General features: G+C 69.2%; 47 protein-coding genes and 2 tRNA genes. 27 read left to right on the forward strand and 22 right to left on the reverse strand.

Annotated features, from left to right (window positions below; translation table 11 throughout):
• The first annotated feature begins 331 nt into the window (after positions 1-331).
• The 5 genes from JWN68_RS08195 to JWN68_RS08215 all read left to right on the forward strand — a co-directional run bounded on the left by JWN68_RS08195 (position 332) and on the right by JWN68_RS08215 (position 3423).
• The gene (locus JWN68_RS08195; protein WP_297737359.1) at positions 332-454 is read left to right on the forward strand and encodes a hypothetical protein; all 123 of its coding nucleotides are present in this window, start codon (positions 332-334) and stop codon (positions 452-454) included.
• A 74-nt stretch (positions 455-528) separates the two neighbouring features.
• Positions 529-1014, forward strand: a complete 486-nt coding sequence (locus JWN68_RS08200; protein ID WP_297737362.1) for a hypothetical protein — start codon at positions 529-531, stop codon at positions 1012-1014.
• 87 nt (positions 1015-1101) lie between these two features.
• Positions 1102-1734 (forward strand): DUF305 domain-containing protein, encoded by a 633-nt coding sequence (locus tag JWN68_RS08205; protein WP_297737365.1) that lies wholly within the window; start codon positions 1102-1104, stop codon positions 1732-1734.
• Between the two features lie 81 nt (positions 1735-1815).
• Complete coding sequence (locus JWN68_RS08210) at positions 1816-2031, forward strand: hypothetical protein (protein WP_297737368.1); 216 nt, start codon at positions 1816-1818, stop codon at positions 2029-2031.
• A 609-nt stretch (positions 2032-2640) separates the two neighbouring features.
• Entirely contained in the window at positions 2641-3423 is a 783-nt protein-coding gene (locus tag JWN68_RS08215; RefSeq protein ID WP_366519767.1) for a F510_1955 family glycosylhydrolase, read from the forward strand.
• 127 nt (positions 3424-3550) lie between these two features.
• Here JWN68_RS08215 and JWN68_RS08220 read toward each other — a convergent pair whose 3' ends face one another.
• The 3 genes from JWN68_RS08220 to trxA are packed head-to-tail and all read right to left on the reverse strand — an operon-like array spanning position 3551 to position 4589.
• A complete protein-coding gene (locus JWN68_RS08220; protein ID WP_297737376.1) occupies positions 3551-3814 on the reverse strand; it encodes a metal-sensitive transcriptional regulator in 264 nt (87 codons plus the stop codon).
• Positions 3814-4230: a DUF302 domain-containing protein gene (locus tag JWN68_RS08225; protein ID WP_297737379.1), complete on the reverse strand. Its 417-nt coding sequence runs from the start codon at positions 4228-4230 to the stop codon at positions 3814-3816. The genes JWN68_RS08220 and JWN68_RS08225 overlap by 1 nt, the downstream gene beginning before the upstream one ends.
• Positions 4230-4589: a thioredoxin gene (gene trxA, locus JWN68_RS08230; RefSeq protein WP_297737381.1), complete on the reverse strand. Its 360-nt coding sequence runs from the start codon at positions 4587-4589 to the stop codon at positions 4230-4232. Before trxA ends, JWN68_RS08225 begins: the two co-directional genes overlap by 1 nt.
• 192 nt (positions 4590-4781) lie before the next feature.
• On the opposite strand from trxA, the gene JWN68_RS08235 reads away from it, so the two are divergent.
• The 10 genes from JWN68_RS08235 (at position 4782) to JWN68_RS19290 (ending at position 12776) form a co-directional block, all read left to right on the forward strand.
• Entirely contained in the window at positions 4782-5114 is a 333-nt protein-coding gene (locus tag JWN68_RS08235; protein WP_297737384.1) for a rhodanese-like domain-containing protein, read from the forward strand.
• 48 nt (positions 5115-5162) lie between these two features.
• Positions 5163-6551: an MBL fold metallo-hydrolase gene (locus JWN68_RS08240; RefSeq protein ID WP_297737386.1), complete on the forward strand. Its 1389-nt coding sequence runs from the start codon at positions 5163-5165 to the stop codon at positions 6549-6551.
• Entirely contained in the window at positions 6548-7378 is an 831-nt protein-coding gene (locus JWN68_RS08245) for a sulfite exporter TauE/SafE family protein (RefSeq protein WP_297737389.1), read from the forward strand. Before JWN68_RS08240 ends, JWN68_RS08245 begins: the two co-directional genes overlap by 4 nt.
• A gap of 84 nt (positions 7379-7462) precedes the next feature.
• Positions 7463-9655: an MMPL family transporter gene (locus JWN68_RS08250; protein WP_297737392.1), complete on the forward strand. Its 2193-nt coding sequence runs from the start codon at positions 7463-7465 to the stop codon at positions 9653-9655.
• A gap of 46 nt (positions 9656-9701) precedes the next feature.
• Positions 9702-9884 (forward strand): hypothetical protein, encoded by a 183-nt coding sequence (locus JWN68_RS08255; RefSeq protein WP_297737395.1) that lies wholly within the window; start codon positions 9702-9704, stop codon positions 9882-9884.
• 112 nt (positions 9885-9996) lie between these two features.
• A complete protein-coding gene (locus JWN68_RS08260; RefSeq protein ID WP_297737398.1) occupies positions 9997-10740 on the forward strand; it encodes a hypothetical protein in 744 nt (247 codons plus the stop codon).
• A 219-nt stretch (positions 10741-10959) separates the two neighbouring features.
• Positions 10960-11097, forward strand: a complete 138-nt coding sequence (locus tag JWN68_RS08265; RefSeq protein WP_297737401.1) for a hypothetical protein — start codon at positions 10960-10962, stop codon at positions 11095-11097.
• 122 nt (positions 11098-11219) lie between these two features.
• Complete coding sequence (locus JWN68_RS08270; protein WP_297737404.1) at positions 11220-11432, forward strand: hypothetical protein; 213 nt, start codon at positions 11220-11222, stop codon at positions 11430-11432.
• A 487-nt stretch (positions 11433-11919) separates the two neighbouring features.
• Positions 11920-12552: a tyrosine-type recombinase/integrase gene (locus JWN68_RS08275; RefSeq protein ID WP_297737407.1), complete on the forward strand. Its 633-nt coding sequence runs from the start codon at positions 11920-11922 to the stop codon at positions 12550-12552.
• Positions 12552-12776, forward strand: a complete 225-nt coding sequence (locus JWN68_RS19290; protein WP_366519766.1) for a tyrosine-type recombinase/integrase — start codon at positions 12552-12554, stop codon at positions 12774-12776. The genes JWN68_RS08275 and JWN68_RS19290 overlap by 1 nt, the downstream gene beginning before the upstream one ends.
• A gap of 72 nt (positions 12777-12848) precedes the next feature.
• On the opposite strand, the gene JWN68_RS08280 is transcribed toward JWN68_RS19290, so the two are convergent.
• The 3 genes from JWN68_RS08280 to JWN68_RS08290 all read right to left on the reverse strand — a co-directional run bounded on the left by JWN68_RS08280 (position 12849) and on the right by JWN68_RS08290 (position 14490).
• Positions 12849-12925: transfer RNA gene (locus JWN68_RS08280), tRNA-Ile, on the reverse strand.
• A 134-nt stretch (positions 12926-13059) separates the two neighbouring features.
• Positions 13060-13773, reverse strand: a complete 714-nt coding sequence (locus tag JWN68_RS08285) for a GAF domain-containing protein (protein ID WP_297737409.1) — start codon at positions 13771-13773, stop codon at positions 13060-13062.
• A gap of 66 nt (positions 13774-13839) precedes the next feature.
• Positions 13840-14490: a response regulator transcription factor gene (locus tag JWN68_RS08290; protein ID WP_297737411.1), complete on the reverse strand. Its 651-nt coding sequence runs from the start codon at positions 14488-14490 to the stop codon at positions 13840-13842.
• A 139-nt stretch (positions 14491-14629) separates the two neighbouring features.
• Here JWN68_RS08290 and JWN68_RS08295 point away from each other — a divergent pair, with 139 nt between their 5' ends.
• Positions 14630-15373, forward strand: a complete 744-nt coding sequence (locus JWN68_RS08295; protein WP_297737413.1) for a thermonuclease family protein — start codon at positions 14630-14632, stop codon at positions 15371-15373.
• A gap of 9 nt (positions 15374-15382) precedes the next feature.
• Here the strand turns inward: JWN68_RS08295 and JWN68_RS08300 are convergent, their stop codons facing one another.
• The gene (locus tag JWN68_RS08300; RefSeq protein ID WP_297737416.1) at positions 15383-16357 is read right to left on the reverse strand and encodes a GNAT family N-acetyltransferase; all 975 of its coding nucleotides are present in this window, start codon (positions 16355-16357) and stop codon (positions 15383-15385) included.
• Positions 16358-16415: 58 nt separating this feature from the next.
• On the opposite strand from JWN68_RS08300, the gene JWN68_RS08305 reads away from it, so the two are divergent.
• Entirely contained in the window at positions 16416-17162 is a 747-nt protein-coding gene (locus tag JWN68_RS08305) for a PIG-L deacetylase family protein (RefSeq protein ID WP_297737419.1), read from the forward strand.
• 4 nt (positions 17163-17166) lie between these two features.
• Here JWN68_RS08305 and JWN68_RS08310 read toward each other — a convergent pair whose 3' ends face one another.
• Positions 17167-17760 carry a histidine phosphatase family protein gene (locus JWN68_RS08310; RefSeq protein ID WP_297737422.1) on the reverse strand — a complete coding sequence of 198 codons (594 nt, stop codon included), beginning with the start codon at positions 17758-17760 and terminating at the stop codon, positions 17167-17169.
• Positions 17761-17854: 94 nt separating this feature from the next.
• Here JWN68_RS08310 and JWN68_RS08315 point away from each other — a divergent pair, with 94 nt between their 5' ends.
• The gene (locus JWN68_RS08315) at positions 17855-18385 is read left to right on the forward strand and encodes a 2'-5' RNA ligase family protein (RefSeq protein WP_297737425.1); all 531 of its coding nucleotides are present in this window, start codon (positions 17855-17857) and stop codon (positions 18383-18385) included.
• Positions 18386-18419: 34 nt separating this feature from the next.
• The gene (locus JWN68_RS08320; protein WP_297737428.1) at positions 18420-18944 is read left to right on the forward strand and encodes a bifunctional adenosylcobinamide kinase/adenosylcobinamide-phosphate guanylyltransferase; all 525 of its coding nucleotides are present in this window, start codon (positions 18420-18422) and stop codon (positions 18942-18944) included.
• A 23-nt stretch (positions 18945-18967) separates the two neighbouring features.
• Here the strand turns inward: JWN68_RS08320 and JWN68_RS08325 are convergent, their stop codons facing one another.
• A complete protein-coding gene (locus tag JWN68_RS08325; RefSeq protein WP_366519768.1) occupies positions 18968-19300 on the reverse strand; it encodes an adenosylcobinamide-GDP ribazoletransferase in 333 nt (110 codons plus the stop codon).
• Between JWN68_RS08325 and JWN68_RS08330 the strand changes: the two genes are divergently transcribed.
• Complete coding sequence (locus tag JWN68_RS08330) at positions 19288-19818, forward strand: DUF2243 domain-containing protein (protein ID WP_297737434.1); 531 nt, start codon at positions 19288-19290, stop codon at positions 19816-19818. The genes JWN68_RS08325 and JWN68_RS08330 overlap by 13 nt on opposite strands.
• A 23-nt stretch (positions 19819-19841) precedes the next feature.
• Here the strand turns inward: JWN68_RS08330 and JWN68_RS08335 are convergent, their stop codons facing one another.
• Both JWN68_RS08335 and JWN68_RS08340 read right to left on the reverse strand, forming a co-directional pair.
• Positions 19842-20291: a class F sortase gene (locus JWN68_RS08335; protein WP_297737437.1), complete on the reverse strand. Its 450-nt coding sequence runs from the start codon at positions 20289-20291 to the stop codon at positions 19842-19844.
• A 306-nt stretch (positions 20292-20597) separates the two neighbouring features.
• Positions 20598-21617 (reverse strand): ice-binding family protein, encoded by a 1020-nt coding sequence (locus tag JWN68_RS08340; protein ID WP_297737442.1) that lies wholly within the window; start codon positions 21615-21617, stop codon positions 20598-20600.
• 250 nt (positions 21618-21867) lie between these two features.
• Between JWN68_RS08340 and JWN68_RS08345 the strand changes: the two genes are divergently transcribed.
• From JWN68_RS08345 to JWN68_RS08355, 3 genes are read left to right on the forward strand one after another with little or no spacing between them, the layout of a single operon-like run.
• Positions 21868-22344 (forward strand): alpha/beta hydrolase, encoded by a 477-nt coding sequence (locus JWN68_RS08345; protein ID WP_297737445.1) that lies wholly within the window; start codon positions 21868-21870, stop codon positions 22342-22344.
• Entirely contained in the window at positions 22341-22520 is a 180-nt protein-coding gene (locus JWN68_RS08350; RefSeq protein ID WP_297737447.1) for a hypothetical protein, read from the forward strand. The genes JWN68_RS08345 and JWN68_RS08350 overlap by 4 nt, the downstream gene beginning before the upstream one ends.
• The gene (locus JWN68_RS08355; RefSeq protein ID WP_297737450.1) at positions 22517-22753 is read left to right on the forward strand and encodes a hypothetical protein; all 237 of its coding nucleotides are present in this window, start codon (positions 22517-22519) and stop codon (positions 22751-22753) included. The genes JWN68_RS08350 and JWN68_RS08355 overlap by 4 nt, the downstream gene beginning before the upstream one ends.
• Here JWN68_RS08355 and JWN68_RS08360 read toward each other — a convergent pair.
• The 5 genes from JWN68_RS08360 to selD all read right to left on the reverse strand — a co-directional run bounded on the left by JWN68_RS08360 (position 22701) and on the right by selD (position 30475).
• Positions 22701-23993 (reverse strand): OFA family MFS transporter, encoded by a 1293-nt coding sequence (locus JWN68_RS08360; protein ID WP_297737453.1) that lies wholly within the window; start codon positions 23991-23993, stop codon positions 22701-22703. The two genes, JWN68_RS08355 and JWN68_RS08360, sit on opposite strands and share 53 nt — an antisense overlap.
• A 40-nt stretch (positions 23994-24033) precedes the next feature.
• Positions 24034-25071 (reverse strand): NrfD/PsrC family molybdoenzyme membrane anchor subunit, encoded by a 1038-nt coding sequence (gene nrfD / locus JWN68_RS08365; RefSeq protein ID WP_297737456.1) that lies wholly within the window; start codon positions 25069-25071, stop codon positions 24034-24036.
• Positions 25068-26024, reverse strand: coding sequence for a 4Fe-4S dicluster domain-containing protein (locus JWN68_RS08370; RefSeq protein WP_297737459.1), 957 nt, complete (start codon positions 26022-26024; stop codon positions 25068-25070). The genes nrfD and JWN68_RS08370 overlap by 4 nt, the downstream gene beginning before the upstream one ends.
• The gene (gene fdh / locus JWN68_RS08375) at positions 26021-29383 is read right to left on the reverse strand and encodes a formate dehydrogenase (RefSeq protein ID WP_297737462.1); all 3363 of its coding nucleotides are present in this window, start codon (positions 29381-29383) and stop codon (positions 26021-26023) included. Before fdh ends, JWN68_RS08370 begins: the two co-directional genes overlap by 4 nt.
• Positions 29384-29473: 90 nt before the next feature.
• Positions 29474-30475 (reverse strand): selenide, water dikinase SelD, encoded by a 1002-nt coding sequence (gene selD / locus JWN68_RS08380; protein ID WP_297737465.1) that lies wholly within the window; start codon positions 30473-30475, stop codon positions 29474-29476.
• 29 nt (positions 30476-30504) lie between these two features.
• Between selD and JWN68_RS08385 the strand changes: the two genes are divergently transcribed.
• From JWN68_RS08385 to JWN68_RS08395, 3 genes are all read left to right on the forward strand, one after another.
• Positions 30505-30599 (forward strand) — tRNA-Sec (locus JWN68_RS08385).
• Between the two features lie 21 nt (positions 30600-30620).
• Complete coding sequence (gene selA, locus JWN68_RS08390) at positions 30621-31955, forward strand: L-seryl-tRNA(Sec) selenium transferase (RefSeq protein ID WP_297737466.1); 1335 nt, start codon at positions 30621-30623, stop codon at positions 31953-31955.
• Positions 31955-33721, forward strand: a complete 1767-nt coding sequence (locus tag JWN68_RS08395; protein WP_297737469.1) for a selenocysteine-specific translation elongation factor — start codon at positions 31955-31957, stop codon at positions 33719-33721. Before selA ends, JWN68_RS08395 begins: the two co-directional genes overlap by 1 nt.
• A gap of 33 nt (positions 33722-33754) precedes the next feature.
• Here JWN68_RS08395 and JWN68_RS08400 read toward each other — a convergent pair whose 3' ends face one another.
• The 6 genes from JWN68_RS08400 to JWN68_RS08425 form a co-directional block, all read right to left on the reverse strand.
• Positions 33755-35308, reverse strand: a complete 1554-nt coding sequence (locus JWN68_RS08400; RefSeq protein WP_297737472.1) for a hypothetical protein — start codon at positions 35306-35308, stop codon at positions 33755-33757.
• A gap of 7 nt (positions 35309-35315) precedes the next feature.
• Complete coding sequence (locus tag JWN68_RS08405; protein WP_297737474.1) at positions 35316-36128, reverse strand: carbohydrate ABC transporter permease; 813 nt, start codon at positions 36126-36128, stop codon at positions 35316-35318.
• Positions 36125-37096 carry a sugar ABC transporter permease gene (locus tag JWN68_RS08410; RefSeq protein ID WP_297737476.1) on the reverse strand — a complete coding sequence of 324 codons (972 nt, stop codon included), beginning with the start codon at positions 37094-37096 and terminating at the stop codon, positions 36125-36127. The genes JWN68_RS08405 and JWN68_RS08410 overlap by 4 nt, the downstream gene beginning before the upstream one ends.
• A 2-nt stretch (positions 37097-37098) precedes the next feature.
• On the reverse strand, positions 37099-38445 hold the full coding sequence (locus JWN68_RS08415; RefSeq protein WP_297737478.1) for an ABC transporter substrate-binding protein: 1347 nt from the start codon (positions 38443-38445) through the stop codon (positions 37099-37101).
• A gap of 40 nt (positions 38446-38485) precedes the next feature.
• On the reverse strand, positions 38486-40030 hold the full coding sequence (locus tag JWN68_RS08420; protein WP_297737480.1) for an alpha-N-arabinofuranosidase: 1545 nt from the start codon (positions 40028-40030) through the stop codon (positions 38486-38488).
• 88 nt (positions 40031-40118) lie between these two features.
• Positions 40119-40949 carry a phytanoyl-CoA dioxygenase family protein gene (locus JWN68_RS08425; RefSeq protein WP_297737482.1) on the reverse strand — a complete coding sequence of 277 codons (831 nt, stop codon included), beginning with the start codon at positions 40947-40949 and terminating at the stop codon, positions 40119-40121.
• Between the two features lie 75 nt (positions 40950-41024).
• Here JWN68_RS08425 and JWN68_RS08430 point away from each other — a divergent pair, with 75 nt between their 5' ends.
• Positions 41025-42089, forward strand: a complete 1065-nt coding sequence (locus tag JWN68_RS08430; protein ID WP_297737483.1) for a LacI family DNA-binding transcriptional regulator — start codon at positions 41025-41027, stop codon at positions 42087-42089.
• Positions 42090-42176: the final 87 nt, after the last annotated feature.

The following is a 42176-nucleotide window of genomic DNA, read 5'->3' on the forward strand; positions in this document are numbered from 1 at the left end:
CCTCGTGTTCGCGTTCGCGTACAACGTCGCAGGCATCCCCATCGCCGCCGGAGTTCTCTACCCGGTCACCGGGCTCCTGCTCTCACCGATGATTGCCGCCGCCGCGATGGCCCTGTCCTCGGTCAGCGTCATCACCAACGCCCTGCGCTTGCGCACCCGACACCTCGCATGACCCGAACGACCTAGGAGAGGAACCACAATGAGGATGCAACTCCGTACAGCACTCGTGGGCAGCGCCACGGCCATCGCATTGCTCGCTGGCCCCGCTGCGGCGCTTGCTGCGCAAGGCGACGGCGCAAGCACCGAGCCGAGCCCCACGGACACCACGGCAATGACTGAGATGCCCCCCGGAATGCACGTGATGATGCACTCGCCGAGCCACGCCAACTTCATGGCGTCACCGGGCCACGAGCACGTCATGAACTCGCCGGGTCACATGGCGATGATGGACTGACATCACCAACGCCCGGCGCTTCTCACCCGTCATCTCAACTGACCGACGTCACCCACGAACGTAGTCTGGAGGAGATGAACACGATGCGCCTCACGGCTGCCAGGGTGAGCAGGGCCGTGCCCGCCCTGCTCACGGCTGCCGTCGCGTTCATCGTTCTCGGCATCATCGGGATGCACGCACTGAGCACTCACGGCGTCATGAGCATGGGCATCACTGGCCACTCCACCATGACCACCCCCGTTGGCAGCCACATGACCGGGGAACACGGTGACGCGCACGGTGACCCGGTCACGAGTTCCGCCGCAGGGTCGCACGCTGGTATGTCCAGCACCGCACCCGATGGGGGTGACGGACACAGCCTGGGCAGCATGGTGATGCTCTGCTTCGCCATGCTTGCCGCCACAGCCGGAGCACTCCTGCTCCTGCTCCTCGGCCTGCGCCACATTCCGCGCGTCTGGGCGCACCGCCCCACCGCCCCTGCCACCGCCACCAGGTGGGTCACCGCACGCCTCGGGACCGGACCGCCGTACGTCTGGAACTTCTCCGTCATCAGGTGCTGACAGGCAGCACGCCGCCTCCCCGCCCAGCCGGGGCGATGCGGCACGCTGCTGCCCGTTTCAGACACGCCTGACCTCAGGAGAACCCCTATGCGTACCAGCCGTACTACCCGCGCCCTCGGCGCTCTCACGCTGACCGCCGCGTTGGCCCTCACTGCTGCCGCCTGCGGTAACGACGACGCCAGCACCGCCACTGCCTCGGAGCTGTCGACCACCGAGCACAATGACGCCGACGTGGAGTTCGCCTCCCACATGCTTCAGCACCACGCCCAAGCACTCTCGATGGTGGACCTGACCATCGACCGGCCCCTCGACCCGGAGGTGCAGCAGTTGGCGGAGCAGATCCGCGAAGCCCAGGCCCCGGAGATTGAAATGTTCACCGACTGGCTCACCGATTGGGACGAAGAGGTCCCCGAGACGATGCGTGACCACGCCAACGCGGGTCACGACATGGACGAGATGGAGGAGTCGGATGACGGGATGGACTACGCCGACATGCCGGGCATGATGACCGCCGACGACATGGCAGCCCTCGAGGACGCCTCTGACGACGAGTTCCAGACCATGTGGCTGGAGATGATGGTCGAGCACCACGAAGGCGCAGTGGAGATGGCTGAAACCCAGCACTCGGAGGGGCAGTTCAAGCCTGCGGTCGACCTCGCAGGCGACATCGTGGAGTCGCAGACCGCCGAGGTCGAGACGATGGACGGTCTCCTGTCCTAGCCATCAGGTACACCAGTAGGGCGGGCGGCGAGCTCACTCTCGCCCGCCCCACTGACCTCCCAGCCTCACCCAAGGACCATCGTGAGCAGCACCCCAGACACCAACCAGCCCGCAGGCCAGTCGCCAACCGACAGCTACACCGGGATGCCGACGTGGGTGAAGTGGACCCTGCTCGCCGTCCTTGCCCTCATCGTCGTCCTCGTCGTTGCCCGCTTCGTCGTGGGCGGCGAACACGGACCGGGCCGGCACATGTCCGCACCCGCCAACACCGCCGCCGCCATGCTGCACGGACGCTGATGAGCTTGCCGCCAGCGGCACGCAGAGCGCTCCTGACCACCCACGTCCTCTCATCCGTGGGATGGGTGGGTGCGGTGCTCGTCTACCTCGCCCTCGGCGTCGCTGCCGTCAGTAGCACCGACACCACCTGGTGCGCGCCGCCTACGTGGCGATGGACTGGGCGGCGTGGACTGTCCTGGTCCCACTCGCGGTCGCGTCGCTGGTGACCGGGAGTCGCGCAGTCTCTGGTGACGAAGTGGGGACTGTTGCGGCACTACTGGGTCATGTCCACGTTGGGCATCACCTTGGTCGCCACCGCCGTCCTCGTCACCTACACCGGCACCCTCGACCAGTTAGCCAGCATCGCCACCGAGGACACTGGACGACACCCCGGGGCGCTGCACAGCCCGTCGGTCATCGCCACTCCATCGGGGCGCTTCTCCTGCTGTTCGCCGCCACCCTGCTCGCGGTCTACAAGCCGACCGGGTTGACCCGCCGGGCCACCGCCTTCGTCAACGCCCCCGCACCACCTAGACCCCTACTGACTCAGGACTAGACCATGCACCGCTTCACTACTGCCGTCGTCTTCGCTCTCACCGCAGCACCCTCGTCGCATGCTCGTCGCAGGACCTGCCAAGTGGCGGCGCAGCCCAGGGGACAGACGCCGACGCGAACGCTCTCGGTCACGTCCACGGTCTCGGCGTCGACCCGGCGGACAACACCTTGTATGTCGCATCCCACTTCGGGGTCTTCCGAGTGACACGCGAACGCGAACGCGTCGCAGAGCGGTGGCAAGACACCGTGGGGTTCGCGGGTGTCGGCCGCGGACACTTCCTCGGCTCAGGCCACCCGGACCTGAACGAAGACCTCCCATCGAGTCTCGGGCTCATCGAGTCAACCGACGGTGCAGAAACGTCAGAGGAAGTATCGCTCCTCGGTGACGCTGACCTCCACGCCATCGAACCTGTCGGCGACCGCATCTACGCCTACGACTCGCACACCGGCTCCCTCATCACCACCACCGACCGGACCGACTGGGACACCATCACCACCCAGCCGCTCTACGATCTTGCTGCCAACCCCGCAGATCCCGCGACCGTCTACGCCACTACCGTCCGGGGAGTCCTTGTCTCCTCAACCGACCAAGGCGAACCCGTCGAGGTCGTTGGTGCGCCCACGCTGACCGGGATGGACTGGCAGCCCGACAGGCCGCTCGTCGGCGTGGCCCCAGACGGGGCAGTGATGGTTTCTGATGACCCCACGACCGGACAGTGGCGGAAGGCTGGTGCACTCGACGGACCCGCCGAAGCAGTCGACGCCATCGCCGACAGGTGGCATGCCGCCACCGCCACGGGTGTCCAGTCGACCGATGACGGTGCGACGTGGCGGCTGGTCGCCACCCAAGACTACTGAGGCAACTCCCCGCCCATCGTCGGTCACCGGTCGTCGAGTTAGGTGCTCGACAACGCACTCATCTGCCGCGACGAGTGCGCGGATCTGCCGGTGAGCGCAAACATGCTTGTGAAGGCGAGCCGGCGGGTTACGCCAGAGAGAGGAAGAGCTTCTCCATCTTCTTGACGTCGACTGAGTCGATGCCGTCGCCTTCGGCCAGGCACTGCTGCAGGCCACTCGCGACGATGGCGAAACCTGCCTTGTCCAGGGCCTTCGAGACGGCCGCGAGCTGGGTCACCACGTCTTCGCAGTCGCGACCCTCCTCGAGGAGGCGCAGCACCCCGGCCAGCTGCCCTTGGGCCCGCTTGATGCGGTTGATGACCGGGGTCATCGAGGTGGGGTCGAGCTCCATCAGCTTGCTCCTTCGTTGGAAATCAGCGCGTCCAGGGCGGCCGTGAGCCGCTCTTTGGCGTCGGCGGCGACGGCGTGCAGCGCGTCGTTGTCGGCCAGTCCCATCATCGCGTCGGGGTCGAACGCTTCGACGAGGGTGGTCTCATCGTCGAGGGCGCGCACGACGACGTTGCACGGCAGGACGGCGGCGATAGACGGGTCGACGCTCAGTGCTTTGTAGGCGAGCGCAGGTCGGCAGGCGCCGAGGATGACCTGGCGTGCGACGTCGACGTCGACGTCAAGTTTGGTCTTCAACGTGGCTTTGAGGTCGATTTCGGTGAGGATTCCGAACCCCTGTTCGCCGAGCGCGGCGCGAACCGCCTCGACGGCGTCGTCGTAGGGCAGCGCGAGCGTGGTGGTGAGGGTGAAGGTTGCCATCAGGCGCTCTTCTTCTGCTCGGCGAGGGCGGCGTCGACGTCGAGGTCGCGCACGCCCGTGATGACCTGGTTCAGCGCCGCGGCGGGCAGGGCACCGGGCTGGGAGAACACCAGGGTGCCGCCCTTGAACGCCATCAGGGTGGGGATGGAAGTGATGTTGGCGGCGGCTGCGAGCGCCTGCTCGGCTTCGGTGTCGACTTTGGCGAACATGATACCCGGGTGCTCGGTCGAGGCCTTCTCGTACACGGGGGCGAACATGCGGCACGGCCCGCACCAGGACGCCCAGAAGTCGACGAAGACGATGTCGTTCTCGGTGATGGTGCGCTCGAACTCGTCGGCGCTCAGGTTGATGGTGGCCATCGGGCCTCTCCTTTCGTCGTAGTCCCCGGCAGGGGCGTACCTGCCCAACGACGATACCCCCCACCGTATTCCGGGCATCGGCACACGGGCGTACATCCGCGGCTTTGGAATACCCCCGGGGGTGTGTAGGTTGTGACTCATCACGATACCCCACCGGGTATTCAATGGAACTGACGAAAGGACGTGGAATCGATGAGCAGCTGCACCGCCGAGATTGACATCGAGCACTTGGCAGCCGGATTGAACGGCGAAGCAGCGGTCATCGACGTGGGCAAGGCAAGGGAGTACGTCGCCGGTCATGTCCCGGGCGCCGCCCTGATGCCGATGAGCAGACTGAGCGGTCATATGGACGAGCTGGACAAGACGCGCCCGTTGTTCGTCGTGTGCGGGTCCGGCAACCGCAGCGCCGCGATGACCGATCTGCTCGTCGCGAGCGGATACGACGCGTACTCGGTGGCCGGCGGCACGGCGGCCTGGACCCGCTCCGGGCGCCCGCTCGAAATCGGCGCACCCACCGGCCGCTGACCCACGGGCAGCCCGTATCCGCAGACCACCGCCCGCAAGGAGACGAACATGTTCCAGCACACCGACCTGACCATCATCCCCATCGAGACGCCCACCCTGGGGGACCGCAGCTACGTCGTTCACGACGGCGAACTGGCCTTCGTGGTTGACCCGCAGCGCGACATCGACCGCGTCCTGACCCTGCTCGACAAGCACGGCGTGCGCCTCACCCATGTGTTCGAAACCCACATCCACAACGACTACGTCACCGGCGGCCTCGCCCTCGCGCAGCGCACCGGTGCCCAGTACCTCGTCAATGGCGAGGAAGACGTGTCCTTCACCCGCACCCCCGTAGCGGACGGACAGGTCGTCGAGGTGGGTGGACGTATGCGTGTCACTGCGCTGGCAACGCCCGGCCACACGTTCACGCACCTCTCGTACCTCCTCAGCGACACCTCCGCAGACGGCGACCAGAACGTCGGTGTGTTTTCCGGCGGGTCGCTGCTGTACGGCGCCACCGGTCGTCCTGACCTTTTGGGGCACGAGCACACCCACGAGCTCGTGCGTCACCAGCACGCCTCGGCTCACCGGCTGGCCGACCTGCTGCCGGACGAGACCGAGGTCTTCCCGACGCACGGCTTCGGCTCTTTCTGCTCGGCCACGCAGTCCGACGCGACCGAGTCGACGATCGGGCGGGAGAAGGAGTCGAACCCGGTCCTGACCCAGGACGAGCAGACGTACGTCGAGGAGCTGCTGGCCGGTCTCGGCGCGTTTCCGGCCTACTACGCCCACATGGCTCCGGCCAATGCCGAGGGCCCGTCCGAGCCCGACCTTTCCCTGCCGTCCGTCGCGGATGCCGACGAGCTGCATCACCGCATCGAGGCTGGTGAGTGGGTCGTCGACTTGCGCACCCGCACTGCGTTCGCGGCCGGGCACGCACCGGGGACGCTCAACTTTGGCCTCGACGGCGGCTTCGCCACCTACCTAGGCTGGCTCATCATCTGGGGCACCCCCATCACGCTCCTCGGTGAGAGTGCGGACGACGTAGCCGCGGCGCAGCGCGAGTTGGCGCGCATCGGCATCGACCCACCGGCCGCCCACGCGACCGGCAGCCCCGAGCAGTGGAGCGACCGCGAGCTCAGCTCATTCCCGACCGCTACGTTCGCCGACCTCGCCCAGGTGCGGCACCACCGCGAAGTCGTGGTGCTCGACGTCCGCCGAGCGGACGAGCACGACAAGGCTCGCATCGCCGGTGCCGTCAACGTGCCTATCCACGAGCTTCCCCAGCGTTTGGCCGACGTCCCGGCCAGAGAGGTGTGGGTCCACTGTGCCGGCGGCTACCGGGCCTCGGTCGCCGCGTCCTTCCTCTCCGCTGCCGGACGGAATCTCGTCGCCGTCGACGACACCTTCGACAACGCCGAGAAGGTCGGACTCCACCTCGTGGGACCCGAAGCGTGACTTACGCACTTCTGGCCGCCGTCGTAGCCGGTGCGCTCATCGGGCTCAGCCTGGGCGCGCTCGGCGGCGGCGGCTCAATCCTCGCCGTCCCGGTGCTCCTCGCACTGGGACAGACCGCGACGCAGGCCACCACCGGGTCCCTGGTCGTCGTGGGCCTCACCTCCCTGGCCGGCGCCATGACCGCCTACCGCGCCGGGAACGTCCTGCTCGCCCGCGGGCTCACGTTCGGAGCCGTCGCCATCGCCGGTGCCGTCGCCGGGGCACACACCTCCGCGGCCGTCCCCGAGGCCGTGCTGCTGACCGCCTTCGCGGGCCTCATGCTCGTCGTGGCCACCCTGATGACCGTCCGGCAGCTCCGCCATCACCGCGGCGCGCCGTCGGGGACCCACGCCGACCGGCCCCAGCTGGACGACCCCATCATCACGTTCAGCCCCACCTTCATGTGCCAGTGCCCGCAAGCCCTCAAAGTCGTCGTCGCCGCCACCGCCGTGGGCCTGCTCACCGGGTTCCTCGGCGTCGGCGGCGGGTTCCTCGTCGTCCCCGCCCTAGCCCTCGCCCTGGCGCTTCCCATGGGCTACGCCGCCGGCACCTCGCTCGTCGTTATCACCATCACCAGCACCGCTGCCCTCGCCACCCGCGCCGGGACCGGCATCGCACCCGACTGGTGGCTCGTCGCCGCCCTCACCGTCACTGCCATCGCCTGCTCCGTCGCCGGCGCCCGCCTCGCCGCACGCACCGACACCGCTCGGCTCTCGGCCGCGTTCACCGCCCTGGTCCTCCTCGTCGCTGCCTACACCGCTGCGACCGCCATCCCAGCCCTCAGCTGACCAACCATTCCGCGCCGGGGCCTGCTCCCACGCCCGGGACCCCACGTCCACCGGTTCACACCCAGACAGAAACGAGTTCCGCTCATGACGTCGACGGTCACCAGCCGCCACGCCCACACTCCACCCAATGACCGTGACGCCGCATCCGGCCCGGACGGCATCGGCTACCGGCCCGGACCGCTCGGGCGGCTGGGGCTGTGGGTCACCCACCACCGCAAGGCCACCGCCCTGGTATGGCTGCTCCTCGTGGTCGGCCTGGGCGCGTTCGCGCCCAAGGTCGAAGCCAACCTCTCCGGCGCCGGCTGGCAGGCCGACGGCTCCGAGTCCGTCGCTGTGCGTGAGCTCGCGACCGACAGCTTCGGTGGCAACGCCAGCTCGGCCATCCAGGTCGTCATCCACTCCACCGACGGGCCCGTCACCAAGGGAACCGGCGCCGGCGTCATCGACGAGGTCACCGCGCTGCTCGAGGACGAGCCGCGCATCGCCGACGTCATCGCCCCGCAGCCAGGAGTCACACTCAGTCAGGACGGCGAGACCGCCGTCATCCTCGCCGGCGCGGGCGCCGACCCCAACGAGATGGTCCTCGTCGCCGACGACATCAAGGCCGACCTCGAGGCCCTGTCCGGGGACGGCATCGAAGTGAACCCGACCGGCGCCTCGCTGCTCTGGTCGGACTTCAACGAAGCCAACCTCGACGCCATGCTCAAGTCCGAGATGATCTCGTGGCCGGTGACCATGGCCATCCTCGTGCTCGCCTTCGGCGCCCTCGTCGCCGCCGGGCTGCCGCTCATCTTGACGCTCGCCGGACTCGTCGCCTCCGCCGGCTCACTGGTCCTCATCAACGAGCTCGTGCCGGTCTCCATCTGGGCGATGAACTTCGCGATGATGTTCGCCCTCGCCCTCGGCATCGACTACGCCCTGTTCCTGGTCGTGCGGTTCCGGGCGGCCCGGATGGGCCACCACGAGACACCGCGTCAGGCGATCGCGGAGATGATGGACACCGCCGGCAAAGCCGTCCTACTCTCCGGCATCACCGTCCTCGTCTCCCTGTCGGCCGTGATGCTCGTCCCGTCCCCGGCGTTCCGGTCGATGGCCGGCGGCATCATGCTCGCCGTCACCTTCGTCCTCGCCGCCACACTCACCCTGCTCCCGCTCGTGCTGTTCAAGCTGGATCACCGCATCAACAGGCTGGCCTTGAAGTGGGTCCACAGCGGCTTTCACCGCTCCCCGAAGTTCGCCGCGTGGGGCGAACGCCTCTGGAAGCGTCCCGTCGCGTTCGGCCTGGCGTCCCTGGTCGTGCTGCTCGTCCTGGCCGCCCCGGTCCTGGGCCTACGGACTGCAATGCCGTCCATCCAGGTGCTGCCCGAAGAGGCCAGCGCCCGGGTCGGCTACGACCAAGTCCAGGACGCGTTCGGTGACGGCGTACCGGGCACCCTCCACGTCATCGCGAACCGGTCCAACGCCGAGGCCACCACCGCCGCGCTCACCGACGACCCCGGCATCGCGGGCACCATGCCCGCCCAGCCCGCGGCCGACGGCAGCGACTTGGTGCTCATCCAGGCCGTGCCGACCGTCGACCCGTCCGACCCCGAACTCGCGACGACCGTCGACAGGCTCCGCGCCGACCTACCGAAGTCCGCCCTGGTCGGCGGCGCCGCGGTGGAGAACCTCGACCTCAAGACCCAGCTCGACGAATCGACGCCCCTGGTCATCGGTGTCGTCCTGGCCCTCGGCTTCCTGCTCCTGCTCATCGCCCTCCAAGCCCCGCTCATCGCGCTTATCGGCACCTTGGCCAGCCTGCTGTCCACCGCCGCAGCGTTCGGCGTAGCCCGCCTCGTGTTCCAGGACGGCATCGGGGCCGACCTGATCGGGTTCGAGTCCCAGGGCTTCCTCGACGCCTGGGCGCCGGTGTTCTTCTTCGCAATGATCTTCGCCATCGCGATGGACTACACCGTCTTCCTTCTCGCCTCGGCCAAGGAGCACTACGAACGCTCAGGCGACCCAAAGGAAGCCATGGTGGGCTCGCTGGCGCACTCCGGTCGGGTGATCTTCGCCGCCGGCGCGGTGATGGTGGCGGTGTTCTTCACGTTCGCGCTGTCCGGTCCGCTGCCGCCCAAGGAGATGGGCATCGTGCTGGGTGTCGCCGTGCTCCTCGACGCGTTCCTCGTCCGCCTCGTCCTGCTCCCGGTGATGCTGCGTCTCACCGGCAAAGCCGCCTGGTGGAGCCCCCGCTGGCTCACCCGCGTGCTGCCGAAGATCACCTTCTCGCACGGCTGAACACTCACCGACCCCTTACCCACCACCACTCAGAACGGAACACCTCATGTGCCGACCAACCCGATGCAAGACCTGCGGCAAGACCACCTGGGCCGGCTGCGGCCAACACATCAACCAGGTCAAAGCGGGCGTGCTCGCGAAAGACTGGTGCAACGGCCAGCACACGCCAGCCGACAAGGCGGCCGCCGGCTCCCGCGGCGGCTTCCTCTCGAAGCTCTTCGGCCATTGACCCGGTGGGCCCACCCCGACAACCACACCACCCTCCACGCCGTCCACCGCTTCACCGCCCCCGACTACGCCGACCTCACCCTGAGGATGCGCACCGGCCCGAGGCCGGCGCCGTGTTCGACCAGCTCCTCGAACGCGGCGACATCCTCATCCACCCCAGCGACGTCGAACGCCAGACAGCCGTCGCCGACCTGGCCGCCGCCTCCCCCGGCAACCTCGTCATCGCCGACACCCGCGAACAGGTCCACGCCCTCAACGCCATCATCCGCGACCAACGACGCCTGACCGCAGACGACAGCCAGGAACGACCGGCGATCACGGTCGACTCCGGTGACCAGCTCGCCGTCGGTGACCGGGTCGCGACCCGACGCAACGATCGCGACCTCGACGTGGCCAACCGCGACCAATGGACCATCACAGGCATCAACCACGTCGGTGACCTCACCGTCGCCGGCCGTGGGAACCCGGACGCTGCCCGCCGAGTACGCCGCCCGGCATGTAGAGCTCGCCTACGCCACCACCACCCACGGCGCGCAAGGCGAGACCGTCGACGGCGCACACTGCATATGCGGGCAGGTCACAGGGGCTGCCGCGACCTACGTCGCTATGACCCGAGCCGACACCACAACACCGCCCACCTCGTCGCCGACACCATCTCCGAGGCCGGGACCCAGTGGATCGAGACCTTTACCCGCGATCGCGCCGATCTCGGACCCACCCACGCCCGCCGGAGTGCGCTCGAGGCCATTGATACCTACGGACCGCTCGCACCGCTCGAGCGGTCCCCCGGGCGGCGTCGCCCGCACGCTACGAGCCCCGCACCCCCGGCCGTGCCGCGACCCGGCATCAGCCGCTGACTACACCTGCAGCGTCCGGAACCGCCAAACGCGTACCGGCTCCTGGGCGGACGCATCAGGCATCCCGGCGCCAGACGAACTCATCGATCCTCATTGGCCGCTAGGGACCCCGTCTTCGGCTTAGGAGAAGTGACAGCACCACCCACACCAATCTGGAGGAACCACTGTTACCGACCTCCCGCCCGCGCCCATCGACGACACGACACCGAGGACGTCACCATGCACGAACAGCCCATCCACGTACCCCAGGAATGGCACGACCACGACCTGCTCACCTTTGAGCAGTTCTGCACCCTCATCCACATCCCGCCCCGCACCGTGCGTGACTGGCGACGCCGCAGCACCGGCCCCCGCTGAACCAAGCTCGACGGCACCGGCCGGCTCTACATCACCGTCGCCGAGATCCGACGCTTCACCCTGGCCGCCACCGGCACCAGCGAACGGCGCACCGAGGCCCTCCAGTCGGAAGGAGCGTCGGCATGAGCGAAACCGCCACCCACGACGACCTCACCCGCCGTGACCTCCTCACCCCCACCCAGCTTGCCGAGCGCTGGGGAGTCACCACCGGCCACCTCGCCAACCTCCGCCAGTTCGGCGAAGGCATCAGCTACCTCAGGATCGGCAGGCGCATTGCCTACCGCTACAGCGACGTCGTCGCCTACGAGAACGAGCACTACGTCGCGTTGAATTGAGTTCTTCGCAGACGCCTCTTGTTGTCGGCTGTCCACAGGCCGACGCAGCACAGGAGCAGGGACGCGAACTGCTTCGTATCGTTGAACCATTCCGCACTTCGGAGAGTGATTCACATGCCACGCCCGACGACGGCACCATACGAACTGGGGAAAATCACGGTGCGACCACACCCCATGACGCCTGGCCTGCTGCAGGCCCGGGGCTACTACAAGGACCGGCGCGACGTCCGTCGCGAGGTGAGCGCCTCGGGTATCTCGAATGCCGCCGCGACCCGAGCGCTCAAAGCCAAGGTCGCGGCGGCCGAGAAGGAACATGTGGGGGGCACCGCCGAGCTGAACCCGAAGACGCGACTCGACGTCGCGGCCGACCTGTGGCTCGCCCGCAAGCGAAGCCAGCGCAAGCGGGGAGGGGGCGTGCTCTCGCCCACGACGATCTCCGACTGCGAGGGCGTCAACCGGGTGATCAAAAGGGACCCAGCTCGCCCCGATGCCTGTCGCCCAGGTGAACTCCGTCGCCGTCATCGAAGCGCGGCTCACCGACGTGGCCAACACGCGCGGCAACGTCGCAGCGCAACAGTCACGGAAGGTCCTGAGCGGCATCCTGGACCTCGCTGAACGGGTGGAAGCGATCCCCGCCAGTGTGATGCGCCGCGTCGAACTGCCTGCCGCTGCTCCCGGTAGCACAGGTGACCGGACATGCCGTGACCCCGAGGACTGCGACTTCAACTGCGGTGGTCGCCACGACACCAAGCGCGCGTTCACCTTCGAGGAGATGAAGCGGATCCAGCGGAACGCAGACGCCTCGCCCGCAGACATCGGTGACCTGGTCGCGTTCCTCTTCGGCACGGGCGTCCGCATCTCCGAGGCACTACGGAACAGCGCGTGGTCCGACGTCGACCTCGACGCGCGACGCGTTCGCGTGCGAGGAACAAAAACGCGCCACGCTGACCGCGTGCTCGCGCTCGGCGACGACCTGACGCAACGACTCCGCGATCGCGCCACCGAGCACGGGACGGAAGGCCAGGTGTTCGGCACGACTCGATTCTCGGTTGGGCCGAACGGAGCGACCATCCTCGGAAGGCGCGCGACCGCCAGAACGTACTCAAGTCGCTCCACCTAGTGCTGAGCGCATCGGACACCCAGTGGGCGGGATCTCACTCGTTCCGTCGGACCGTCGCATCCTGGATGGATGGGGCCGGCGCGCCGCTGGCGGAGATTGGCGCGCAGCTCGGGCACGGCGACCTGAACGTGACGGCGCGCTACTTGAGACGAACGACCGCCCCGACGCGCGCCGCCACCATCATGGTGCTGGACCTCCAGCAACCGCCCCACAGTGGGGAATAAGTCAGGACCAAGCCGGTAGACCGACCATCACCGGACCATTGGTCCCGCATCTACGCAGGTCAGACGCCTGTCTGGTGGGGCGGGTGGGGCTCGAACCCACGACCCAAGGATTATGAGTCCTCTGCTCTGACCGACTGAGCTACCGCCCCGCTTGATCTGTGCGACAGGTCGAAGGCATCGCCCGCGGGAACGCCCGACCGCAACCAGACCGCACGAGACTCTAGCGGTATGTCTCCGTGTCGGCCCATCGCAGGACCCCTAGGCCAGCGGGCGCGGCCAGCGACTACTCCTCCTGCTCGCGCTCGGCATACGCCACGCCAGAGATGATCCGCTCCGCAAGGGCCGCCTCGCTGACCCCGGCTCTGCGCGCTGCCTGCGCCAGCTGCTCCTCGGCGGCGTCCACGCTGATGCCCTGCGTGTCCACCAGGACGCCCCGGGCCACCTGGATCCGGGTCTCTGCATGGAGGATCTGGGGAGCCTGTTGCGCCGTACTCCGGCTGGCGAAGCCCAGGTCTGCGTTGGCCACCGCCCCCGGGGCCCACGCATCGAAGATGCCCGCGATCGCCTCGTGGTGGCCGGTGAACGCGTCGGGGCTCGCCGCGTAGAGGTTCACCGAACCTACGACCTGTGCCTCCTTGAGGATGGGCAGGGTCAGGGTGCTGGCAATGCCTGCAGCGGCGGTGGACAGGGCGAACACCTGCCAGCTGGACTCCTGCATGAAATCGTCGCCGGAGTACTCGAGCACCTGCTCGGCCCTGACGCTCTCCACACACGGCCCGCTGTCGAGGTACTGCGCGCCGTCCAGCTCGGCGATCTCCTCGTCCGTGGCCACGACGGTGAAGGACACGCCGTGCTCGCGGGACGCCAGGCTGATGCCGACACACGCAGGGACGAGCTCGCGGACCTGGTGTGACTTGTCTTGGAGCCTTTCGAGCAGGTCGGTCTCGAACGGACCGAACTCGTCGACGGCTTCGGAAGTTTCAGGAATGGGTTCCACGCACGAAAATATAGTGACCGGACCTCACGGACAGAACCCTGACAAAAGGGTGAACCGCTCCGTGCTTTAGCGCCGCTCCTCGAGCCAGGAGGGGGACTTCTTCACCTGGAAGCCGTGCTCGAGACCCCACAGCACGGCCTGCGAACGGCTGGCCACACCCATCTTGCGGTAGGCGGTGCGGATGTAGCTCTTGACGGAGTTGATGCTGAGGAAGATCCGGTCGGCGATCTCGAGGTTGGACATGCCGCTCACGATCAGGCTGAGCACCTCGGACTCGCGAGCCGTCAGTCCTTGGTCCTGCCCGGGCCAGGCCGCCATGGCGTTGTTGTGCCGTGCGGGGGCCGACTGGACCGGGTGGCCGGCGGCAGCGGCCTCAACGGCGGCGAGGATCGTCTCTGCATCGACCGTCTTGGACAGGAAGCCCGCCGCCCCCAACGCGACGGCAGCATCGATCTGCTCCTGGCTCTCGGCCCACGCGAACACCAGGACGGCGGCATCGGTCTGGGCCACCAGCTGGGCGAGGCGCGCGTCGGGGTCGGGTCGGCCGTAGTTGTCGAGGAGCAGGACGTCGAAGTGACCTCGGGGAGGCACCTCGCCGACGAACTCCTCGACCTTGACCCGATGCGCGTACGGCGCCAACAACGCCGCCACGCCGGCGGTGACGACTGGGAAGTCGTTGACGACCGCAAGCAAGAGTGGACCACGAGCCTCCGTCATGACTGACCCCCTCCTTCGGCACCGCTACCGACCGCCGACTACCGATGCACCCCGGACTTTACGCCTGTCGAGGCGGCTTGAGCCCGCCCAATCCGGCCATTCCACGGACATCACGCACCGGGGGGACGACGCTGGGGAGGTGCACCGAACGCTGTCGCCCCTCGTCCTGCTCGCCGTGCTGATGGCCGGCCTCGTCGCAACCCCCTCCTCAGCCACAGCTGCCGCGGACATGGACTGCGGCGACTTCGCCACGCAGGCCGCCGCCCAGACCTTCTTCCTCAACGCCGGTCCCGGCGATCCGCACCGCCTCGACGCGGAGGGGGACGGCCTCGCCTGCGAGTCCAACCCCTGCCCGTGCCTCACCGACCTGGGTCCGGTTCCGCTGCTGGGGCAGACGACGCCGCCGGCTCCCCCGGCCGGTCCCGAGACCAGCGGCACCGAGCCCGAAGGCTCTGGGAGCAGCGGCCCGGTGCGGCGCCACTGGGGCAACGTCGTCCGGGTCACCGACGGCGACACCCTGTCGGTGCGCATCGCCGGGGTGGGCGTGCGATCCGTCCGGATCCTGGGGATCGACACTCCGGAGGTGTACGGCGGCGCGGAGTGCGGCGGCGACACGGCGTCGGCCCACATGGCGCGGTTGGCACCTGTCGGCTCGCGCGTCCGGCTGCAGTCCGACCCCACCCAGGCCGACCGGGACCGCTACGGCCGTTGGCTGCGCTACGTCTCCCGCAACGCCCGCGACGTCGGGCGCGCGCAGATCACCGGTGGCTTCGCCCGGACGTACGTCTATCGCAACGACCCGTTCTTCCGGACTCGCTCCTACCAGCGGGCCGAGCGGGCGGCCCGCCGCCAGCAGCGCGGATCGTGGGACCTGTGCTGGTGAGCGATCGGGTCAGTCCTTGACCTGGACCTCGTGCATCCGCTCGACCGCGCGGTAGCCGAACGCGATGTTGGTCGCCTGCATCGCGCGGTTGTCCGGGTCGGTCCACGTGTGGAACCTCGTGCGCTCCGGGTGCTCGGTCGCGATGACTTCGTACGTCGCAAGCTTGAGTGCCAGCCCGAGTCGGTGACCACGGTGCTCGGGCATCACGAGCGTGTCGTCCTGGAGGGCGTGGTCACGGCCGTGAGGGAGATAGACCAACGAGTAGCCGCCCAGCACGCCGTCGGACCGACGAGCCGCCGCCACCAGGACGTCGTAGGACTTCGCGAGGCGCTCCTCCCCGGACCGGATCCGCTCGGGTGTCATCACGACCGCTTCGTAGTCGAGCTCGCCGGTGGGGACGTCCTGGTTCATCTGCGTGCGCATCGCCGCGTAGGCGTCGATCAGGTCGTCGGGGCAGCGACCCTGCCAGCGGACGATCTCATAGTCACTCGCCGCACGGGTCTCCAACCGGCGCAGGTGGTCCGGGTGCATCGGCAGGTCGAGGAGCAGGTGGTCCTCCTCGTGGACCGACTCCGCGCCCATGGCCTCGGCGAAGGCGAGCGGCCCGAGGTCGTCGACCACGTTGAGCTCGCCGCACGCGCTGGTGCGGCCCGCAGCACGGCGCCGAGCCGTCGCGTCGGCGTACAACGAGCGACCGATCCCGCGCCGCCGCGAGTCGGGAAGGACGGTGACCTCGAGGTCGGCGAGGTGGGTGTTGTCCATCAGTGAGTAGCCGAGCTCGGCGATGCCGACGATCCGCTCTCCTTCGACGGCTCCGAGCAGCACCGGCTGGTAGTAGTCACTCGCGACGGTGACCTGGTTGACGAGGGCGTCGAAGCTGCGCCCGACACCGTGGGGCCGGTCGTAGGACATCGCGGCCGCCTCCACGTCGTGCCACGCCTTCAGCGCGGCCTCGTCGTGGAGGTCGATCTCACGGATGTGCATGCGGCCATCCGATCAGGTGGCACTGGTCGACGCCATCGGATTAGGCGATGCTCGGTGCATGAGCGACGAGCGACCGACCTTCGAACCGCTGCCCGAGGACTGGGATCGAGCCCTGTGCGTCGTGGCGCACCCCGACGACCTCGAGTTCGGCGCGGCTGCTGCCGTGGCGCGCTGGACCGGCCAGGGCAAGGGCGTCGTCTATTGCATGGTCACGAGCGGGGAGGCCGGCATCGACGGCATGCACCCGGACGAGTGCCGCACGGTCCGGGAGGCCGAACAGGTCGAGTCCGCACGGGTGGTCGGCGTGAGCACGGTGGAGTTCCTCGGTCAGCCGGACGGGATCGTGGAGTACGGCGTCGCGCTGCGCCGACTCCTGGCCGAGGTGATCCGACGTCATCGGCCCGAGGTCGTCATCACCGGCAACTTCCGCGACACGTGGGGCGGCTCAGGCCTCAACCAGGCCGATCACATCGCCGTCGGGCGGGCCGTCCTCGATGCCGCCAGGGACGCCGGCAACAGATGGATCTTCCCCGAACAGCTTTCCAGCAGCCTGGAGCCCTGGGGCGGGGTGCGAGCCGTCTGGGCGGCCGGGTCGCCGGAGTCGCGGCATGCCGTCGACACGACCGAGACGTTCGACCGTGGAGTGGAGTCACTCGAGGCCCACCGTGCCTATATCGACGGCCTCGGGTGGGAGAACTGGGACCCGCGGGAGTTCCTCGAGGGGATGGCACGTCAGACGGGGCAGTCCCTCGGCTCGGCCTTCGCCGCGCCGTTCGAGGTCTACTCGCTCGGCTGGGGCGGATGACGGCTCACGCTTCGTCTGCCACGGTCTCCAGCCAGGAGAGGTTGCCGTCGAACCTGGCCACCGAGCCGTTGGGCACCGGCACCCACGGGGCGTCGGTCGCCGACTGACCCAGCAGGTGCGCGATCGCGGAGCGGATCGCGTCGCCGTGGCTGACGAACACCGTCGGCGCGCCGGGGTCGACCTCGTCTAGGACGGCTGCCACGCGTCGGCGTACTTGCCCCACCGATTCCCCTCCGGCGACCGGCAGCTCCGGATCGGACCAGTCGTGCAGCTCGGCCTGAGCCCACGAGTCCTCGTGACTCCTCCCCTCGAGCGACCCCAGGTGCTGCTCGCGGAGGCGAGGGTCCGGCTCGGGGCGGAGGCCGATCCTTGTCCCCACGATCCTGGCAGTCTCCGTGGCGCGGACCAGGTCACTCGTCAGCAGCCGCGCCGCGACCAGACCTGCACGACCGAGGTCGGCGGCGATCACCCCGGCCGCCCGGGACGCCTGCTCGCGACCCAGCTCGGTCAGGGCGGGATGCTTCGTCTGCCCCTGCGTCAGTCCCCGGACGTTCCACTCCGACTGCCCGTGCCGGACGAGGTAGACGGGCGCAGGCACGGCACGCATTGTCCACTACGCTCGCCGTGCCCATGGCGTGCGAACCCGGAGGACCACCTGCTGTGCGACCTGCCGACCAGCCGCGGGGCCTGCAGTGAGGGCCGGCGGTGGACACTCGGTCATCGCGGTGCCCGTGATGGAGCTCGACGACGTCATCCGTGACCGGACGGCTCGCTACGACTCCTCGTTCGTGTCGGCCGACCCGACCTTCGCGCACGCCCACATCACTCTCCTCGGCCCGTGGCTCGACTTCCCCACCCACGACGACCTGCTCACCGTGGCGGACGTGCTTGCGTCGGAGGCGCCCTTCAGCTTCGAGCTCGACGAGGTCGGGGAATTCGGGGACGGGACGCTGCACCTGCTGCCCGAGCCCGCCGGGCCGTTCCACCGCCTCATCACCCGCCTGGCCGCGAGCTTCCCCCAGACGCCGCCGTACGCCGGCCGCTACGCCGACGTCGTCCCGCACCTCACCTTCGAGCACCGTCTGACCGGCGCGAGCGCCGCGGGCATCCGCTCGGAGCTCGGTGACCGGTTGCCGGTGCGCGCCCGGGCGGAACGGGTCGACCTGCAGTGGTGGGCCAACCACGACTGCCACGTCCAGCACAGCTGGCGGCTGGGACGATGAGCGGTGTCGTCGCCGCGTGGAGGAAGGGAACCCCATGAAGATCCTTGTCACCGGCGGAGTGCGGTCCGGCAAGTCGTGGCACGCCGAGAGCCTGCTGGCCGCCGCGCCCTCCGTGTCGTACGTCGCACCCGGACCCACCGCCGCCGAGGAGCCGGACCCGGACTGGGTCGCCCGGCTCGCGGCGCACCGACGGCGTCGCCCCGGCACGTGGACGACGGTGGAGACGCGCGACCTCGCCTCGGCCCTGCGCCTCGGCGGCCCCGTGCTGGTCGACTGCCTCGGGACCTGGCTGACGTCGATGATCGACTCGCACGTCATGTGGGAGGCGACCTCCGACGACGTCACCGGGCTCGTCGACCGCCTGCTGGACGGCGTGGTCGGCGCGTTGGACGAGCGTGACGACGCCATCCTCGTGACCAACGAGGTCGGGTGGGGCGTCGTCCCGGCCCATCGGTCCGGTCGCCTGTTCCGCGACCTCCTCGGTCTGGTCAACCGGCGCGTCGCCACCGCCTGCGACGAGGTGCACCTGGTCGTCGCCGGACAGGTCCTCCGGCTCTAGCTGCACGTCATCGCGAGCCCGGGTCACCGACCGATCGACAGCACCACCAGGATCACGGCGAACGCGAGCTCGATGCCCGCTCCGAAGACGTCTCCGGTGACCCCACCGAAGCGACGCGCCACCCGCACGAGGAGGCCCGCGATCGTGGCCAGCGCGGCTGCGGCCGCCAGTGCCCCCTGCCACCAGGGCAGCCCTGCCGACGCACTGGCCACCGCCAGAGCGACTGCGACCAGGACCCAGACAAGGCCAACGGCCCACCGCGCCACCGTCTGGGTGTAGGTATGGCCGAGTCCGTCCGGCCTGGCTGCGCGGACGCCCACCGCGACCGGGATAAATTGTCCGTATGGCGACAGGATCCCCCGAGACGTCCACGTCGATCGACAGGCGTCCGTCCAAGGGCGCCGGCGTGCTGCACGGGATCGGACTGGGCGGGTTCATCGACGGGATCGTGCTGCATCAGATCCTGCAGTGGCACCACATGGTCAGTGACGTCGAGGCCTACCCGGTCACGACGGTGGCCGGTCTCGAGGTGAACACGATGGCCGACGGGTTCTTCCACATCGCCTCCTGGCTCTGTGTCGTCGGTGCGTCGATCGTGACCTTGGCCCAGTGGCGGCAGGGCCGGCTCGCTCCCAACGCGAAGTTCCACCTGGGTGGCGCGCTCGCTGGCTGGGGCCTGTTCAACGTCGTCGAAGGGGTCGTGGACCACCTCGTCCTCGGCGTGCACCACGTCCGCGATGACCTCGGCGGGCCGTTGTCCTGGGACATCGGCTTCCTGCTCTTGGGCCTCGCTCTGGTCGGCGTCGGCTGGCTGCTCCAGCGATCGGGCGAGCGCGCCCTCGGCGAACAGGCATGGACACCGCCGTCTCCCTGACCCGCATGGTCCCTGGCGACGGGTCAGGCGGGCGGATCTGTGCTCACGTGCTCGGTGTAGACGATGACGTTCGACTGGTAGCCGCCACGGCTCGAGTCGTAGTCCCCGCCGCAGGTGACGATGTTGAGCGTCGGACGGTCCGGGGTGCCGGCATAGACCTGCTCGGCGGGGAACTCGTCGTTCGGGATCGTCTCGAGGCGCGATACCTCGAAGGTCTCGACCGTTCCGTCACCGAGGGTGACGAGCACCCGCGAACCCGGCACGAGCTCACGCAGGCGATAGAAGACCGCTGGCCCCTCCGTCGAGTCGACGTGCCCCAGGATCACGGCCGACCCGAGCTGACCAGGACTGGTCCCGAGCTCGTACCACCCCGCCTGGTCGGCGTCCTGCGGCACCTCGACCGTGCGGTCCTCCTCGAGCCCAAGCCTGACCAGCTCCGAGGAGACGGCCACCGAGGGGATCGTGATGGACACGGGGTCGGTCGGCAGCGTGCCGTCAGGGGTCGCCGGTGAGGCAGCTGTGGTCGGCTTCGCGGTCCTTGGGACCGGCGTTCCGCTCGCGGCGGGCCCCTTCGTCCTGACCGGTGCGGAAGTGCTCAGCGATGACGAGGCCCTCGGTCCAGCGTCCTGTGAAGGAGCTTGTGTCCCGGCGTCGTTGATGAGGATCCCGGCGATGGCCAACACCGTCGCGGCGACGGCGAGGCACCTGGCAAGCACCCACCGGCGACCAGGACCATCCCGGGTGCCGGTGGACGTGCCTGGGGAGTCGGACACGTGCGATCAGCGCTGGCGGAGGGAGCGGTTCCTCAGCGTGGATGCCAGGACGGCACCGGTAGCTGCGAGACCACCCAGGAGGAACAGGACGATCGGAGTGCTGTCACCCTGCTGGACGCCCCCGAGGCCCGTGGGCGGGTTGCCGGCCGGGATGACGGGGCCGTCGTCGTTCGGGGACCCGCTCGGGCTGGAGGTCTCCGTGGGGCTCGGCTCGGGCTTCGGGGTCCTGGTCTTCGTGGGCGTCGCCGTCGGCGTCGGCGTCGGCGACGGCGACGGAGCCGCGGCGCAGGTCGGCGTCGTGATGACGTTGGTGTCGAGCGTGACCGCCCCGTTGCGGGCCAGGATGCGCCCATTGACGTTGGCGCCGGTGGTGAGCGTCGCTGAGGTGAGTGCCAGGACCGTGCCGACGAATTGCGTGCCGGTGCCCAGCGTCGCGGAGCTGCCCACCTGCCAGAAGACGTTGCAGGCTGACGCGCCGTTCGTAAGCACGACCGAGCTGTTCGACCCGGTGGTGAGGGTCGAGCCTGCCTTGAAGATGAAGACCGCGTTCGGGTCACCCTGGGCGTCGAGCGTCAACGCGCCACTCAGCCCCAGGGAGGTCGCCGACGAGTAGACGCCCGGCGTCAACCGCTGCCCGGCCAGGTCGGCGGTGACGGTCGCCGAGGTCGAGCGGCCAGCAGCATCGTTGTAGGCGGTGGTGAGGTCGACCTGCGCCTGGTTGGCGACGGCGTCGGCAACGTGCGTGGTGCCCTGGACGGTGCCGGGCGGGAAGCCGGTGACGGCGGACCCGGGCGCGAGACCGAGATCCGCGCTGAGCACCGACGGGCCGGTGTTGGTGATCGCACTGCCGGCCAGGACGGAGAACGACTCGGCGGTGCCGAGGCCCACCCGAGCCTCGGCGGCGTGGGCAGGCGCCATGCCGAGCGAGGCGACGCCCGCAACGAGCAGACCGACGGCGGCCAGCCCGAGGCCGTTCGAGAAGTGTCGGGTGGTGCGCGGCCGGGGGGCGGCGATGGACTGGTTCATGGGAGTCTCTTCACGTGCGGAGTCATCCGCGTCGGGCGACCCGGCGAGCGAGTCGGTTCTGCTCGGTTGCCGCGAAACAGTCGTTTTGGCGGCGGCGCGCAAGGTGTCGCACCGAGGGCAAGGCAGGGTCAGGGTGCTTGCCCACGTCGGAACCTACACCTCCGCGGCCCGGTAGAGGCCATCTCGGCACATTCGGAGGACGCGGCGTCCAGACCGACCATCACCGCGACGCCGAGGCATGATGGCCGCCGTGACCCGTGATCCCTCGGCTCCCGGCCCGGTGGCTGCTCTCCGCGACGTCACCGTCGGGTCCTTCACCTTCCGCGTCACCGACACCGGGCGGCCGCGCGGCCGCCCGGTCCTGCTGCTGCACGGCTTTCCACAGACGTCCTGGTGCTGGCGGCACCTGATCCCGCCGCTGGTCGCCGCCGGGCATCGGGTGCTGACACTCGACCAGCGCGGGTACTCGCCCGGAGCCTGTCCGGAAGCGATGGAAGACTATGCCGGAGAGCATCTCGTCAGTGACGTGACCGGCGTCCTCGACGCGCTCCGCATCGAGTCCGTCGACCTGGTCGGCCACGACTGGGGAGCGGCCGTGGCCTGGCAGGTGGCCGGCCACCACCCCGAGCGGGTCACGACCCTCACGGCGATCTCGGTGCCGCACCCCGGTGCCTTCATGGAGGCGCTCGCCTCCGACCCGGACCAACACCTCGTTCCGCCTACATGACTGAGTTCGCCGCCGCGGGATACGAGAGGGTGCTGCTGGCCGACGACGCGGCCGGACTGCGCTCGCTCTTCGCAGAGTCGACCGGCGCCGCCGTGGACCACGTCCTGAGCCGGCTCGGCACCGAAACCCAGCTGCGCCGAGCACTGAACTGGTATGCCGCGCAGTCGGCACAGTGAGCGCTGTCGACACCGCTGACGTCCGTGCCCACCTGCACGTCTGGTCCGATGCCGATGCGGCGCTCGGGGAGTACGGCGCCCGCGCCACCCAGCGCTACGTCACCGGGCCCTACCAGTTCGCCACACTGCCCGGAGTCGGCCACTGGATCCCCGAGGACGCTCCCCAGCAGATCGCCGACCTCAGGCGGACGGGGGCCTTGTCGCCGTACCACGACCCTGCGGCGGTTTGGTGATGAAGGTCAGCGCCACGGCGACGAGCGCGATGACGCCCATCGTGGTGTAGGCGACGGTGTAGGCCTTCTCCTCGCCGATGAGCGAAGCGGCGAGCAGGGGCCCGAGGACGCCGCCCAGGCTCCAGCCGATGAGCATCAGGCCGTAGATCGCGCCGGCGTTCTTGAGTCCGAAGAAGTCGCCCGCGGTCGCCGGCATGGTGCCGAAGGTACCGCCGTAGCAGAGGTAGACGATCGCCGCGAGCACCGCGAACACGGCTGTGCTCGAGGCGTGCGGGAGCGCGATCAGGCAGACGCCTTGCAGGAGGAGGATCGCGGCGAAGGTGGCCATCCTCCCGATGCGATCGGACACGGCGGCCCAGACGATCCGGCCTGCGCCGTTGAAGATGGCCAGCGCCCCGACCAGTCCCGCGGCCCCCGTCACGCTGTAGCCGGCGATGTCGACCGCGCTGCCCTTGGCCTGGGAGATCAGGGAGATGCCCGCACTGACGCTGAGGGTGAGGATCGCGGTCAGGAAGTACCACTGCGGGGTGCGGAGCGCCTCGCCCTGGGTGTAGTCGGCAGACCCGTCCGTCACGGTCCCCGCCTTGGGCGCGTACCCAGGAACGGTGTAGCCCGCCGGAGGGTTGCGGAAGAACGATGCGCCGATCAGGGCCGCCACGAGGTACGCCAGTCCCAACGGCAGGAACGCGCCGGTCGGGTCGTCGGGGTCGCCGTTGATGAGCCGCTGGGCGACCGGAGCGGTGATCACCGCGCCGAAACCGAAGCCGCCGACCGCGAGGCCGGTGATCAGCCCCTTCTTGTCCGGGAACCACTTCTGCAGCATCGCGATCGGCACGATGTAGGCGAAGCCGAGGCCGAAGCCGCTGATCACGCCGTACCCGAGGATCAACAGCCACAGGTCGTCGGCGCCGTTTGCCAGGGACGCGAGCAGGATGCCTCCCGCGTAGATGACCCCGCCCGCCAGCGCGACGAGACGCGGGCCGCGCTTGTCCTGCAGCCGTCCGCCGATGTAGCTGCCGATGAAGATCATCCCGATCGTCACCTCGAAGGGCAGGGCTGCACTCACCTTGCTGAGCTTCCACGGCGCCGCCTCCTCGAGCGCCCTGCCAAAGACCGACCACGCGTAGACACCCCCGATCGCCAGCTGCAGCAGCAACGCGGCTGCGACGAGCAGCCAGCGGTTGCCGACCCTGGTGCCGGGGTCCGCCGTCCCCGTGTTCACACGGCTGGTGTGGGCCATCACGGTCTCCTTTGCTGCTCCCCGGGCTGTCCGGGCTGGGTCACTGCTGGAAGCGCACCGGTTCCCCGCGGTCGAGTCGTTCTCGCTGCGGTACGACGGTGTACTTCGGGTCGTTCGCCGAGGCGATGCCCGCCTCGAAGACGCCCATGCGGGTGCTGAAGGAGCCGGCCATCAGGGCCGCCCCGGAGAGCATCGACAGCACTCGGCTGCGCCGACCGGCCAACGCCCCCACGGCACCCGCTGCCGTCATGCCGAGGCTCATCCGCATCCACCGGCCGGCCTCCCCGTGGTGAAGCGTCTCGGCCGACAAACCCATCGACCGCTCCATGCGACGCTCGACCGCAAGCTCGACCAGGGCGCCACCGACGGCGAAGGCACGCGCCGGCCCGGACTCGTGGAGCGGCGCACCGATGAGCCCGAGGCCGCCGGACGCTGCCGCAGCTGAGCCGCAGAAGACGAAGGGCAGCTCCTCATACGCGGAGTGCCAGGCCGGCGTCGCAGTGTCAGCCAGCAGTACGGCGGTGTAGGCCGCCACCGGCGGCGCGGTCAAGGCACCCACCAGACCAGCGGGCCGGCCCAGGGCGAGCAGCAGCCGGACGGGCCGCGTTTGCAGGCGGGTCGGCAGCATGCCGACGAGCTCCGCCATCGACGCCAACATCGCGAACGGTGCATGGAGCGACAGGATCCAGGTGCCGACCGACATCGGGGAGGTCACCTTGGCGACGCGCAGCATGTTGAGGAAGCGGCTGGGCTTGCCGAGGTCGTGCACCAGGAAGGCCGTGCTCGCCAGCAGGCTGCCCAGGGAACCGAGCCTCGCCACCCGCCGCAGCGCGGGGCGCCCGGTGAGATCCGCCCCGGCCGCCAGCATTGAGCTGCCCGCGGCGACACCGCCGGTGAAGAGGTAGTAGGCGATGTCGTGCTCCCAAGGAGCTGCCTTGACGATCGGTCGTCCGTAGTAGGAGGTGAACTCGGCGTCCGGGACCATGACCTGCTCGGCGCCGCCCTTGCCGCCACGCCTGCTCCCCGGCCCGGCGTCGCGCTCGCGCCCTGGGCTGCCGCCGTGCTGGACCCGGGTCATGGGGTCCTCCTCAGGAATGCGAGCGCTGCGCCCGCCAGCATCGCCGTCCCGGCCATCCCCGCACGACGGAACATCTGGGGCAGGTCCTTGGTCGTCACCACTGGGTCGGGCGGCAGGCCGTAGACCTCCGGCTCGTCGAGCAGCAGGAACATCGCCCCCGTGCCGCCGACGCCGTCGTCGGGGTCGTTGCCGTAGAGACGGGCGTCCATCACTCCTTGCTCATGGAGGGTCGCCACCCGGGCGCTGGCGCGTTCGCGGAGCTCCTCGACGTCGCCGTACAGAATCGACTCCGTCGGGCAGGCCTGGGCGCACGCAGGGCGCTGGTCGTCCTTCAGCCGGTCGTAGCAGAGCGTGCACTTCTGCGCGATGCCGACCTTGGGATCGCCCTCGGGGCCTCGTCGGCGATCGATGACGCCGTACGGGCACGCGGCGACGCAGTAGCCGCAGCCGTTGCAGATGTCGTCCTGCACGACGACCGTGCCGAACTCGGAACGGAACAGCGAGCCCGTGGGGCACACGTCGAGGCAGGCAGCGTGGGTGCAGTGCTTGCAGACGTCGGAGGACATCAGCCACCGGAAGTCCGGCTTCTCGTCCTCTGGCACCTCCGTCGGCGCGGCGCCCAGGGTCGGCATGCCGAGGTCGACGCTGTCGCGACCCGGGGCGTCACTGATCGTCGGCGGCAGCCCCACCGACGAACGGCCCGCGGGTTGCTCGATGAACGCGACGTGCCGCCACTGGTTGGCGTTGAGCGAGTGGCTGTTGTCGTAGCTCGTGCCGAGCATCTCGTAGAGGTTCTCCGGGACGTCGTTCCACTCCTTGCACGCCACCTCGCAGGCCTTGCAGCCGATGCAGACACTGGTGTCGGTGAAGAAGCCCTTGCGTTTCGGGGCGTCGACGTAGCCCGCGTCCGGTGCGGGGTCGAGCGGTCCGAACAGACTGTTGGCGCTGGTCACTGGTCCTCCCGTTGCTGCGGTGAGTGCTGGTCTGCGCCGTCCTGCGCGGCCGCGGAGCGTTGCTGGGCATCGGCCGAGGCGGTCACCACGGGACCCTCTTCGTGGTCGAGTACCCCAGCGCGCCGGGCGTACCCCTCGACGTACTCCCGAAGAGCAGGTCCGGTCGGGCGGCGACCAGGCCGGACGTCGCAGGTCCCGACCTTGCTCTCCTGGATCAGCACGTTGGGGTCGAGCGAGATGCCGAAGAGGTCGTTGGTCGAGTCACCGCTGACCAGGCCGCCCTGACCCCAGTGGTAGGGCATCCAGACCTGATGGACCGTCCGCCCCTCGACGCGCAGCGGACGCAACCGCTCAGTGACGAGCACCTTGCCCTCCACCGCCGACCTTGCGGTGATGACATGGCACCAGCCCATGTGCTCGAGACCGCGTTCGGCGGCCAGCGCTGGCGAGACCTCGACGAACATCTCCGGCTGCAGCTCCGCGAGGTGCTCGACGTAGCGGCTCATCGCGCCGGCGGTGTGGTGCTCGGTCAGGCGGCTGGTGGTGAACACGAAGGGGAAGACCTCCGCTGCCCCGGGCTCGCGCGGGTCCGGGTTCAGGGGGTTGTCGGAGCGGCGGTACTCCTTGCGCGTCGGGTTGCCCTGCTGGCCGTGGAGGAGGTTGCGGAACGGCGACTCCACGGGCTCGTAGTGGGTCGGCATCGGACCGTCGATCAGTCCCTGCGGTGCGTACAGCGCGCCCTTGCCGTCGCCCTGCATGATGAACGGGTCGATGCCCTCGATGGCCGCGACGCCGTCCGACCCCTCGGGTGCGCGGTAGGACGGCGGCTTCTTCTTCTCGAAGTCGGGGACGTCGTGCCCTGTCCACTCCTGTGCGTCCTCGTCCCACCAGACATAGGCCTTGCGCTCGCTCCACGGCCGGCCCTGTGGGTCGGCGGAGGCGCGGTTGTAGAGCAGCCGGCGGTTCATAGGCCAGGCCCAGCCCCATTCCGGGGCGACCTCGGACTGCTCGTGGCGCGACTTCCTTCGCGCCGCCTGGTTCACGCCATCGGCGTAGACGCCGGAGTAGATCCAGCACCCGCCGAGTGTGGAGCCGTCGTCCTTCATCTCCCCGAAGCCCGACAGCAGGCGGCCGGTGGCGACCTCGTAGCCGTTGATCTCCTTGAGGACGGCCTCCGCGCTGGGCTCGCCCCATCCCGACGACGCCGCCTCACCGTGGAGCGGGTAGTCCCACGCCAGGTCGAGCAACGGCCGGTCGCGCTCGTCGCTCGAGCCGGCCAGACTCTCACGCATCATCCGGCCGAGGTGGTAGAAGAACCACAGCTCGGAGCGGGCGTCGCCCGGCGGCTCGACGGCCTTCTCGCGCCACTGCAGCATGCGTTGCGTCTGGGTGAAGGTACCTTCCTTCTCGACGTGCGAGGCGGCCGGGAAGAGGAAGACCTCGGTCCGGCACTCCTCAGGCACGATCTCGCCGGTCTGCACCTCTGGGGAGTCCTTCCAGAACGTCGCGCTCTCGATCTCGAAGAGGTCGCGCACCACGAGCCAGTCGAGGTTCGCCATGCCGAGGCGCTGGGCGCGGCCGTGGGCGGAGCCGACGGCGGGGTTCTGGCCGACGAGGAAGTAGCCCTGCACCTTGCCGTCGATCATGTCGAGCACGGTCCGGTAGGTGCCGTGATCGCCGGTGATCTTCGGCAGGTAGTCGAAGCAGTAGTCGTTCTCGGCCGTCGCCGCATCGCCCCAGTAGGCCTTCAGCAGGTTGATGCCGTACGCCCCTGCGTTGGCCCAGAAGCCTTTGCTGCCGGGGTTCCGGACGCCGTCGATCCAGTCGCTCAGGGTCTGGTGGCTGGCCGCGTTGGGCATCGGGAGGTAGCCGGGAAGGAGGTTGAAGAGCGTCGGGATGTCGGTGGAGCCCTGGATGCTGGCGTGGCCGCGCAACGCCATGATTCCGCCGCCGGGGCGCCCCATGTTGCCGAGCAGCAGCTGGAGGATCGCCCCGGCGCGGATGTACTGCACGCCGACGCTGTGCTGGGTCCAGCCGACGCTGTAGACGAGCGCGGTGGTGCGCTCGCGGCCGGAGTTCTCCGTCCACGCGCGGCAGACCTCGAGGAAGTCCTCCTGCGAGACGCCGCAGATCTGCTCGACGACCTCGGGGGTGTAGCGGGCGTAATGCCGCTTGAGCACCTGGAAGACGCACATCGGATGCTGCAGCGTCTCGTCGCGGGGCGGGTGGCTGCCGACCTGCATGCCGTGCGCCTCGTTCTGCATGCCGGCGGCGGTGTCGCGCTGCTCCGCGGTGTCGCCGGCGTCGTCAGCCTGGGCCTGACCGAGCTCGCCGTCCTGGTCCTCCTGGGCGAACTGCCAGCTCGTGGGGTCGTACGTCCTCGTCTCGGGGTCGAACCCGGAGAACAGGCCGTCGAGCCCGTCGACGTCCTCGAACTTGTCGCTGACGATGTTGGCCGCGTTGGTGTAGTTGACGACGTACTCGCGGAAGTCGAGCTCGTTCTGCAGGACGTGGTTGATGATCCCGCCGAGGAACGCGATGTCGCTGCCGACGCGGATGGGCACGTGCTGGTGCGCGAGCGCGCTCGTTCGCGTGAACCGCGGGTCGACGTGGATGATCCGTGCGCCCCGCTTCTTCGCCTCCATCACCCACTGGAAGCCCACCGGGTGGGCCTCAGCCATGTTGGAGCCCTGGATGACGATGCAGTCAGCGTTGGCCAGGTCCTGCTGGAACCCGGTGGCGCCGCCGCGTCCGAAGCTGGTCCCCAGACCGGGGACGGTGGCGGAGTGTCAAATACGCGCCTGGTTCTCGATCTGGATGGCGCCCATCGCGGTGAAGAGCTTCTTGATGAGGTAGTTCTCCTCGTTGTCCAGCGTGGCGCCGCCCAGGCTCGCGATCCCCATCGTCCGCCGCACCTTGCGGCCGTGCTCGTCGATGTCCTGCCAGCTGTCCTTGCGCGACTTCAGCACCCGGTCGGCGACCATCTCCATCGCGGTGTGGAGCTCGAGGTCCTGCCACTCGGTGGCGTACGGCGCCCGGTAGCGGACCTTCGTCTGGCGCAGGTCGCTCGTCACGAGGTTCTTGCTCGCCGAGCCCTTGGGGCACAACCGGCCGCGGTTGACCGGGCTCTCGGGGTTGCCCTCGATCTGGACGACCTTCTCGTCCTTGACGAACACCTTTTGCGCACATCCCACGGCGCAGTAGGGGCACACGCTGTGCGCGACCCGGTCGGCACCCGTCGTGCGAGGCACGATGTCGTCCGTACGCCGCGAGCGGACCGCTGCACCTCGGCCGAGGACGTCACCGGCGGTGAACTGGCGCAGGAGCGGCCACGGGAGGAAAGATCGCGATCCTGTCATGCCGGACTCCTGGGGGTGCGCTGCAGACGACGCTCACGACCCTAGGGACGTCCGAGCCGCCTCATCCACCCCCCATGGGGTGAAGGCGCGTCAGCGGACCAGGACGGTGTGCTCCCCCTGCGCGACCACCTCACCGATGACGGGGTGGCCCGGAAGCTCGCCGACGACCAGGAGTCCGCCAGACGTCTGGGCATCGGCCAGCAGCAACAGCTCGTCGTCACTGACTCCGGCTTCGACGTGTGGGCGGACCCAGTCCAGGTTGCGCCGACTGCCGCCCGGCACGAACCCGTCGGCGAAGGATGACCGTGCGCCCTCGATGTAGTGAACGGCAGAGGCGTCGATGACCGCGCTCGTCCCACTGGCGCGCATCATCTTCATCAGATGTCCGAGGAGCCCGAACCCGGTGACGTCCGTGGCCGCGCGCACCCCCGCCTCCAGGGCCGCGCGACTGGCGCGGTCGTTGAGGGTCGTCATCACGGCAACGGCTTCCTCGAACCACTCCCCCGTGGCCTTGTGCCGGTTGTTCAGGACGCCGAGCCCGAGGGGCTTGGTCAGGGTGAGCGGGGTGCCGGGCGCGGCCGCGTCGTTGCGGAGGAGCCGCTCGGGATCGGCGAGCCCGGTGACCGCGAGGCCGTACTTGGGCTCCGGGTCGTCGATGCTGTGGCCGCCCGCGAGGAACGCCCCCGCCTCGGCGCAGGCATCGTCCCCGCCACGAAGCACCTCAGCCGCCACGTCGAAGGGGATCCGGTCGCGGGGCCATCCGAGCAGGTTGACGGCGACGACCGGCGTGCCACCCATGGCATAGACGTCCGACATCGCGTTGGCTGCAGCGATCCGGCCGAAGGTGTAGGCGTCGTCGACGACGGGCGTGAAGAAGTCGGCTGTCGCGATCACCGCGCGTCCCGTGCCGTCCTCGGCTGGGTGGATTCGCACGACGGCTGCGTCGTCGCCGTGGTCGAGACCCACCAGCAGGTCACCGCCGGCTCGGCCACGGCCGAGCGAGCCCAACACCCGTTCGAGCTCACCGGGCGGCACCTTGCAGGCGCACCCGCCGCCAGCGGCGTACTGGGTCAGCCTTAGGGGGGAGTTCATGCCGCCAATCTATGACTAGAGTCCAGCGCGGAGGCGGTTCTCGTCTGGTGACGGACGCGGTCCTCAAAACCGTCGTGGCCCAGCACCTGGGCCAGGCGGGTTCGATTCCCGTCCGCCTCCGCCAGACGTCTCGCAGGAGGATGGGGTGCCGGATCCGAGGCGGAGCACTCCGCGCACTGACACCGTGCTGGCGGACCCGAGGTTGCGGCAGGCCTCCGACAGACTCGGGTCCGCACTCGTCAAGGCGGTCGTGGCCGACGCGCTCGACCGGTGCCGGGCCGGGCTGGTCCCTCCCGGCTCGGTGGCCGATGCGGCCGTGGCAGCGCTACCGGCAACGGCCACCACCCTGCGGCGGGTCATCAACGCCACCGGCGTGCTGGTGCACACCAACCTGGGCAGGGCCCCGTTGTCCGCGGCGGCGACAGATGCTGTGCGTATGGCGGCAGGTGCCTCCGACGTCGAGCTGGACCTTGTCACCGGGCGGCGGGGACGACGGGGCGAGGGCGCCCTGACCGCGTTGCAGGCACGGGTGCCGAAAGCAGGGGGCGTGCACGTCGTGAACAACGGGGCGGCGGCGCTGTCCTTGGTGACCATGGTGCTCACGCGTCGGCCGACCGGTGCAGGCGGCACCGTCGTCATCGCCCGCGGCGAGCTGGTGGAGATCGGCGACGGCTTCCGGATCCCCGAGCTGCTGGAGTCGGTCGGCGCACGGCTGCGTGAGGTCGGGACCACCAACCGCGTCCGGCTGGAGGACTACGCCAGCGCCCTCGACGAGGACACAGCCTTCGTCCTCAAGGTGCATCCGTCCAACTTCACCGTCACCGGGTTCACCTCCTCCGTGCCTGTCTCCGAGCTGGCCCGCCTAGGCGTGCCTGTGGTCGTCGACATCGGGTCCGGTCTGCTGGCACCACACCCGCGGCTGCCCGCCGAGCCCGATGCAGCGACTGCGCTGAGGGACGGCGCTTCGCTGGTGACGGCCTCGGGCGACAAGCTGCTCGGCGGACCGCAGTGCGGCCTGCTGCTGGGCAACGCCGAGCTGGTCGAGCGCCTTCGCCGCGATCCATTCGCTCGTGCGCTGCGCGTCGACAAGCTCACCCTGGCCGCGCTCGAGGCGACCCTCATCGGGCCCGAGTCACCCGTGGCCGTCGCCCTGGGACGCCGCGTCGAAGCGCTGCGTGTCCGCGCCCATGACCTCACCGATGCGCTCCCGCCCGAGCTGCGAGCGGAGGTGGTCGACTCGGACGGAGCCGTCGGTGGCGGCGGCGCCCCGGGCGTCACGCTGCCCAGCTGTGCAGTGGCGCTGCCCGCACGCCTCGCAACCGCGTTGCGCGCCGGCGATCCGCCGGTGGTGGGTCGGATCATGGAGGGCCGGTTGCTGCTCGACCTGTTCGCAGTGGCTCCGGAGGAGGACGCCGACCTGGTCGCTGCCCTGACCGCGGCCACCATTGCAGGTCGCGCCAACGGCTCCGGTCCGACCTGATGCACGTCGTCGCGACGGCCGGTCACGTCGACCACGGCAAGTCGACCCTGGTCCGGGCGCTCACGGGCACTGACCCCGACCGGCTCGCCGAGGAACGTCGGCGGGGACTCACCATCGAGCTCGGCTACTGCTGGACGTCCCTGCCCGGGGCGACGGACGGTCCCTGCGTGGACCTGGCCGTGGACCTGGCCTTCGTGGACGTCCCGGGACACGAGCGATTCGTCACGACGATGCTGGCAGGGGTGGGCCCGGTGCCGGCGGCCCTGCTGGTGGTCGCAGCAGACGACCCCTGGATGCCGCAGACCTCGGAGCACCTGGCGGCGCTGGACGCGCTCGGTGTCTCCCACGGCGTGGTGGCAGTGACCCGCAGCGACCTCGCCGACCCCGGGCCGGCGACCGTCCGGGTGCGCGCCGAGATCGCCGGGACCTCACTTGCCGGCGCCCGGGTGGTGCCCGTCAGTGGCCGTACGGGCGCAGGGCTCGACGACCTCCGCGCGGCCCTGGTGACCATGGTGGAGGGTCTTCCCACTCCAAACCCGGCGGCGGACGTCCGGCTCTGGGTCGACCGTCGCTTCTCCGTCCGCGGGGTCGGCACCGTCGTCACCGGCACCCTGCCCGCAGGGACGGTGCGCGTCGGCGACGTGCTTGCCACCGACGACGGGTTGGTGCGGGTGCGCGGCCTGCAGGCGCTCGAGCGCGACGAGTCCGCAGTCCGCGGGGTGGCCAGGGTGGCGCTCAACCTCACCGGCGACGTCGATGCCATCACCCGTGGCAGCGCACTGACCACGCCGCAGGCCTGGCACCACACCTCGGCCGTCGACGTGCGCGTGACCGGGGCGGGCGATCCTCCACTGAACCCTCGACTCCACATCGGGGCTGCCGACCTGACAGTGCGGCACCGCCCCCTCGGACCCGGCCTGGCTCGGCTCAGCCTGGAGCGCCCGCTGCCGTTGCGGATCGGGGACCGCTGTCTGCTTCGCGATCCCGGCCGGCGCGTCGTGTGGCGCGTCGACGTCCTCGACCCGGACCCGCCCCGGCTGCGAAGGAGGGGGGCTGCGGCGCGGCGGGCGAACGCGCTCGCCGAAGCGGACGGTGGTGCCCGGTTGGCCGACGAGCTCACCCGCCGCGGGATCGCCCACCGCGACCGGATGCGTCAGCTCGGCGTACCCCTCACCGATGGCGACCACCTTGTTGCCGGCCCGTGGCTGATCGGGCCCACAGCGGCCGAGGCCCTGGCACGCCGAGTGCCGAGCCTCGTCGAGAGCCACGCCTGTCAGCACCCTCTCGACCCGGCGGTCCCCGTCTCGGTGCTGGCCGCGCGGCTCGGCCTGCCCTCCCCCGACCTGGTCGCGCACCTGGTTCGGCCTCCGCTGCGCGTCGCCGACGGCCGGGTGCGGGCGCCGGAGGCGGACAGCCTGCCGCCTGCGGTCGCGGCCGCGGTGGAGTCCGTACGCCGCGAGCTGATCTCCGCACCTTTCCGTGCGCCGACCGCAGACCGGCTGCGGGACCTCGGGCTCGACGAGCGTGCGCTGGCCGCGGCCGAACGGGCGGGGCTGCTCTGGCGGGCCGCGCCGGGGATCGTGCTGTTGCCCGACGCGCCCGACGTGGCCGTCGCCCGGATGCGGGGACTCGAGCAGCCCTTCAGCACCAGCGCGGCGCGACAGGTGCTCAACAGCACCCGCCGGGTCGTCCTCCCCCTGCTCGAACGGCTCGACCGGCTCGGGCGGACCTCGCGGCTGCCGGACGACCGCCGCCACGTGCGCTGAACAGTCGCGAGCGCGGACCACGCATCCCGCCGGCTACTCGCGGCTGCGCATGATCAGGACGTCGCCGTGCCCTCCGTACCCCATCACCCTCTCCGCGTACTGGGTGCCGTCGAAGGTGACGACCAGGTGGCCGCCGTCGTCGAGCGGGACGAGCTGGGGATGGGGGATGTTGGTGTGGTACGGCGCGTCGAGGCGACCCACCCGGTGCATCCCCAGGTCGAACACCGGGTAGTGGCGATCATCTCCGTCACTGGCGAGCAACCACCACTCCCCCTGGACCTGCGCCAGGATCGGGCCCTCGCACTGGTGGAGGTCCGTCGCCGCACCGACGAGCTCCAGCTTGTCGTCGAACGCGTCGATCCCGGCGCCACCCGCTGGCCCCGCCGCCAGTGCCGGACGGAAGTCGAAGGGCTCCTGCGACGGGCTCTCGACGAAGCTGACGTGCCAGCGCCCGTCGATGGAGGTGATGCCGGGGTCCCAGGCGCTGTGCTCGGTGGGGAGTTCGGTCCGCACGGTGTCCAGCACATGCACACCCGTAAGCACGTCAGCCTCGGTCACCACATGCCGCACGTGGACACCGTCGAAGGAGAAGTCGCCCCAAGAGCTCGTGGCGACGAGCCAGCGGTCGTTCTCGTCGTCGCGCACCACCTGGCCGGCATGGTCCCCGAGCACCAATCCGTCGCGCGAGGAGAAGAGCTGCGACACCTGCTCGAGCCGACGCGGGTTGTCCAGGTCGAGGCGGAACACGCCCCAGTGCGCCTGCGCGAAGAACCCGAGGCCGGCGCAGGTACCGGTGAAGTAGGCGTATCCGTCACGGACGTACGGCGTCCCGTCGACGTGCTGCACCAGGTGCTGGTCGCGGACCCCCGTCATCCCGAAGAGTCCGGCCGAGACGCTGGTCAGCCCCGGCTCCTCGCCACGGCGACCCCAGGCGTAGCGGAGCCCGGAGAGGACCTCGCGCTGCCGCAGGTCGATCGCGGCGCCCACCTTGTCGCGCTCGGTGAGCACCGGCTGCCATCCCTCGTCGGTGTCGGTGAGCACCGTCACCTGGTTCTCGCAGACCACAAAAGCGAGTCCGAACGACGGCGGCAGCTGGACCTTCCGCCGTCGGAGGACGCGAGTGCGACCATCGACACGGACTTCGATGCCGACCCGCTGGGTGGGCGGATCGTAGAAGCCGAACAGGTGGACATCGCCGTCCGGGGAGGCGAGCCCGAGCACGACGCGGCCCTCACCAGGGTCGACCTGTGCTTGCACGGCGCAGAACGGCGCAGCCGGCCCTTCGTCGTGCATCGACACGTCCGACTGTCCGGCGAGCTGATCCCCCGACCGCTCGACTGCGACGAAGGCGGGTGCGACTAGCTCGAACGGACGGTAGCGGTGCTTCAGGGTGAAGGACAGGTCAAAGATGGCGGCCTCCTGATGGGTGGGGTTGGTCGGGTCGGAGCTGGTCGGGTCGGGGCCTTGCGGTCCGCTTCCGGTCGGCACCGGGTCGGGGGCGTCCGAGCATCCGGGGAGTGCTGAGGTCGCTGCGACGCTCAGGCTCCCGAGCAGCAGGGCGCGGCGATGCAGATGCACGTCGGTCATACCGCGCTCAGCCCTTGATGCCGGAACGCGAGACCCCTTCGATGATGAACCGTTGGACGAACACGTAGAGGATGAGAACCGGCACGCTGGCGACCACCGCCCCCGTCATCAGCAGGTCGTAGCGCACGGCGTTGGCGGACTGCAGGGTGCTGAGGCCCGCCTGGAGGGTCTGGTTCTCAGGACTGAAGAGCACGTAGAGCGGCCACAGGAAGTCGTTCCAGTTCGTCAGGAACGCGAGCAGCGCGAGCGTCGCCAGCGCCGGGCGGGATAGGGGCAGCACGATCTTCCAGAACACCTGCCACTGGTTGGCGCCGTCCAGTGCGGCCGACTCCTCCAGCTCCTTGGGCAACCCGATGAAGAACTGCCGGAGGAAGAAGACGCCGAACGCGTTCGCCGCAGTCGGCACGACGATCGCGGTCAACGTATCGAGCCAGAAGAGCCGTCCGACGATCTCGAAGTTGGGGATGATCAGGATCACCGGTGGGACGAACAGCGTCGCCACGATCAGCCCGAACACGAGCTTGCGGCCTCGGAACTCCATCCTGGCCAACGCGTAGGCGGCGAGAGCGGCAGTGGTCACCACCAGCAGCGAGTTGAGGGTCGCGGCCAGCATGGAGTTCAGGAACCACCGGAACACGGGTGTGTCCGCCGCGCTCAGTACTTGCTCGTACGCCGCCAGCGTGGGGTTGTCGGGCACGAGACGCGGTGGAGTCCTCCCGGACTCCGCGCGCGTCTTGAACGAGGTGCTCAGCATGAACAGCAGCGGGCTGACGAAGATCAGTGCGAGGAACGCCAGCACGCTGTACCGAACCGCCTTCATCTGTCGGCTCCCTTCTCGGGACCGCGTTCCCTCGCGAAAGCGAAGAGCAGCGCCGACGTCAGCATCAGCACCAGGGTCAGCAGCCAGCTGGCGGCGGCGGCCTCACCCATGGCTCGCTGGTTCAGTCCCGTGTCGACGATGTAGTAGATGGCCGTGCGGGTCTCCTGCCCAGGCCCCCCGCGGGTCATGATCCAGGACTGCCCGAACATGTTGGCGGACGCGATGACCGTGATCATCACGACGAACAGGACGACGGGCCGCAGACCGGGCAGTGTGACGTGGCGGAAGCGCACCCAGGCGCCGGCACCGTCCATTTTCGCGGCCTCGTAGAGGTCATTCGATATGTCCTGCAGTCCGGCGAGGAAGATGACCGCGTTGAAGCCGAGCGTCCACCACACCGTCACCCCGATCAGCGCGATCCACGTCTCGGGGATGCTGGTCAGCCAGGGCGTGCTGTCGGGCAGCCCCACCAAGCCCGCCAGGTAGTTGACTACCCCGATGTTGGCGTCGAGCAGGAAGCGCCATACGACGCCCACAACCGCGACGCCCAGGACGTACGGCGCGAAGAACAGTGCGCGGAACAGGTTGCGTCCTCGGAAGCGTTGGTTCATGACCAGGGCCACTGCCAGCGGGATGACGATCAGGAGCGGCACGCTGATGGCGGTGAAGATGCCGGTCGCCTGCATGGCGTTCCAGAACCGCTCGAACTCCCCTGTCCCCGGGGTGAGCAGCTCGCTGTAGTTGCGCAGGCCGACGAAGGGCTTGCCGGGGAGAGTGAAGTCCCATGAGTGCAGGCTGATCCACAAGCCCAGGGCGATGGGGAGCAGCACGAAGCTGCCGAACAAGAGCAAATAGGGCGCCAGGAACAACCACGGCAGCCAGTTGACGCGGCGCCGGGTCTCGCGCGGTCCGGGGGCCCCGGGCGGAGCCTCCGGACGCTTCGCGGTGGATGTGGAAGTCGCAGCCATCGTCAGCCCCCGAACTTCTCCAGGTTCTCCTGCATGAGCTCAGTCGCCTCGGCCTGGTACTTCTCGAGCGCTTCCTGGGGCGATGCCTTACCCAAGATCGCCTCGTTGACCGCGACCTCGAGGGTTGGCGCGATGGTGTCCGCGACGCCGGGCACCGACGGCAGGAAGCGGAAGTTCTCGAGCTGGTCGTCGAGAGCCGCCTGGGGCGAGTCAGTGTAGGAGGCGTCCTCGCGGGCCGAGTTGCGAGCCGGGATCATCGCGGCCTCGGCCCAGCGGCCCGAGTTCTGGCTCAGCTCGCTGATGAAGAGCTTGGATGCGTCGGACATGTCCTTGTCCTCGGCTGCCTGGGAGGTCATGAAGAAGTGGTGGGAGTTCGCCCAGACCGCCGGCTGCTCACCGATCGTGGGGATGGGCGCCATGCCGTAGTCCATGTCGGCCTCCTTGAGGTCGTTGATCTGCCAGATCCCGTCCCAGGTGATGGAGTTTTCCCCGTTCTTGAAGGCGAGGTACTGCGCGTCGATGTCCACGTTCTCGGGGCTGTATCCCTTGTCGACCTGCTCGCGCATCCAGGTGAGCGCCGCAACTCCGGCCTCAGAACCGAACGTCGCCTCCGACCCGTCGTCGGCGAACGGCTCGCCGCCGTGCTGCCAGATCAGGCTGAAGAACATCAGGTGGGAGGGCCAGCGGTTGGGCATCCAGAAGGGCGTCTTGTAGCCCGCCGCCTGGAGCTTCTTGCAGGCCTCGTCGAAGCTCGCAGCATCAGTCGGAGGCTCGTCGATTCCGGCCTTGTCGAAGTGCTCCTTGTTCCAGTACATCGCCAGGGAGTGGACGTCGAGCGGGATGCCGTAGCGCTTCTCGTTGTAGATCCCCGGAGACCAGACCGGCGCCAGGAAGTCCTCCTCAGCGAGGCCGATCTCGTCCGCAATGTCGTCGAGGGGCACGAGGATGCCGCGGGCGGCATTGCTGGCGACCTGGTCGAGGTGCATCACGCCGACAGCTGGACCCTTGCCGGCCTGCGCGGCCGCGGGAAGCTTCTGGTAGAAGTCCGCCCACTGGATCGTGGTGTTCTTGATGTCGATGTTCTTCTGGGCGTCGGCGAACTCCTTGGTCATCGCCAGCATGGTCGGGCCGTCGCCGCCAGTGAAGCCGTTCCAGTAGTCGAGGGTGATCGGGGGCCCGTCGTACGTGCCAGTGAACTCCCCGCCTGCGTCCTCCTGGGGCCCGCCAACGCCGGATCCGCCCCCGCATCCCGTGACGAGCGCAGCGGTCGAGCCGAGGAGCAGGAAGTTACGCCGGTTCAGAGGGATCGTCAGGCCTGCACTCGCGGGGCGGTGGAAGGGGGTGCTCATGTCGTTCTCCGTTCGGTTGAGGGTGGGGTCCGTGCTGAGCTCAGCCCTCCAGGGAGGCTGAGACATGTGGCGTGGGTGTAGGCCGTGTGGTCTGCAGGCGGATGACGGCCCACGAGACCGGGGGCAGGTGCGCGTGCGCGATGCCGTCCTCGACCGTCACGTCCATTGGTCGCGGCGCGACGCGGTCCGGGCGCATTTCAGTGTTGTGAGCACTCGGGTCGTCGTCCCAGAGCGCGGTGGCCTCCAGGACGGAGGCGTCGGGGAAGGCGCGCACCCCCGCCTCGAGCCGAACCGTCTCGGCGAGTGATCGGTTCACGCACATGATCGTCAGCGTCCCGCTCTCGTCATCGAGCGTCGCGACGGCCTCCACCAGCGGTACGTCGCCGTACAGGCCGTCCTCGTAGGTGGCGACCTGCGGCTCGACGCGCAGCACTTCGCCCCGTGCGTGCGCAGCGGCTTGGGCGAAGGGATGGAAGATCGTCTGTGCCCACGCCCCTCCCCCTGGCCGGGTGAGGATCGGAGCGATGACGTTGACCAGCTGCGCCTGGCAACCGATCGCGACCCGGTCGGCGTGCCGGAGCAGCGTGATCAGCAGGGAGCCGACCACGACGGCGTCGTAGACGTCGTACACGTCCTCGATGAGCTCGTGGGACCGGTCGTAGGAGAGGCGATCCTGCCCGGCGAACCGGGACTGGTACCAGACGTTCCACTCATCGACCGCGAGGGTGAGACGCCGACGCGACCGAAGTCGTGCGCCGACGTGGTCGGCGGTCGCCGCGATCGTGGTGATCATCCGGTCCAGGTCGCGGGAGCTCGCCAGGTGCGTGGTCTTCTCCACCGGGGCGGGGTCGTAGTAGGTGTGCAGCGACACGTGGTCCACGAGGTCGTAGCAGTGCTCCAGGACCTCGCGCTCCCAGGCGGCGAACGTCGGCATCGCACTGTTGGAGCTCCCGCACGCCACCAGCTCAACCCGCGGGTCGACCATCCGCATCGCCCGCGCGGTTTCGGCAGCGAGACGGCCGTACTCCTGCGCGGTCTTGTGGCCGACCTGCCACGGTCCGTCCAGCTCGTTGCCCAGGCACCACATGCGTATGTCGTGCGGTTCCTTGCTGCCGTTGACCCGCCGCAGGTCTGAAAGCCGTGTCCCACCGGGATGGTTGCAGTACTCCAGCAGGTCTGCCGCCTCCTGGACCCCGCGAGTCCCCAGGTTGACAGCCATGATCGGCTCCATCCCCGCTCGACGGGACCACCCGACGAACTCGTCGACGCCGACCTCATTGCTTTCGACGGTCCGCCACGCAAGGTCGAGGCGCTGCGGACGCTCGGCGCGCGGGCCGACGCCGTCCTCCCAGCGGTACGACGACACGAAGTTGCCGCCTGGGTACCGCACCACCGTGGGGCCGAGGGTGCGCACCAGATCAGCGACGTCACGACGAAATCCGAGGTCGTCGGCCGTGTCGTGCTCGGGCTCGTAGATGCCGGTGTAGACGCAACGACCCATGTGCTCGACGAACGTGCCGAAGAGTCTTCGGTCCACCGGTGCGACCCGGAACGCCGGGTCAAGGGTGATCGTCGCCACATGCACAGATCGGATTCAACCCGGTTCTTGCAACGTTGTAAATAGCAACGCGTGAGCACGCCAGACAGGCAGTCGACCGGGCGATGTGGCCGGGTCAGGCCTCGCCCATCACCAAACCCTCGATCGTGTGCTTCTGCGTGATCGGGGTGAGCTCGTCCACCACCGGGCATCGCAGGTGGGCTCGAACCCGTTCCGGGAGCGACTCCCAGAAACGGCGCGTGACAGCAAGGTCGTGCTTGTCGTCGTTCCCGGCACCGGGTGCGTCAACGCCCAGCACGAGCACGGGTCGAGCGAGCTGGGACTCGTTCCTCGTCCCGCGGTGCACCGTCAGTGCCGAACGGGCCGAGATGTCCCCCATCTGTGGGTACTTCCGCACCGCGCGCTCCTCGAAATGTGGATACTGCGACTTGTCCGGGAACATCCCGTGATCGAAGCCGGTCCCGGGGTCCCAGTGGGTGCCGAGGGCGACCTCGAACGGCCCCATGTCCTCGGCCGTGTCCACGCAGGTGACGTTGAAGGCGAGCGAGGTCAGTCGGCGCTCCTCGACGGTCTCGCGGGGGCTGGGGAAGTCGCGGTGCCACGGCTGGTTGACGGCGCCGGCGAAGGGTACGTCGAAGCCCACCTCCACGATCGTGTAGTCGGGTCCCAGCACCGTCTCGCACACCGCTCGGACCCATGGATGGTCGACCAGGTCGACGAAGCCGCGCAGCGCCTCCGGGTGCAGCTCGACGTAGTAGCGATGTGGCCCGCGCCCGACCGCGCCGCCCTCTCGAGAACGCGCCTCCTCGAAGGCTGCGTCGACGTCCTCGCGGAGCGCGGCGACCCATTCCCTCGAGAAGGCGCCCGTGCAGCCGATGATCCCGTCGCGCTCGATAATGGTGCGAATCAGCTCTCGCTCGATCGGTATGTCGAGTGACGCGGCCATGATGATCTCCTTCGGCCAAGAGGCCAGTCTGCAACGTTGCAATTCCAGGTGCAATAGGGTACATGTGGAGGTGTCATGCGACGAGCGAATCTCAAGGACGTGGCAGACCGCGCCGGTGTGAGCATCCGCACCGTGTCCAACGTCGTGAACACCCCGGAGGTCGTAGCCAGGCCGACTCGACAGCGGGTGCTGGAGGCCATCGAGGAACTCGGGTATCGACCCAACCTCGCCGCAAGGCAGTTGCGTCAGGGGCACCGCGAGGTGATCGGTCTGGTGGTGCCGGAGATCGACTCGCCCTACTTCGCCGAGCTGGCTGCCTTGGTTGTCCGGCACGCCGAGCGCATGGGATGGACGGTCATCGTCGAGCAGACGGACGGGGACGCGACGCGAGAGCAGCAGTTGCTCGATGGGGCACGCGGACAAGGGGTCGACGGAATCATCTTCTGCCCGTGGGCCATGACTGCCGAAGAAGTGTCGCGACGTGCGACGGCGCCCCCGGTCGTCATGCTCGGGGAGCAGCCAGGCATGGGATCCGTCGACCGTGTGGCCATCGACAACCGTGGTGCGGCCCTCGAGGCCGTCCACCACCTGGTGGCACTCGGACGGACAAGGATCGCTGCTGTGGGGCTCCAGCCGCACCTGAGCAACGAAACCGCTCGCCAGCGGCTGGCCGGGTACCGGGCCGCACTGGTGGACGTCGGGCTCGTCGCGCACCCCGAGCTGGAGGTGCCGGTCGAACGCCTGCACCACGCAGACGGGATGGGTGCCATGGCAGGCCTGTTGGCGAAGTCGAAGCCGGACGCTGTCTTCTGCTTCACTGACCAGCTGGCCCTCGGCGCCATCCGCACCTGCGCTGATCAGGGGGTGCGCGTGCCCGAGGACATCGCCGTCGTGGGCTTCGACGACATCGAGGTGGGTCGCTACTCGGTCCCCGCGCTGACGACGGTGGCCCCCGACAAGCAACGACTTGCAGAGCTCGCACTCACGACGCTGCAGGAGCGGATGGCAGACAGCTCCCTGCCCGGCAGGGACGTGGTGGTGCCCCACCTGCTCGTCGTGCGCGAGAGCGCACCTGCCGCCGGCTCGGCCACCCGTCCGGCGCGGTCCGAGCTGCCGTCATCAACGCCCTCCGGCAAATAAGAAACCCCCTCCGACCTGTTCGCAGGTCAGAGGGGGTCCCACTGCTCCCCCGATTGGACTCGAACCAATAACCCTCCGGTTAACAGC

This window comes from Nocardioides sp., assembly GCF_025964975.1.
Classification (GTDB): Bacteria; Actinomycetota; Actinomycetes; order Propionibacteriales; family Nocardioidaceae; genus Nocardioides.

Excerpts from the sequence above, each read along its gene's own strand:
- JWN68_RS08195 (WP_297737359.1), top strand. The coding sequence starts at position 332 with ATGACTGAGATGCCCCCCGGAATGCACGTGATGATGCACTCGCCGAGC.
- JWN68_RS08200 (WP_297737362.1), top strand. The coding sequence starts at position 529 with ATGAACACGATGCGCCTCACGGCTGCCAGGGTGAGCAGGGCCGTGCCC.
- JWN68_RS08205 (WP_297737365.1), top strand. The coding sequence starts at position 1,102 with ATGCGTACCAGCCGTACTACCCGCGCCCTCGGCGCTCTCACGCTGACC.
- JWN68_RS08220 (WP_297737376.1), bottom strand. The coding sequence starts at position 3,814 with ATGGAGCTCGACCCCACCTCGATGACCCCGGTCATCAACCGCATCAAG.
- JWN68_RS08225 (WP_297737379.1), bottom strand. The coding sequence starts at position 4,230 with ATGGCAACCTTCACCCTCACCACCACGCTCGCGCTGCCCTACGACGAC.
- trxA (WP_297737381.1), bottom strand. The coding sequence starts at position 4,589 with ATGGCCACCATCAACCTGAGCGCCGACGAGTTCGAGCGCACCATCACC.
- JWN68_RS08235 (WP_297737384.1), top strand. The coding sequence starts at position 4,782 with ATGAGCAGCTGCACCGCCGAGATTGACATCGAGCACTTGGCAGCCGGA.
- JWN68_RS08240 (WP_297737386.1), top strand. The coding sequence starts at position 5,163 with ATGTTCCAGCACACCGACCTGACCATCATCCCCATCGAGACGCCCACC.
- JWN68_RS08250 (WP_297737392.1), top strand. The coding sequence starts at position 7,463 with ATGACGTCGACGGTCACCAGCCGCCACGCCCACACTCCACCCAATGAC.
- JWN68_RS08255 (WP_297737395.1), top strand. The coding sequence starts at position 9,702 with ATGTGCCGACCAACCCGATGCAAGACCTGCGGCAAGACCACCTGGGCC.
- JWN68_RS08265 (WP_297737401.1), top strand. The coding sequence starts at position 10,960 with ATGCACGAACAGCCCATCCACGTACCCCAGGAATGGCACGACCACGAC.
- JWN68_RS08270 (WP_297737404.1), top strand. The coding sequence starts at position 11,220 with ATGAGCGAAACCGCCACCCACGACGACCTCACCCGCCGTGACCTCCTC.
- JWN68_RS08275 (WP_297737407.1), top strand. The coding sequence starts at position 11,920 with ATGCCTGTCGCCCAGGTGAACTCCGTCGCCGTCATCGAAGCGCGGCTC.
- JWN68_RS08290 (WP_297737411.1), bottom strand. The coding sequence starts at position 14,490 with ATGACGGAGGCTCGTGGTCCACTCTTGCTTGCGGTCGTCAACGACTTC.
- JWN68_RS08300 (WP_297737416.1), bottom strand. The coding sequence starts at position 16,357 with ATGCACATCCGTGAGATCGACCTCCACGACGAGGCCGCGCTGAAGGCG.
- JWN68_RS08305 (WP_297737419.1), top strand. The coding sequence starts at position 16,416 with ATGAGCGACGAGCGACCGACCTTCGAACCGCTGCCCGAGGACTGGGAT.
- JWN68_RS08320 (WP_297737428.1), top strand. The coding sequence starts at position 18,420 with ATGAAGATCCTTGTCACCGGCGGAGTGCGGTCCGGCAAGTCGTGGCAC.
- JWN68_RS08330 (WP_297737434.1), top strand. The coding sequence starts at position 19,288 with ATGGCGACAGGATCCCCCGAGACGTCCACGTCGATCGACAGGCGTCCG.
- JWN68_RS08340 (WP_297737442.1), bottom strand. The coding sequence starts at position 21,617 with ATGAACCAGTCCATCGCCGCCCCCCGGCCGCGCACCACCCGACACTTC.
- JWN68_RS08350 (WP_297737447.1), top strand. The coding sequence starts at position 22,341 with ATGACTGAGTTCGCCGCCGCGGGATACGAGAGGGTGCTGCTGGCCGAC.
- JWN68_RS08360 (WP_297737453.1), bottom strand. The coding sequence starts at position 23,993 with ATGGCCCACACCAGCCGTGTGAACACGGGGACGGCGGACCCCGGCACC.
- nrfD (WP_297737456.1), bottom strand. The coding sequence starts at position 25,071 with ATGACCCGGGTCCAGCACGGCGGCAGCCCAGGGCGCGAGCGCGACGCC.
- selD (WP_297737465.1), bottom strand. The coding sequence starts at position 30,475 with ATGAACTCCCCCCTAAGGCTGACCCAGTACGCCGCTGGCGGCGGGTGC.
- JWN68_RS08395 (WP_297737469.1), top strand. The coding sequence starts at position 31,955 with ATGCACGTCGTCGCGACGGCCGGTCACGTCGACCACGGCAAGTCGACC.
- JWN68_RS08400 (WP_297737472.1), bottom strand. The coding sequence starts at position 35,308 with ATGACCGACGTGCATCTGCATCGCCGCGCCCTGCTGCTCGGGAGCCTG.
- JWN68_RS08405 (WP_297737474.1), bottom strand. The coding sequence starts at position 36,128 with ATGAAGGCGGTTCGGTACAGCGTGCTGGCGTTCCTCGCACTGATCTTC.
- JWN68_RS08410 (WP_297737476.1), bottom strand. The coding sequence starts at position 37,096 with ATGGCTGCGACTTCCACATCCACCGCGAAGCGTCCGGAGGCTCCGCCC.
- JWN68_RS08415 (WP_297737478.1), bottom strand. The coding sequence starts at position 38,445 with ATGAGCACCCCCTTCCACCGCCCCGCGAGTGCAGGCCTGACGATCCCT.
- JWN68_RS08425 (WP_297737482.1), bottom strand. The coding sequence starts at position 40,949 with ATGGCCGCGTCACTCGACATACCGATCGAGCGAGAGCTGATTCGCACC.
- JWN68_RS08430 (WP_297737483.1), top strand. The coding sequence starts at position 41,025 with ATGCGACGAGCGAATCTCAAGGACGTGGCAGACCGCGCCGGTGTGAGC.